Source organism: Niveibacterium sp. COAC-50 (assembly GCF_013184235.1).
GTDB classification, from domain to species: domain Bacteria; phylum Pseudomonadota; class Gammaproteobacteria; order Burkholderiales; family Rhodocyclaceae; genus Niveibacterium; species Niveibacterium microcysteis.
The window spans coordinates 1,602,784-1,659,688 of sequence record NZ_JABCJM010000001.1; the positions used below are offsets into that span (position 1 = coordinate 1,602,784).

General features: G+C 63.7%; 55 protein-coding genes (2 of these 55 running past the window's edge). 36 read left to right on the plus strand and 19 right to left on the minus strand.

Annotation, left to right across the window (positions count from 1 at the left end):
• The 6 genes from HH302_RS07090 to mobB form a co-directional block, all read right to left on the minus strand.
• A protein-coding gene (locus HH302_RS07090) for a diguanylate cyclase (protein WP_172200305.1) crosses the window boundary here: on the minus strand, positions 1-107 show its beginning. It extends 1,741 nt beyond the left edge of the window; the window shows 107 of its 1,848 coding nt (coding positions 1-107); its start codon is at positions 105-107; its stop codon lies beyond the left edge, outside the window.
• Positions 98-1,927: a diguanylate cyclase gene (locus HH302_RS07095; RefSeq protein WP_172200325.1), complete on the minus strand. Its 1,830-nt coding sequence runs from the start codon at positions 1,925-1,927 to the stop codon at positions 98-100. The genes HH302_RS07090 and HH302_RS07095 overlap by 10 nt, the downstream gene beginning before the upstream one ends.
• A gap of 87 nt (positions 1,928-2,014) precedes the next feature.
• The gene (gene moaE / locus HH302_RS07100; protein ID WP_172200328.1) at positions 2,015-2,464 is read right to left on the minus strand and encodes a molybdopterin synthase catalytic subunit MoaE; all 450 of its coding nucleotides are present in this window, start codon (positions 2,462-2,464) and stop codon (positions 2,015-2,017) included.
• A 9-nt stretch (positions 2,465-2,473) separates the two neighbouring features.
• Positions 2,474-2,728, minus strand: coding sequence for a molybdopterin converting factor subunit 1 (gene moaD, locus HH302_RS07105; RefSeq protein WP_172200331.1), 255 nt, complete (start codon positions 2,726-2,728; stop codon positions 2,474-2,476).
• A 3-nt stretch (positions 2,729-2,731) separates the two neighbouring features.
• Complete coding sequence (gene glp, locus HH302_RS07110; RefSeq protein ID WP_172200334.1) at positions 2,732-3,934, minus strand: gephyrin-like molybdotransferase Glp; 1,203 nt, start codon at positions 3,932-3,934, stop codon at positions 2,732-2,734.
• Complete coding sequence (gene mobB, locus HH302_RS07115; protein WP_172200337.1) at positions 3,931-4,425, minus strand: molybdopterin-guanine dinucleotide biosynthesis protein B; 495 nt, start codon at positions 4,423-4,425, stop codon at positions 3,931-3,933. The genes glp and mobB overlap by 4 nt, the downstream gene beginning before the upstream one ends.
• 151 nt (positions 4,426-4,576) lie before the next feature.
• Here mobB and HH302_RS07120 point away from each other — a divergent pair, with 151 nt between their 5' ends.
• Together HH302_RS07120 and HH302_RS07125 are read left to right on the plus strand one after the other, a co-directional pair.
• Positions 4,577-5,350 carry an enoyl-CoA hydratase gene (locus tag HH302_RS07120; RefSeq protein WP_371814600.1) on the plus strand — a complete coding sequence of 258 codons (774 nt, stop codon included), beginning with the start codon at positions 4,577-4,579 and terminating at the stop codon, positions 5,348-5,350.
• Positions 5,351-5,420: 70 nt separating this feature from the next.
• Positions 5,421-6,770, plus strand: a complete 1,350-nt coding sequence (locus HH302_RS07125) for a hypothetical protein (protein WP_172200343.1) — start codon at positions 5,421-5,423, stop codon at positions 6,768-6,770.
• Between the two features lie 9 nt (positions 6,771-6,779).
• Here HH302_RS07125 and HH302_RS07130 read toward each other — a convergent pair whose 3' ends face one another.
• The 6 genes from HH302_RS07130 to mltG all read right to left on the minus strand — a co-directional run bounded on the left by HH302_RS07130 (position 6,780) and on the right by mltG (position 11,293).
• A complete protein-coding gene (locus HH302_RS07130; protein ID WP_172200346.1) occupies positions 6,780-7,412 on the minus strand; it encodes an ankyrin repeat domain-containing protein in 633 nt (210 codons plus the stop codon).
• Positions 7,412-8,182 (minus strand): TatD family hydrolase, encoded by a 771-nt coding sequence (locus HH302_RS07135; protein WP_172200349.1) that lies wholly within the window; start codon positions 8,180-8,182, stop codon positions 7,412-7,414. The genes HH302_RS07130 and HH302_RS07135 overlap by 1 nt, the downstream gene beginning before the upstream one ends.
• Before the next feature lie 87 nt (positions 8,183-8,269).
• On the minus strand, positions 8,270-8,635 hold the full coding sequence (locus HH302_RS07140; protein WP_172200366.1) for a PilZ domain-containing protein: 366 nt from the start codon (positions 8,633-8,635) through the stop codon (positions 8,270-8,272).
• Complete coding sequence (gene holB / locus HH302_RS07145; RefSeq protein WP_172200369.1) at positions 8,632-9,675, minus strand: DNA polymerase III subunit delta'; 1,044 nt, start codon at positions 9,673-9,675, stop codon at positions 8,632-8,634. The genes HH302_RS07140 and holB overlap by 4 nt, the downstream gene beginning before the upstream one ends.
• Positions 9,672-10,289: a dTMP kinase gene (tmk, locus tag HH302_RS07150; RefSeq protein ID WP_172200372.1), complete on the minus strand. Its 618-nt coding sequence runs from the start codon at positions 10,287-10,289 to the stop codon at positions 9,672-9,674. Before tmk ends, holB begins: the two co-directional genes overlap by 4 nt.
• Positions 10,286-11,293 carry an endolytic transglycosylase MltG gene (gene mltG / locus HH302_RS07155; protein WP_172200375.1) on the minus strand — a complete coding sequence of 336 codons (1,008 nt, stop codon included), beginning with the start codon at positions 11,291-11,293 and terminating at the stop codon, positions 10,286-10,288. Before mltG ends, tmk begins: the two co-directional genes overlap by 4 nt.
• Before the next feature lie 126 nt (positions 11,294-11,419).
• Here mltG and HH302_RS07160 point away from each other — a divergent pair, with 126 nt between their 5' ends.
• From HH302_RS07160 to HH302_RS07170, 3 genes are read left to right on the plus strand one after another with little or no spacing between them, the layout of a single operon-like run.
• Positions 11,420-12,460, plus strand: a complete 1,041-nt coding sequence (locus HH302_RS07160) for a folate-binding protein YgfZ (protein ID WP_172200378.1) — start codon at positions 11,420-11,422, stop codon at positions 12,458-12,460.
• A gap of 31 nt (positions 12,461-12,491) precedes the next feature.
• Entirely contained in the window at positions 12,492-12,785 is a 294-nt protein-coding gene (locus tag HH302_RS07165; RefSeq protein WP_172200381.1) for a DUF4936 family protein, read from the plus strand.
• Complete coding sequence (locus HH302_RS07170; protein WP_172200384.1) at positions 12,776-13,486, plus strand: NRDE family protein; 711 nt, start codon at positions 12,776-12,778, stop codon at positions 13,484-13,486. The genes HH302_RS07165 and HH302_RS07170 overlap by 10 nt, the downstream gene beginning before the upstream one ends.
• Here the strand turns inward: HH302_RS07170 and HH302_RS07175 are convergent.
• The 5 genes from HH302_RS07175 to HH302_RS07195 all read right to left on the minus strand — a co-directional run bounded on the left by HH302_RS07175 (position 13,483) and on the right by HH302_RS07195 (position 16,179).
• Entirely contained in the window at positions 13,483-13,824 is a 342-nt protein-coding gene (locus HH302_RS07175; protein ID WP_371814602.1) for a GNAT family N-acetyltransferase, read from the minus strand. The two genes, HH302_RS07170 and HH302_RS07175, sit on opposite strands and share 4 nt — an antisense overlap.
• A 95-nt stretch (positions 13,825-13,919) precedes the next feature.
• Positions 13,920-14,819, minus strand: a complete 900-nt coding sequence (locus HH302_RS07180; RefSeq protein WP_172200407.1) for an LD-carboxypeptidase — start codon at positions 14,817-14,819, stop codon at positions 13,920-13,922.
• Between the two features lie 13 nt (positions 14,820-14,832).
• On the minus strand, positions 14,833-15,321 hold the full coding sequence (gene tadA, locus HH302_RS07185; protein WP_172200410.1) for a tRNA adenosine(34) deaminase TadA: 489 nt from the start codon (positions 15,319-15,321) through the stop codon (positions 14,833-14,835).
• Complete coding sequence (locus HH302_RS07190; protein WP_172200413.1) at positions 15,318-15,548, minus strand: DUF6116 family protein; 231 nt, start codon at positions 15,546-15,548, stop codon at positions 15,318-15,320. The genes tadA and HH302_RS07190 overlap by 4 nt, the downstream gene beginning before the upstream one ends.
• 22 nt (positions 15,549-15,570) lie before the next feature.
• Positions 15,571-16,179 (minus strand): 2'-5' RNA ligase family protein, encoded by a 609-nt coding sequence (locus HH302_RS07195; protein ID WP_172200416.1) that lies wholly within the window; start codon positions 16,177-16,179, stop codon positions 15,571-15,573.
• Between the two features lie 564 nt (positions 16,180-16,743).
• Between HH302_RS07195 and HH302_RS07200 the strand changes: the two genes are divergently transcribed.
• From HH302_RS07200 to HH302_RS22725, 30 genes are all read left to right on the plus strand, one after another.
• Positions 16,744-17,013, plus strand: coding sequence for a flagellar biosynthetic protein FliQ (locus HH302_RS07200; protein ID WP_216661771.1), 270 nt, complete (start codon positions 16,744-16,746; stop codon positions 17,011-17,013).
• A 29-nt stretch (positions 17,014-17,042) separates the two neighbouring features.
• Positions 17,043-17,789, plus strand: coding sequence for a flagellar biosynthetic protein FliR (locus HH302_RS07205; RefSeq protein WP_172200419.1), 747 nt, complete (start codon positions 17,043-17,045; stop codon positions 17,787-17,789).
• A 2-nt stretch (positions 17,790-17,791) separates the two neighbouring features.
• Positions 17,792-18,859 (plus strand): flagellar biosynthesis protein FlhB, encoded by a 1,068-nt coding sequence (locus HH302_RS07210; protein ID WP_172200422.1) that lies wholly within the window; start codon positions 17,792-17,794, stop codon positions 18,857-18,859.
• A gap of 14 nt (positions 18,860-18,873) precedes the next feature.
• Entirely contained in the window at positions 18,874-20,877 is a 2,004-nt protein-coding gene (locus HH302_RS07215; protein ID WP_172200425.1) for a flagellar biosynthesis protein FlhA, read from the plus strand.
• Positions 20,878-20,882: 5 nt separating this feature from the next.
• Positions 20,883-21,614: a flagellar hook basal-body protein gene (locus tag HH302_RS07220; RefSeq protein WP_172200428.1), complete on the plus strand. Its 732-nt coding sequence runs from the start codon at positions 20,883-20,885 to the stop codon at positions 21,612-21,614.
• Between the two features lie 4 nt (positions 21,615-21,618).
• Positions 21,619-22,362 (plus strand): flagellar hook-basal body protein, encoded by a 744-nt coding sequence (locus tag HH302_RS07225; RefSeq protein WP_172200431.1) that lies wholly within the window; start codon positions 21,619-21,621, stop codon positions 22,360-22,362.
• Positions 22,363-22,369: 7 nt separating this feature from the next.
• Positions 22,370-23,092, plus strand: coding sequence for a flagellar basal body P-ring formation chaperone FlgA (gene flgA, locus HH302_RS07230; protein ID WP_172200434.1), 723 nt, complete (start codon positions 22,370-22,372; stop codon positions 23,090-23,092).
• Entirely contained in the window at positions 23,089-23,667 is a 579-nt protein-coding gene (locus HH302_RS07235) for a flagellar basal body L-ring protein FlgH (RefSeq protein WP_172200437.1), read from the plus strand. Before flgA ends, HH302_RS07235 begins: the two co-directional genes overlap by 4 nt.
• A 4-nt stretch (positions 23,668-23,671) precedes the next feature.
• Positions 23,672-24,796, plus strand: coding sequence for a flagellar basal body P-ring protein FlgI (locus HH302_RS07240; protein WP_172200440.1), 1,125 nt, complete (start codon positions 23,672-23,674; stop codon positions 24,794-24,796).
• 10 nt (positions 24,797-24,806) lie between these two features.
• Positions 24,807-25,172, plus strand: a complete 366-nt coding sequence (locus tag HH302_RS07245; RefSeq protein WP_172200443.1) for a hypothetical protein — start codon at positions 24,807-24,809, stop codon at positions 25,170-25,172.
• 1 nt (position 25,173) lies between these two features.
• On the plus strand, positions 25,174-25,608 hold the full coding sequence (locus HH302_RS07250) for a flagellar basal body rod protein FlgC (RefSeq protein WP_172200446.1): 435 nt from the start codon (positions 25,174-25,176) through the stop codon (positions 25,606-25,608).
• Entirely contained in the window at positions 25,605-25,907 is a 303-nt protein-coding gene (locus tag HH302_RS07255; protein WP_172200449.1) for a flagellar hook-basal body complex protein FliE, read from the plus strand. The genes HH302_RS07250 and HH302_RS07255 overlap by 4 nt, the downstream gene beginning before the upstream one ends.
• Positions 25,908-25,916: 9 nt before the next feature.
• The gene (fliF, locus tag HH302_RS07260) at positions 25,917-27,323 is read left to right on the plus strand and encodes a flagellar basal-body MS-ring/collar protein FliF (RefSeq protein ID WP_172200451.1); all 1,407 of its coding nucleotides are present in this window, start codon (positions 25,917-25,919) and stop codon (positions 27,321-27,323) included.
• Positions 27,310-27,843 (plus strand): hypothetical protein, encoded by a 534-nt coding sequence (locus HH302_RS07265; protein WP_172200454.1) that lies wholly within the window; start codon positions 27,310-27,312, stop codon positions 27,841-27,843. The genes fliF and HH302_RS07265 overlap by 14 nt, the downstream gene beginning before the upstream one ends.
• Entirely contained in the window at positions 27,831-28,538 is a 708-nt protein-coding gene (locus HH302_RS07270) for a FliH/SctL family protein (protein WP_172200457.1), read from the plus strand. Before HH302_RS07265 ends, HH302_RS07270 begins: the two co-directional genes overlap by 13 nt.
• Positions 28,535-29,851: a FliI/YscN family ATPase gene (locus tag HH302_RS07275; RefSeq protein WP_172200460.1), complete on the plus strand. Its 1,317-nt coding sequence runs from the start codon at positions 28,535-28,537 to the stop codon at positions 29,849-29,851. Before HH302_RS07270 ends, HH302_RS07275 begins: the two co-directional genes overlap by 4 nt.
• Positions 29,848-30,309, plus strand: a complete 462-nt coding sequence (locus HH302_RS07280) for a hypothetical protein (RefSeq protein ID WP_172200463.1) — start codon at positions 29,848-29,850, stop codon at positions 30,307-30,309. The genes HH302_RS07275 and HH302_RS07280 overlap by 4 nt, the downstream gene beginning before the upstream one ends.
• Positions 30,310-31,006: 697 nt before the next feature.
• Positions 31,007-31,225 (plus strand): hypothetical protein, encoded by a 219-nt coding sequence (locus tag HH302_RS07285; RefSeq protein ID WP_172200466.1) that lies wholly within the window; start codon positions 31,007-31,009, stop codon positions 31,223-31,225.
• Between the two features lie 8 nt (positions 31,226-31,233).
• Positions 31,234-31,629, plus strand: coding sequence for a flagellar hook assembly protein FlgD (locus HH302_RS07290; RefSeq protein WP_172200469.1), 396 nt, complete (start codon positions 31,234-31,236; stop codon positions 31,627-31,629).
• A 9-nt stretch (positions 31,630-31,638) separates the two neighbouring features.
• Complete coding sequence (locus HH302_RS07295; RefSeq protein WP_172200472.1) at positions 31,639-32,820, plus strand: flagellar hook protein FlgE; 1,182 nt, start codon at positions 31,639-31,641, stop codon at positions 32,818-32,820.
• The gene (locus tag HH302_RS07300) at positions 32,817-33,584 is read left to right on the plus strand and encodes a FliM/FliN family flagellar motor switch protein (RefSeq protein ID WP_172200475.1); all 768 of its coding nucleotides are present in this window, start codon (positions 32,817-32,819) and stop codon (positions 33,582-33,584) included. The genes HH302_RS07295 and HH302_RS07300 overlap by 4 nt, the downstream gene beginning before the upstream one ends.
• Positions 33,581-33,889: a FliM/FliN family flagellar motor switch protein gene (locus HH302_RS07305; protein ID WP_172200478.1), complete on the plus strand. Its 309-nt coding sequence runs from the start codon at positions 33,581-33,583 to the stop codon at positions 33,887-33,889. Before HH302_RS07300 ends, HH302_RS07305 begins: the two co-directional genes overlap by 4 nt.
• 12 nt (positions 33,890-33,901) lie before the next feature.
• A complete protein-coding gene (locus HH302_RS07310) occupies positions 33,902-34,189 on the plus strand; it encodes a hypothetical protein (protein WP_172200481.1) in 288 nt (95 codons plus the stop codon).
• Positions 34,186-34,929: a flagellar type III secretion system pore protein FliP gene (gene fliP, locus HH302_RS07315; protein ID WP_172200484.1), complete on the plus strand. Its 744-nt coding sequence runs from the start codon at positions 34,186-34,188 to the stop codon at positions 34,927-34,929. The genes HH302_RS07310 and fliP overlap by 4 nt, the downstream gene beginning before the upstream one ends.
• Entirely contained in the window at positions 34,926-35,648 is a 723-nt protein-coding gene (locus HH302_RS07320) for a sigma-70 family RNA polymerase sigma factor (protein WP_172200487.1), read from the plus strand. The genes fliP and HH302_RS07320 overlap by 4 nt, the downstream gene beginning before the upstream one ends.
• The gene (locus tag HH302_RS07325) at positions 35,645-36,739 is read left to right on the plus strand and encodes a lipopolysaccharide assembly protein LapB (protein ID WP_172200490.1); all 1,095 of its coding nucleotides are present in this window, start codon (positions 35,645-35,647) and stop codon (positions 36,737-36,739) included. The genes HH302_RS07320 and HH302_RS07325 overlap by 4 nt, the downstream gene beginning before the upstream one ends.
• An 8-nt stretch (positions 36,740-36,747) precedes the next feature.
• Positions 36,748-37,353, plus strand: coding sequence for a hypothetical protein (locus tag HH302_RS07330; RefSeq protein ID WP_172200493.1), 606 nt, complete (start codon positions 36,748-36,750; stop codon positions 37,351-37,353).
• 7 nt (positions 37,354-37,360) lie between these two features.
• Positions 37,361-37,744, plus strand: coding sequence for a hypothetical protein (locus HH302_RS07335; RefSeq protein WP_172200496.1), 384 nt, complete (start codon positions 37,361-37,363; stop codon positions 37,742-37,744).
• A gap of 9 nt (positions 37,745-37,753) precedes the next feature.
• Complete coding sequence (locus tag HH302_RS07340) at positions 37,754-39,796, plus strand: glycoside hydrolase family 57 protein (protein WP_172200499.1); 2,043 nt, start codon at positions 37,754-37,756, stop codon at positions 39,794-39,796.
• 577 nt (positions 39,797-40,373) lie between these two features.
• Positions 40,374-40,589, plus strand: coding sequence for a hypothetical protein (locus tag HH302_RS22725; protein WP_371814606.1), 216 nt, complete (start codon positions 40,374-40,376; stop codon positions 40,587-40,589).
• Positions 40,590-40,772: 183 nt separating this feature from the next.
• Here the strand turns inward: HH302_RS22725 and HH302_RS07350 are convergent, their stop codons facing one another.
• Entirely contained in the window at positions 40,773-41,876 is a 1,104-nt protein-coding gene (locus HH302_RS07350; RefSeq protein WP_172200505.1) for a hypothetical protein, read from the minus strand.
• A gap of 528 nt (positions 41,877-42,404) precedes the next feature.
• On the opposite strand from HH302_RS07350, the gene HH302_RS07355 reads away from it, so the two are divergent.
• Complete coding sequence (locus HH302_RS07355) at positions 42,405-42,905, plus strand: 3'-5' exoribonuclease (RefSeq protein ID WP_216661772.1); 501 nt, start codon at positions 42,405-42,407, stop codon at positions 42,903-42,905.
• A gap of 487 nt (positions 42,906-43,392) precedes the next feature.
• Here HH302_RS07355 and HH302_RS07360 read toward each other — a convergent pair whose 3' ends face one another.
• Positions 43,393-56,905 carry the 3' portion of a polymorphic toxin type 22 domain-containing protein gene (locus HH302_RS07360; RefSeq protein ID WP_172200523.1) on the minus strand. It continues 4,667 nt past the right edge of the window, so only the last 13,513 of its 18,180 coding nucleotides appear in the window; its start codon lies off the right edge, out of view; it ends in the stop codon at positions 43,393-43,395.

A 56,905-nucleotide genomic window follows, 5' to 3' on the forward strand; every position in this document is an offset into this window, starting at 1 on the left:
CGCGCACGCCAGAGGTGTTCGGCAATCGTGCGCCAGTCGCCTTCGATCGAGGCGAGCTGTTCAAGACCTCGCGGCAAAGGCGGTTGCACACGGTCCATCAGTCGCATCGCAGCCTTTCTGCAGCGATCGCAATGCGGTTGCGGCCACTTTGCTTGGCGCTGTACAAGGCCTCGTCTGCAGCCGCAATCCAGCATTCCACCGCGCGGGGGTGCTGATGAATCCAGTCGCTCAGCGCCGCGACGCCGCCCGAGAAACTGACGCGCAGCTCGCTGCCCAATTGCGGCAAGGGTGATCGCGCGCTGAATGCGAGCCGAAGTCCATCGACCAGACGCGCCGCGGCAAGCGCATCGCAGTCCGGCAGCACCACGCAGAACTCCTCGCCGCCAAACCGCGCGACAACGAGTCCATCAACCGCCAGGGTGCTCAGGGCCGCAGCCAGGGCGCACAGCACCATGTCGCCATGGCCGTGGCCAAGTTGATCGTTGATCTGCTTGAAGTGATCCGCATCGACCAGGCACAGGCTCAGTGGCCGGCCCTCCCGAACACACCGGGCAATCTCCGTCGGCAGAAGCTCTTGCAGAAAGCGACGGTTGTAGACGCCCGTCAGCGGATCGCGGATCGCCTGCTCGCGCAGTTCGCCTTGCAGGCGTTCAATCTCTTGCACGCGCGCCGCCAATGCCGCGTTCAGCGCTTCAATTTCGAGCCGCGCTCGCTCGGCTTCTTCGCGGCGGCGTACCTCGAAGTCGCGGTCAACGATCGTCTTACGCACTTCGTAGCGCGTATGCAGCGAGATGAAATCGGCGCGCTGGAACTCGCGATCCATCTCGATCGAGTACATGTGATGCTGGCGGGCGTAGCGGAATGCGGAACGATCGTCGCCACAGCAATGCATGATCTCGGAGGCTTCAAGCAGCAGCTGGAGTTCGTAGATCGGATCGTCGATATGCATCGGATCCGCTTCGGCTTGCAGCAGTGCATTGCGCGCTTCATCGAGTCGCTCCTCGCGGCGCAGCAAGCGCATGTCGGCAATGCGCAGGTACAGCACGTTCTGCAGATCCAGCGCACTCGCGCCCAATTCGGCCACTTCGGTGAGGCAAGCACGCGCGCCATCAAGCTGGCCGATGGCTGACTTTGCCTCAGCCCGCACGATCTGGAAGAAGGCGTATTCGCGCAGGTCGTAGTCGCGCTCGACACGCGGCGCGAGCGCCTCCATGAAGCGCGATGCTTCGTCCGCGCGCCCGAGCTGGATCAGGTTGTAGGCCAGGTTGCCAGCGCAGATGTTGGTCATACCGAGCAGCGACTGCTCCTCGACCAGACTCAGGGCGTCGCGCAGATGCGGCTCCGCCGCGGCGAAATTGCCGAAGCGCACGTACATCACACCGACGTTGAGCATCACCATGGCCAGCACGGCCGTAGGCGGAACGCCATTCAACAGCTCAAGCGCCTCGTACCACGCGGTCACGGCTTCGACATGACGCCCTTCGTCGACCTCGATGGCGCCGCAGGAATTGAGTAGCCGCCCGAGGTCGGCCGCGTCCAGCAGCTCGCGCGCAGCGGGTAGCGATTCGCGGATCAGTGCCAGCGCGTCGGCGCGGCGTTCGAGGTCGGCCAGCGCGTTGGCTTCGGTCACCACGCAGCGCAGCGCGTTACGCAGGTCTCCTTGAGCCGCCAATTGTCCCCGGATGCGTTGCGCCTCGACGACGACCGCCTGCGGGTCATGCGCCATGCGGGCACGAATGGTCAGCAGCAGAAGTTCTGCGAGTAGCAGGCTGTGCGGATCGCCCGCCATGCGGCCGGCGCGCTCAAGCCCAAGGGCAAGGTCGTGGGCCTCTTGGGGTTCGCGCAGCAGCAAACCCCATACGCGCTCGAACTGTGTCTGGAGATCGGCCCAGCGGTGTGTCGAGTTTGAAGAGGCCGCTGGGGTCACGTGATGGTTACGGACTGATCGAAGAGCCCCAGTTTACGGCAAACCCGTGCAAGCCTGAAGAGCTCCTGATCACTCGTTGAAGCTTGATTAGGGCTTTTCCCAGCGCGCGGCCGACTCATCGTCGGCTTCACGTGCGTCCACCCACCGTGCGCCGTCGGGCGTCTCTTCCTTCTTCCAGAAGGGCGCGCGTGTCTTCAGGTAATCCATGATGAACGCACATGCGGCGAAGGCCACATGGCGATGCGAGGCGGTGACGCCGACGAACACGATCCGCTCGCCCGGCAAGAGCCGGCCGATCCGGTGGATGATCCGGACTTCACCGAGCTTCCAGCGGCTGCGCGCCTCGGTTTCAATCGCCGTCAGTGCACGCTCGGTCATGCCCGGATAGTGCTCAAGCGTCATCGCAAGCACGCCGTCGGAGGCACCACGCACCAGGCCAACAAAACTGGCCAGTGCGCCGCAATCGGACCGGCCCGATGTGAGCGCCGAGGATTCGATGCCGACGTCAAAATCCTGTGTTTGAACCGAAACGCTCATGTCGCGAACTCAGCCACCGGTTACCGGCGGGAAGAAAGCCACTTCGTCCCCGTCCCGCAACGGATGGGCAGCATCCACCATGTCCTGGTTGACCGCCGCCCGCACTGCCCGGCCCGGTGCCAGGGCAAGCCAGTCACCGCCCCGCGCGGCAAGCGACTCACGCAAGGCCCCGACGCTTGCGACTGATGGCGAAAGCTCGCAGCTCAGTGACGTCATGCCAACGGCCTCACGCAACGACGCAAAGAAGAGAACCTGGACTGCCATGATCTAGTTAGCCTCCCGCAGGCTGATATAGGGCAAAAGCTCCCCGGCGGCAAAGGTGCGATCCGGCGCGACGTCCAGCAGACCATCGGCCCAAGCGCAGGAACTCAGAACGCCGGAGCCCTGGCGCGGATGCAGCACGGCTCGCCCGTCGGCATCCAATTGCACGCGCACGAATTCGCGCCGGCTCTCTGCACGTGGCCAATCGAATGTAGTCGGCACCTCACGGCGCACTGGACCGACATCACGCAGACCCATACGACGGCACAAGAATGGCTGAACCAACATCACGAAAGTCACAAAGGCGGACACCGGATTGCCGGGCAGCCCAATGAAGTCGGCCTCGCCAACGCGACCAAATGCGAGCGGCTTGCCCGGCTTGATCGCGATTTTCCAAAGGGACAGCGCGCCTTCTGCCTCGACTGCCGCCTTCACATGATCCTCTTCGCCAACCGACACGCCGCCGCAGGTCAGCACCACATCGTGCGCGGCCGCGGCGCGGCGCAGCGCGTCCCGGGTTGCGGTCAGGTCGTCGCGCACGATGCCCAGGTCGGTGACTTCGCAGCCGAGCATGGCGAGCAGACTGCGCACCATGTAGCGGTTGGAGTTGAAGATTGCGCCGGGCCCAAGTGCTTCGCCGGGCTCGCGCAGTTCATCGCCAGTGAAGAACACCGCAACGCGAAGGTGGCGCAGCACGTTCAGCTGAGGCACGCCGATCGACGCCGCAAGTCCAATCCGCGCGGCATTGAGTCGCACCCCCGCACTCAGTGCGGACGCACCGACCTCAATATCCTCGCCGCGCCGTCGTATGTTCTGCCCCAGGCGTGGCAGTTCATCGATCGCCACGCCGTCGGTATCGGCGTGGCAACGCTCCTGCATCACGACGGCATCCGCCCCGGAGGGAATGGGCGCCCCCGTGAAGATCCGCGCCGCGCTGCCGGCGGCCAGAGGCGCCGGGCTCGCGCCGGCCGGGACACGCTGGCTCACCGGCAGGCGAACGCCCGGCTGCTTGACATCGACACAGCGCACGGCGTAGCCATCCATGGCGGAGTTGTCGTGCGGTGGCACCGCAATGCTCGACACCAGATCGCTGGCAAGCACGCGGCCGGTTGCATCCAGCAGGCAGACCGACTCGTGCTCGGGCACCGGGCGCGCCGATGCCAACAACTGGCCCAGCGCTTCTTCGAAGGTCAACAAAGGCGCCTTCATGCGAGATCGACCGATTTGAGAATGAACATGGCGATTTGACCCGGATCGTTGAGATCAAGTTGCGGCAACTGCACGTCGAGCGGGGTATCCGACGCAATCGCCACGATGTTCGGGAATTTGTCGTGCAGCAACGGGTGACCCGCAGCCGGGCGATGGATCTCGATCTTCGGAATCGGCGTGGTACGGAAGCCTTCCACAAGAACGAGATCGACGGCAGCAAGCCGAGCCAACTGACCTTCCAGCGTGGGTTCCGGTTCGTCGCGCAGTTCGTGCATCAGCGCCCAGCGCTGCCCACCAGCAAGCAGCACCTCGGTGGCGCCTGCTTCGCGAAAGCGGAACGAGTCCTTGCCCGGCTTATCGATATCAAAACCGTGGTGGGTGTGCTTGATCAGGGAAACCCGCAGGCCGCGCGCGCGCATCAAGGGGATCAGGCGCTCGATCAGTGTTGTCTTGCCGGAGCCAGAGTAGCCGGCGAATCCGAATACCTTCATGGGAACAATCGAGCACGAAAAGCAGCAAGGATCGCAGAAGCGCCTTCAGCTGCCAACGGTGCGCATCAAGGCAAAAGCCAAAGCAGCTTGGCGCACCCGGCCTTTTCAAGATACCGTACCGTATGGACAAAGGGACGATGGAGAGGCAGGCGTGTCACACAACCCACTGATTGCAACCGAGACACTGGAGCGCGTGCGGATCATCCGGTTCAACCGGCCGGAGAAGAAGAATGCGCTGACCGCAGAGATGTATGAGGCCCTGATCACCGCGTTCCAGGACGCCGAGGCGGACACCAATATTCGCGCGATGCTGATCACCGGTAGCGAGCATGCCTTCAGCGCCGGCAACGACATCGTCGACTTTCTCGCCAATCCGCCATCGGACGACCAGGCGCCCGTGATGCGCTTGCTCAGCCTGCTTACCGAGTTGCGCAAGCCCTTGGTCGCCGCCGTATGCGGGCCGGCAGTTGGTATCGGCACAACCTTGCTGCTGCACTGCGACCTGGTCGCTTGTGGCGAGCAGACGAGCTTCGCGATGCCCTTCGTCAACCTCGGCCTGTGCGCCGAGGGCGGCTCCAGCCTGTTGCTTGCCCAGCGCGTAGGGCAAGCCCGCGCGAATGAATGGCTGCTGCTGGGCGAACCGGTCAGCGCGGAGCGCGCCGCGGCAGCGGGCCTCGTCAATCTCGTACTGCCAAATGCAGATGTGTTCGCGCACGCGCTCGACTGGGCGAAACGTCTCGCGAGCAAACCGCCACGGGCCCTGCAAGGCACACGGGCCCTGATTCGCAGCGCGGCGGCCGATGCAGCGCTGCGAGCAATCGCAGCCGAGGGCGCGATGTTCCGGGAACTCCTGCAGTCGGACGAGGCCAAGGAAGCCTTTGCGGCATTCGTCGAAAAACGCAAGCCGGATTTCAGCCGCTTTTGATTGCTTGAGGGCTTGACTCCGGGTGGTCAGCCCCGATACTCGGTGGTGACACCACTCGGGAGCCCACAACGTGCCCACCCCCCACGCCCAGCGCTCCAACAGCGCGTCGATCGCGTCCTGGCTCAATCAGCGCTGTGCGTGCGTGACCCTGAATCGCAGCCAGCTGCAGCGTGAGCTTTGTGGCGACCCGCAGGATGGCGCGTTGCTAGCGATGGTCGAGGACGCGCGCCCCAACCTTTTCTCTGACACCACCGTCTTTGTCGGCGAGCGTGATCTCGCAACGATGCGAGCCTTTGTGGCCGCGCACGAACGCATCGTTGCCCTGCCCGGATGGCAGTCCCGCGTGCTGGCCGACGCGCCTGCCAGCGCGGTCACCGAAAGCGCTGCGCGCAGCGTCTTCATGGGTTACGACTTCCATCTCGGTGACGAGGGCCCCCGCCTGATTGAAATCAACACCAACGCGGGCGGCGGGCTGCTCAACGCAGCACTCGCACGGGCCCAGTTCGCCTGCTGCAACGCGGTGCGGGGGGACGGCGGAAAGCTTGAATCCGGTGCCGACGTCGCGACCGAGTTCCTGCACATGTTCCGCAAGGAATGGCAGCTGGCGCGCGGAGATGAGCCGCTGGCCCACATCGCGATCGTGGACGCGGCGCCGGCGTCGCAATACCTTCTGCCGGAATTCCTGCTCTTCCAGCGCCTCTTCGAGCGCGCGGGGATTCGCACCAGCATCTGCGACCCGGCCGAACTGCGGGTTCGCGACGGTCGGCTATACCTGGGCGACGACGGCATCGATCTGGTCTACAACCGCAGCACCGACTTCGCTTTCGACCAACCCGAGAGCGCCGCGTTGCGCCAGGCGTGGCTGGGCGACCTCGCGGTCATCACACCCCACCCACGCGCCCATGCGCTGTACGCAGACAAGCGGCATTTGGCATTGCTCTCCGACACTGACTTCCTTGCGTCGATAGGCGTTGCCGCAAGCGACATCGCCTTGTGTGAGCAAGTGGTACCACCCACGCGCAGGGTTGAACGCGCCGAAGCCGATACCCTGTGGCAAACGCGACGCGAGTGGTTCTTCAAACCCGCAAGCGGCTTCGGAAGCAAGGCCGCCTATCGCGGCGACAAACTGACACGACGGGTGTTCGACGAGATCCTGGCGGGCGACTACGTAGCGCAACGCATCGTCTCACCCTCGTCGCGCGTCAAGCGGGTTGACGGCAGTTCAATCGAGCTCAAGAGCGATTTGCGCGCTTACGCCTACTGCGGGCAGGTTCAACTCTTCGCCGCCCGTCTCTATCGTGGGCAAACGACGAACTTCCGCACGCCAGGCGGTGGCTTCGCCGCAGTGGCGTCGGTTCCCGAAGCCCAGCGCCACGCCCAGTGCGACGCACTTGAAGCAGCGCCGGCTAAGAATCGGTGACAGCGGGTGCTAGTCGACCGCGCCCGCGCGGCGCAGACAGGACGCGACCTCGGCGCGATCGTTGGCCAATGCCCAGCCTAGTGCGGTGAGACCGCGGTCGCTACGCAGGCGTATATCGGCACCCGCGTCGAGCAGCTGCTCGACGATCGCGAGATAACCACCACGCGCCGCCAGCATCAGCGCCGTCGCGCCGTTGTCGGCGCGCGCATCGACTTGCGCTCCGGCCCCGAGCAACCGCTTGACGATGGCCTCATGCCCCATGTACGCCGCGTAGTGGAGCGGCGACCAGGCATTCGGCACTTCCAGCGGCGCTTTGGCGGTGATGAAGGCCTCCACAGTGTCGAGATGGCCGTTCATCGCCGCGAGTGAAATTGCGCTCTCACCGGCACCGCTGCGCACGGCCGGGTTTGCGCCACGCGCGAGCAGCAGCGCCACCACCTCGGTCTGGCCCGTCCTTGCAGCCTGAATCAGGAGCGTGCTGCCGCGGAAATCGAGGGCATCAACGGCGCCGCCTTCGTCGAGATAGTCCCGTACCACCGACACACGCCCCATTTCGGCACCGGTACGTGCGGCATCAAGACTGGTCGCCAGCGCCGGACCGGCCACCGTGAGCGCCAACAGCAGCGCCGAGACGAACCTCATCAGCGGCCAGCCGCCGCGAACAGGCGGAAGAAGTTGTCGGTCGTTGCCGCCGCGACCTCATCGACGGCGATACCCCGCAGCCGCGCGATCTCGTGTGCGACATGCGGCACGTAGGCCGGCTGGTTGAGTTTGCCTCGATACGGAACCGGCGCCAGATACGGCGAATCGGTCTCGATCAACATGCGGTCGAGCGGCATGCGTGTCGCAACATCCTTGATCTGCGCAGCGTTCTTGAAGGTAACGATGCCGGAAAAGGAAATGTAGAAGCCCAGCTCCATCGCGCCGGCGGCGACATCCCAAGACTCCGTAAAGCAGTGCATCACGCCGCCACATGCATCGGCGCCCTCTTCGCGCATCAACCGCAAGGTGTCGTCCGCCGCATCGCGCGTATGCACGATCAGCGGCCTGCCACAGGCGCGGGCTGCGCGGATATGTTGGCGAAAACGCTCGCGCTGCCATTCCGGCTTGTCCTTGTGCCAGTAGTAGTCGAGCCCGGTCTCGCCAATCGCCACTACCTTCGGGTGCGCTGCGAGTGCCTGCAGACGCGCGGCATCCGGATCCTCACCCTCGGTGTGTTCCGGGTGCACGCCCACGGAGCAGAACACGTTGGGGCGCGCCTCCGCAATCGCGAGTACCCCCGGGAGGCGCTCGATGCTGACGCCAGCACAAAGCGCGTGCGTGACGCCCGCCTGATGCATATCGGCGAACAACTTCTCGCCAAGGTCGACCAGATCAGAGAAATCGATGTGACAGTGTGAATCTACAAACATGGCTATCCAGGCGCGCTACGAGAAGCACGCGACGGCCCGCCGACGCGATAAACGATCGGGGTGGCACGACGCGGCGCGAACGCCAAATCAGATGGTGTGGGTGGGGCGATTCGAGCCGATATGCGCGCCGAGCACTTGCTCGATCTTGGCGCGAACGGTGGAGCCGCTCTCGTCTTCGGTGAACTGCACGCCGACGCCCTGGGTACGACCGGCCTGAGCGTTGGGCGGCGTACACCAGACGACCTTGCCTTTGACCGGCAGCTTGGCCGGATCGTCCATCAACTGCAGCAGCATGAAGACCTCGTCGCCCAGACCATAGGTCTTGTTGGTCGGGATGAACAAGCCACCGTTGCGGATGAAAGGCATGTACGCCGCGAACAGTGCGGACTTGGAGTTGATGCTGAGCGACAGCACCGCTGGACGCGCAATGGTCGAGGGCTGGGGCGTACTCATGCGGGTCTCCCGGTAGCGAGGCGGCGACAGTATCGCAGCAGGGTATCTTCGAGCAGCAAGCGTGCGTTGAGCGGGTGCGCCGCCACGCGGCGCAGGTTCAATCCGTCATTGTAGCAACCGAGCGCTTCTTCGGCGTTCCAGCCGCGCGTCAGCCCACGCAAAGCGGATTCTGCATCGGTGAAATACCGAAGCGGCGCACCGCTGGCTGCTGCAGCAAGGTCGGCATACCAGCGCAACAACCAGTCGGCCAGGCGCGGCATGTCGAATGCGGCCGCCTGAGCATCCTTGCTTCGCAGCCAGGTATCCCATGTGCCGGCAAGTTCGACGGGGTCGCGTTGTGGCAGGGTCGTGATGTCCTTGACGAAGCGAGCGCGACAGGCCGCCAGCGGGCCGGACGAAAGCTCCTCGGCTGCAACCGGCATACCGCCAGCAAAGCCGAGCCAGGTCGCCGAATCCTTGACCCCCTGCTCGGCCAGCCAGGCCGACGCCTGAGCGGCATCCGGGGCTGGGAAATCCCAACGTTGCGCGCGGCTGCGAATGGTCGGGAGCAGCCGATCCGGCGCGCGCGTGATCAGAAGGAACAGCACGCCAACCGGCGGCTCTTCGAGCAACTTGAGGAGCCCGTTTGCGGTCACGGCGTTCATGGCCTCCGCAGGGTCCACCAGCACCACGCGGCGATCGCCACGATGACCCTTGCGGGTGAGCGAATCCTGGAGTTGCCGGATCTGCTCCACCTTGATCTGGCGTGACTTGGCACTTTCCTTGTCAGCCTCGCTGACGTCGTCCGCGGCCTCGTCCGCCTCCGGCACAAGCCGGAACAGATCCGGGTGGGTACCCGCTGCGCGCCAGGTGCAGGCCTCACACTCACCGCAGGCGTATCCCTCTGCACCAGGCCGATCGCACAGCCTCGCAGCGGCGACCGCATCGGCGAACTGGCGCTTGCCGCCACCTGGGGGGCCGGCCAGCAACAAGGCATGGTGCCCGCGTTCGCCCGCGGCGGCCAGACGTGTCCACAGCGTTTGATGCCAGGGAAGAATCATGCGAAGAAGCGCTCCCGGATCACCTCTTCCACCTCTCGCTGAATGTCATCCGGCGTCCGGGTGGCATCCAGCACATGAAAGCGCGTGGCACAGTCACGAGCGCGCGCCAAGTAGGCGGCACGCACACGCGCAAAGAAGTCGGCTTGCTCGCGTTCGAAGCGGTCGCCTTCGCTGCGGCTTGCCGCCATACGCGCGGCGGCGATCGCGGGATCCAGATCAAACAGGAAAGTCAGATCCGGCTGGCGATGTGGATGGACCCATTGCTCAAGCACGGCAAACTTGTCCGCGGCGAGGCCACGCCCGCCCACTTGGTAGGCGTACGTCGCGTCCGAGAAGCGATCGCAGACGACCCACTGCCCGGCAGACAGCGCCGGCTCGATCTTCGCGGCCAGATGTTCCCGCCTCGCAGCGAACATCACCAGCGCCTCGGTCTCAAGATGCATCGGTTCATGCAACGCCAGTTCACGCAGTTTTTCGGCCAACGGAGTACCGCCAGGCTCCCGCGTCTGCACGACCTGAAGGCCTCGGCCAGCGATCAATGCCACCGCGGCTGCGATCTGGGTGCTCTTGCCGGCACCGTCTATCCCTTCAAAGGTGATGAAGCGTCCGCTCATCGGTTGTTGCCCTTGCGTTTCTGATAGCGCGCGACGGCGCGATTGTGTTCGTCCAAGGTACGGGAGAATTCACTCGACCCATCGCCACGTGCCACGAAATACAGGTAGGGCGTGCGCGGCGGGTGCAAGGCCGCAGCCAGCGCTGCCTCGCTCGGCATCGCAATCGGTGTTGGCGGCAAGCCGCGACGGGTGTAGGTGTTGTACGGCGTATCGGCCTGCAGATCGGCCTTGCGCAGGTTGCCGTCGAAATTAGGGCCGAGACCATAGATCACCGTGGGATCGGTCTGCAACGGCATACCGATCCGCAAACGATTGTAGAAAACCGACGCGATGCGTGGCCGGTCCTCCGCGATACCGGTTTCCTTTTCGATCAGCGAGGCCATGATCAGCGCCTCGTAAGGCGAGCTGACAGGCAGATCCGGATCCCGCTTCGACCATGCACCATCGAGATGGCGGGCCATTGCGCGCTGGGCACGCGCGAGCAGCGCAAGATCGCTGCCGCCCTTGGCGTAAAAGTACGTGTCCGGCATGAACAAACCTTCGGCGTTGCTGGCGCTGACACCCAGGCGCGCAAGCACCTCCTGGTCACTCAGATTCGCCGTATCGGCTTTGAGCCCAGGCAGGCGAGCCAGCTCTTCGCGCAATCGGCGGAAGGTCCAACCATCGACGAGTACGAACTCGCCTTGAGACGCGTCACCGCGGACCAGTTTCTGCAATAGGGTCCACGGTGTCACGCCCTCCAGGATCTCGTAGCTCCCTGCCTTCACTCGCGACGCATGGCCGCTTGCACGAGCCAGGGCTTCGAACAGCCATGGATTGATATCCACCCCGGACGCGGCGACCTGACGCGCCACCTGGCGCATCGAACTGCCCTGCTCGATCTCGATCTCCAACGGCGAGGAACGCAGCGCAAGCGGCGTATTGACCCGCCACGCCAGCACCAGCGCGAAGATCAGGCCGAGGAACGTGACAGCAAGCAACAAACGACGGAAGAAAAGGCGCATCAAGGGAACCGCGTGGCGGATTAAGGGCCGAATACGCAAAGGCGCCCCGCGGGGCGCCTCTTGTGGGCTCGTATAATAGCCCCACATCCGCTTTACCTGAATCCCGAAACGAGGATCGATCACTCCATGCAATCACCTTGGCTGCTGCACCTCGACCAGATTGGGGCCCGCTTTGCGGAAGACGCACCCGGCACGGTTTCCTTTTCGGACGACCCGCGATCGGAGGTTGCGCGTGCCGCAAGCGGTACCGTGGTGGTGCCGCTCACGCATTTGGGGACCTTGCGCGCCTCTGGCGAAGACGCTTCTGCCTTCTTGCACAATTTGATGTCGAACGACATCAAGAAGCTCGAACTGCATCGCGCCCACTGGAACAGTTTCAACAGCCCCAAGGGGCGGATGCTGGCCAGCTTCCTGGTATGGCGGGACGGCTCAGACTTCCTGTTGCAACTGTCGGCCGATCTGCTCGCGGCAATGCACAAGAAGCTCAGCATGTACGTCCTGCGCTCCAAGGTGCGGCTGACCGATGTGACACCCGAATACGCGGCGATCGGCCTCGCCGGTCCGGCGGTCGCCACGACCCTGGACGCGGCTGGGCTGACGCTGCCGCCGGAAGCGATGAGCGTTTCCCAGGGCGGAATCCAGGTGATACGCATCGACGCTGCTCGCGTTGAGATCCACTGCCCCGTCGCACAGGCCGGTGATCTGTGGAAGAAGTTCGTCGGCGCCGGAGCAAGCCCCGCTGGCACAGCAGCCTGGCGTTGGCTGGACATCCGCGCCGGCGTCCCGGTGGTCACGCAGGCAACCCAGGACGAATTCGTCGCCCAGATGCTCAACTTCGAGCTGATTGGCGGCGTCAGTTTTCAGAAGGGCTGCTACCCCGGCCAGGAGATCGTTGCGCGAACGCAGTATCTCGGCAAGCTGAAGAAGCGCATGTTCCGCGCGCAGGTGGCAAGCGTTGAGCCGCCGCGCGCCGGAGACGATCTTTTCGCGCCAGATTTTGGCGAACAGTCCTGCGGCAAGATCGTCACCGCGACGCCCGCGCCGGACGCCGGCTATGAAGTACTGGCGGTATTGCAGCTTTCAAGCCGCGAGGCCAACGAGGTGCATCACGCCACGCCGAGCGGCCCGCTGCTGAAGTTCGAGCCCCTGCCCTACACGGTCTCGTAACAAGCGCACCAAGCTCAAGCCCCAAAACGCTGTGAGCCACCTCTACATCTACTACCGGATCCAGCCTGGCGCCGACGACACGGCGTCGGTGCTGGCGCACGCACTGCTCGCCTCGCTCGCCCCGCATGCGCGGCATGCCCGTCTGATGCGCCGTGCCGACGATCCCGATACCTGGATGGAGGTCTACGAAGACGTGACCTCAGCCCCCGCGCTCCTGGCAGCACGCGAGCACGCTGTCGCGAACGGTGGCCTTGCTGAATTCATCGTCGGCGGTGCAATGCATGTGGAGCACTTCGTGCCACTGGAAGCACCAACGTGTGCCTGATTCTCCTGGCCTGGCAAACGCACCCCGACTTTCCGCTTCTGGTCGCAGCAAACCGCGACGAGTTTCATGATCGCCCGACACAGGCCGCGCATTGGTGGCTCGATGAACCTCGGATCTACGCTGGCAGGGATTTGCGCGCTGGCGGAACCTGGATGGGCGTCACACGAAACGGCCGCTTCGCCGCGCTGACGAACATCCGTGCGCCCTCGCGGCAGCGAAGCGATGCGCGCAGCCGAGGCGAGATCGTCACAGCCGCCTTACGGGCGCGGTGCATCGACGCTTTCCTGCTTGATATCGAGCGCACTGCCCACCAATACAATGGCTTCAATCTGCTCGTGGGTGACCGCGAAACGCTTTGGCACTTCAACAGTGAGCAGGCGTGCGCGGAGCGCGTCGCGCCCGGCATCCACGCGCTATCCAATGCCAGCCTCGACACACCCTGGCCCAAAGTGATCCGAGGCTCAAATGCACTCGCCGAAGCGGTCGAGCGACGCGCCGATCCCGAGGACCTGTTCACGCTGCTTTCGGACGACCGTCTCGCACCCGACGACTCGCTGCCGAACACTGGCGTACCGCTGGACTGGGAGCGTTGGCTGTCGGCTATCCGGATTGCCGCGCCCGGATACGGTACCCGAAGCCAGTCCGTCGTTGCGTTACCGCATGCCGGGGAGCCTCAATTGATCGAACGCGTGCTGATCTAGCGCGCGGCCAGCGCCAAGCTCATCGGGACGTGCGGAATCCCCGCCTCCCAGAATCCATCGCCATCGATCTGGAATCCGAGCCGCTCATAGAAACCCGCTGCGCTCTGCTGCGAGTTCAGCGCAACATATGCATGCCCGGCCTCGCGCGCCGCGTCGATCATCCAGCGCATCAGAGCCAGTCCGACACCGTAGCCACGCCACTGCGCGAGTACCGCGACGCGGCCGATATGGCCGTCCGGAAGAAGCCGCGCAGTGCCGATCGGGGCTCCCGCGCTATCAAACGCCAGTGCATGCACGCAAAGCGGATCTATCTCATCCCACTCAATTTCGGCAGGCACGTGCTGCTCCTCAACGAAGACCGTCGTGCGAACGGCCCTCAGCAAGTGTTGCTCGCTGGACCAATCTGCGCGGCGTACCGAAAAGGCCCGCTCGTTCATGACGTCGTTACTCCTTCAAGCCGGTAATCGAGGGACCAACCGCCCTCATCACTTTCCAGCGCCGCGATCCCACCAAACGGTAGCGACAACTTGTCCGCGACATGGCCGAAAGGCAGGCCGGTCAATATCGGCACATCGAATCGCTCACGCAGGTAACGCACCATCGCATCGAAATCAAAGCCGTTATCGGTAGCGCCGGGACGGTAGCCACCGAAGTCGCCAAGCAGCAGCGCACGCTGACGGTCGAGTACGCCGGCAAAATGGAGTTGATGCAGCATGCGTTCGATCCGGAACGGCGGCTCGGCCACGTCTTCAAGGTAGAGGATGCCACCATCAACCACGGGCATCCACGGCGTGCCGACCAGATGCGCCAGCATGCTCAGGTTGCCGCCCCAAAGGGGACCCTCAAGCGCACCACACCACCCCTGTGCCACGTCGATCCGCAGCCCGTCATGTCCGGTTTCGAGCATCCGACCAAAGTGTTCAAGGGTGAAATCACTCACTGATTCCGCCCCAAAATCGGATACCACCATCGGCCCGTGCAGGCTAACGCCACCAGCAGACAGCAAACCACATTGAAATACCGTGAAGTCACTGTGGCCAACCCACACCTTGCCGCTGCCGGCCAAGCGCGCGAAATCGATGCGATCGAGCAAGCGGGTCAGCCCATAGCCGCCGCGTAGCGCAACAGCGACGTCGACCCGAGAGTCTGCCGCGATGCGTTCTATCGCCGCCAACCGAGTGTCGTCGTCGCCCGCAAAGCGGGTGTCACAGCACAGTAGCGACTCGTCGAGCACGACGGTGTGGCCAAGGCCGCGCAAGCGCTCGGCCGCGCGCTCAACGGCCTGCGTATCACGACTGAAGCCCGAGGGCGCAAAAAAACCGAAACAGGCCATAGCAGGCGGAGCCTCAGTTGGTATCGCGGCGCTTGCGGCGCGCCGCGAAGAAGGCCGAAAGCATCGCACCGCATTCGCTGGCCAGCAAGCCACCGCGAATGCCGGCATGGTGGTTCAGCTGCGTCTGAGCATAAAGATCCATCACGCTTCCAGCCACGCCGGTCTTCGGATCTGTTGCACCAAATACGATGCGTTCAACGCGCGCGTGAAAGATCGCACCGGTGCACATCACGCACGGCTCCAGGGTCACATACAGCGTCGTGCCCGGCATGCGGTAGTTCTGAAGCACCTGCCCGGCGTCGCGCAGCGCCATCACCTCAGCGTGCGCGGTCGGATCGTTGGCGAGGATGGGCTGATTGAAGCCGCGGCCGACGACGCGCCCGTCCAGCACGACCAGAGCACCAACCGGCACTTCACCCGCGTCCGCTGCCTGTCGCGCAAGCGCGAGCGCCTCGCGCATGAAGGCTTCATCCGCGGCGTCAAACAAAGCGTCTTGATTCATCGTTCTGTTGTCGGCGCGTCCGGTTCCCTCCGCTTGCGTATGGACCCGAGCAGCAGCGTTCCCAGCGCCAGCAGCAACTCATCGACGAAAGGAATGAAGTCCGGGATCAGCAGATCGAAAACGAACAGCGCCAGCGTCAAAAGAAAGAGCTGCGGGAAGCGCAGCCGTTCAGCGAAGCGCAGCAGCGCGCCAGGCAGCAGGCGCAGGAAGAAGCCGGGAATGGCCATCGAAGTCTCCCAGAGCCAGTCGTCAGCCGCAGAGCGGCCATCGACCGAGAATTTCGTAGGGGCGCCCGGACAGCACCCGGTTGCGAATCAGCACAAACTCGCGCGCGGTCCAGCAGATCGGCTCAATAGCGTGCTCAGGTACGACCTGCGCGTCGTACGCAAGCGTCAGATGGGGCGTAGCGACAGCACCACCGGGGACCCGCATTGCTGCCGCGAGCTCGGTGCCCAGGTTCGCAGCGCCGGTATTACCACCTTCGCCCCTCAATACGACGGGCACAGCGTCGCCGGGTGGTTTGCGCCCGGCGAAACTCAATGCGCGTTCAAGGCCAAGGGCAACAGCATTTCGGCGGATCTGAGCAGCAACACGCGTCGCGGTGTTGGCGAGCACCTCGGATTGATCCGCCGGGATCCTTACACCCCACAGCGAAACGTGTAGCCGATCAACCCGCTGCATCCGGCCTGAGAGTCGATACTCGCTATGGAGTAGCTGCGCAGCCTCCATGATCGCCGGGATGACATCCGATGATGGCTGGAGTGCGAAGAACAAGTCGTCGCGCGGCACCCGCTCGGATGGTGGTTCAAAGCCCGCCAGCACCAGCTGGCCGGCCCCTGCCCCACTGTTTTTCCTCATTGGCGCCGCGCGCGCGGGAACGAAGTTATTCCCACTCTATCATCAACCGAGCTGCCAAGCCCCCGCCCCCCATAAGAACAAGAAAGTACAACCCGTCGCATACCGTCATTGTTACCGCCAGAACGCGAGGGTGCTTTTGTTACGGCGAAATCACTACGCATCACTGAAGGAGATGTCAATCAACATAATCCACATTCCCGATTGCAACTTAGTCCGCAGACACCATGCCTGACTTGTAACACCTGCCGATCGACGGCAACGGTAGCAGAAGATCCGACTTCATCGTCGTTCTACGCCGAGCAACCCACTGAAGGCGCCTACCATGGAGCGAACGGACTTGAGCCGTTCTAGCACGTTACCTTCGTCTTTCGCTCCCAGTCGCCATGAACGTGCTGCGTTGCGGCGCCGGGGACAGCCCGGCAGGGCTAGATCGCTACCCGTGCGGGAGCTGCAGAGCAGCCTGCGACAAAACGCACAATTCGGCAAATATGGACAATCCGAGGGGCATCGATTTCCGGTAGCATTACACAGTGTAAAAATTCGCTTCGAAGCATTCCACTCTACGTGCACTCCATTGCCTCCCCCGTCGATCTACTATCTTCTACGCTGCGCACCGGCCTGATGGTGTCGCTTCCGATTTTATTCGTCGTGCTTGTGGTCGGGCTGTTGGTCAATATCGTCCAGGTCGCGACTCAGATCCAGGACGCCTCGGTCTCCTTCGTTCCGAAGTTGGTTGTCGCAGGCATCGCCCTCATGCTGCTTGCGCCGTGGATGCTGCGGCGGCTTGCAATGTTCGCGACTGATGTCATTTCTTCGATCCCCCTGATCGGCTGATCCGAAAACAAGTATTAGAAGTACCCGGCATGCCGATTTCCAGTCTGTTGTCCACCGGCGCCGCTACGCTTATAGCGGCCTCGCGCTTGACTCCCGTGTTCGCCACCAGTCCCGTACTGGGCAGCTTCAGGGTACCCATGCCGGTGCGGGCTGTGGTCGTCTTGGCATTGGCCTTCGTCTTCTCGACAGCGCTAGAGCCGGCGCTGACTGGGATGTCGGAATCCCGCCTGCTCACGGTGTGCGTATCTGAAATGCTTGTCGGAGGGGTACTCGCCTTGGGGGTTCATGCGAGCTTCGCAGCCTTCGCGCTTGCGGGACGCGCGGTGGACGTGCAGTCTGGATTGGCGTTGGCCTCGGTCATTGACCCGGTCACCAAGGCGTCAGGAAGTACGCTGTCGCAGATTTTCACGACGACTGCGCTGGCCTTGTTCTTCTTTTCAGGTACCCACCTCGATCTACTTCGCGCCCTCGCGATGTCGTACGAGTGGGTGCCGGCGGGCAGCTTCCTGCCCGACAGCGCCCTTCCTGAGTTGGCAGCGCGCGCGTCGCAGATTTTCGTCTACGGTCTCGCACTTGCCGCTCCGGTCATGATGGCGCTCTGGCTCATCGACGTCGGGGTGGCAGTGACGTCGCGCTCTATGCCGCAGATCAACGTGTTGGTGCTTGCGACCCCGGTGAAGGCGCTCGTGGCTGTCACGATCCTCTCGCTGACCTGTCGCGGATGGACTTCCGAGGGTTCTGCCCTGCACTTGTTCGAATACTTTGTCGTGCGCTGACCATGGCGAATCAGGAAGAACTCGACAAGAGCGAGCAGCCCTCCCCGCACAAGTTGGAGCGGGCCCGAGAGCGCGGTTCATTTGTCCGCAGCCAGGACACGACCTTCGCGCTGGTGCTGGCGGCAGCAGCCGGCGGCACCTATGCGCTGGGTGAGCGCACGCTGGCTGCCGCGGCACGGTTGACTGTCGGGGGGCTGCGACTGGGCATTGAGGCTCCGCCCTTCGGTGCACGCATCATGTCGCTCGGTGCCGATGCACTCGCGTTGGCAGCCCCCCTGATCTTCCTGTTTCTGATCGCGGCCCTTGTGGGAGCTGGTATCCAGGCGCGCGGAGTGCTTAGCGCAGAACCGCTGAAGCCGGATTTCAGCCGACTCAACCCGGCCCAAGGACTCAAACGCCTCTTTTCGTTGCGCGCCCTGCTCGATCTCGGTCGCTCGCTCTTAAAGCTCGCTGCAAGTGGTGCGCTCTTGGGGTTTTGGCTGCATCACCGGTTTGCTGAGGTACTCGGTCTCGCGCATCGTGCGCCGCGGCGAATCGCGGCCGAAGCGGTATCCCTTGTCGGCGAGTTGCTCTCCTTGCTCGCACTTCTCTACGTGGGCTTCGCGTTGCTCGATTGGCTCGTTGCCCGCTGGGATTTCATGCGGCAGATGCGCATGTCCAAGCGTGAGCTCAAGGATGAATTCAAGGAGCGCGAGGGCGACCCGCGCATCAAGCAACGTCAGCGCGAATTGCGCAATGAGGTGGTGCGTCGCGCGCGCTCCCTCGCACGCGTGCCGGCAGCCAGCGCAGTCGTCACCAATCCGACGCACTTCGCGGTGTGCATCGAGTACGACGAGGCGAACGATCCGGCGCCACGCGTGACGGCGAAGGGCCGTGGCATCCAGGCTTGGCTGATACGGTCGATCGCCAGACGAGCCTGCGTCCCCGTGGTCGAGAACCCGCCGCTCGCGCGCGCGCTGTTCCGCGCGGTGGATGAAGACGCCTACATCGCAGCCGAGCACTACGGTGCAGTCGCGAAAATCCTGCTGTGGGTTGCCGCAACGCGACCACGAAAGGCGGGTGCGCGGTGAGCAGGTCGTCGCTGATGCGCGCGAACTCCGATCTGGTGCTCGTCGCGCTGGTGCTGGGCATCCTCTTCTTGCTCTTCGCGCCGATTCCTCCCGGCCTGCTCGATTTCCTGATTCTCACGAACTTCGCGCTGGCGCTGCTGATCCTGCTGCTGACCTTCTATGCGCCGCGCCCGGTCGACTTCTCGACCTTACCGGCAGTATTGCTGGTGGCAACGCTCTTTCGATTGTCGCTCAACGTTAGTGCGACGCGCCTTATCCTCACCGAAGGCGACGCCGGCCGAGTGATCGGTGCGGTGGGAGCCTACGTGGTGGGCGGAAACTACGTGATCGGTCTGATCGTCTTCCTGATCCTTGTCGTCGTGCAGTACGTCGTCGTGACCGCCGGCGCGCAACGGGTTTCGGAAGTTGCAGCACGTTTCACGCTTGATTCGATGCCTGGCCAGCAGATGAGTATTGACGCCGACCTAAACATGGGGCTCATCGATCAGGACGAGGCCAAACGCCGTCGCCGCAACCTCGAACGGGAAGCTGGCTTCTACGGTGCGATGGACGGGGCGAGCAAGTTCGTGAAGGGCGACGCTATCGCCGGCATCGTCATAATGCTGATCAATATCGTCGGCGGTCTCGTGATCGGCGTCATCCAGCACGGCATGGGCTGGGCGGAGTCCCTGCAACGCTACACGCTGCTGACCATCGGCGACGGCATCGTCACGCAAATTCCGGCGCTGGTGATCTCGGTCGGCACTGGTCTTATTGTCACTCGCTCCGCGTCCGACACGGAGCTGGGCAAGGAGGTGCTGCGACAGTTGCTGACGCGCCCGCGCACGCTGGTCTTGGCTGCTGGAACGCTGTTGGCGACGGCCTTCCTGCCGGGCATTCCGGCACTACCAGCGCTGGCAATCTCGACAGCGCTCGGTCTCGGATTCTGGCGGGCGCGCGAAACCTCGACCCCGACTAATGATAACGAAGCCGATGCGACGACCGACGACGTGAAAGCCAATGCGCTCGAATTCGCACCGCTGGAGATCCAGTTTGGTCGCGGACTATCCGGCTTGGTCGGTGGCGAGCAGGGTGCACTCGCCGAGCGGGTCGCAGCGTTCCGCACCCAGTACGCAGGCGACATGGGGCTGCACATGCCCAAGGTGCGCTTCCGCGAAGTCGCCGAACTCGGTGAGGCGCACTATCAGATCTGCATTCAAGGTGATCCGGTGGCGTTCGGCGAATTGCAGCCCGCGCGCACCCTCGCGATCCACCCCTCGGGCGACCAGACCCTGATACCTGGCATCGCAACGCGCGACCCGAGCTACAACCTGCCGGCCCTCTGGATCGAGGACGCGCAGCAAGTAGCGGCGCGGGCAGCACGATACACGCTGGTCGACCCGGCGACCGTTCTGTTCACTCATCTGTGTGAAGTCGTACGCCAGCAATCGGCATCGCTCCTGACGCGCAGCGAGACGGACCGATTGCTCGGTCGCGTACGCAGCGCGTCGCCCGGCTTGGTCGAAGAACTGGTTCCCACCGTTCTTACTGTCAGTGACGTGCAAAAAGTGCTGCAAAACTTGCTCCGCGAGAAGGTGGCGATCCGCAACGTCGAGGCAATCCTTGAGGCCCTCGTCGACGCGGCGCGTCAGAGCAAGGACTCTGGCACGCTCACCGAGGCCGTGCGGCAGCGCCTGGGGACTACAATCTGCAACGCGTTGTCGTCCGACCACAAAACCTTGCACGTGATCACCGTCGACCCAGCCATCGAACGCCTGCTTGTGCCGGGGGGGCACGACGCGGCCCTGCCTGCGGTCGCCTCAGACCCGCGCGCCGCCGAGAGCTTTCTGCTAAAGCTCGCCGGCCAAGCAGAGCGGATGATGAAGAGTAGCCTGTTGCCTGTCGTGCTGTGTTCGCCCGACGCACGACGCCAGATTCGTGCGCTCTGCGAGCGCGCGACTCCCCATGTACGCGTGCTGTCGGTGGCGGAGATCCCGCCGCACTACGAGTTGCGCGCCTTTTCCACCGTATCGCCTTAACTGCCATGTCCGACGTACTTGAGATCGCCCGCATCGGTCTGTCCTCACTTCAGGCGCGCGTAAGCGGCAGTGCCGCCAACGCGGCGAACGCGCTGACCCCTGGCTACCGACGCAAGGTAGCGGCCCCTGCGCCACAGTTTCACGTTGCCATGCGCGATGCGGCTGCAACGACGGCCACCGCTCCAGCTCACCCCGAGTTCGCCCGCGACGCAAGCGCTGGATCGATGCGCGCGACGGGACGCACTGCTGACGTCGCGATCCCCACGCCGAACGTGTTCTTCCTGCTCTCCGACGGCGCACGCCAATTTGTGACGCGCGCCGGGAATTTCCGCACCGATGCGGAGAACCGGCTCGTCGCATTCAACGGTCTGCGCGTCCAGGGCGAACAAGGCGACATCGTGCTGCCGCCAGGACGCATCGAGATCGACGAACGAGCGCGGATCTCGGTGGAGGGCATCCCGGTTGCAAGCCTCGCGCTCGTGACGCCCGAATCGCCCGAAACACTCGACTTCGCTGACGCTGGGGTGATCGCCCCAACCACGCGCTGGCACGCGGCAGGCTTGGACGCCATGCGCGTGAGGCCAGGACATCTCGAAGAGAGCAACGTCGATCACGGCGCCGAAATGCTTGCCCTGATGGCCAACGTCCGCCAGTACGAAAGCCTCGTGCGCGCGAGCCAGGGCTATGACGACATGCTCTCTCGCGCGATCCAGAAACTGGGCGACCTGCAGGGGTAATCACATGTTCGAATCATTGCGTATTTCCCAGATCGGGTTGCAGGCGCAGAAGGCACAGCTCGATGCCGTGGCGCAGAACCTCGCCAACGCCAACACCCCAGGCTACAAGCGCATCGGAGTAGATTTCGGTGCACTGATGGCCCCCTCCCCCGCCGCGTCGAACGAGGACGCACCGCGTCCTGCGGCGCCTTGGCGCATCGACCTGACAACCGGCGAACTGCGTGCAACGGGTAATCCGTTGGATCTCGCAGTTTCCGGTGATGGTTTCATCGAGGTCGCTGCCGAAGGCCAACGAACAGTTTTGTGGCGTGGCGGACGGCTGCAGGTGCTACCCGATGGCACGCTCGCGACCGACTCAGGCCATGCGCTGCGCGCCGACATCCGCGTCCCCGAAGGTGCGCGCGAACTCGCAGTGCTGCCCGATGGCACAGTCGTCGCGCGCTTGCCCGGCGCCGAAGCACTCAGCGAGATTGGGCGTATCGAACTCGCATCGATTACCGACCCGAGCGCGCTCGAGTACCTCGGTGATGGCTTGTTCGCGGTCGCCAGCGACTCGCGTCTGCTGCGCGGACGCCCGGGGGAACTGGGGCTGGGTCACGTCATTGCAGGCAAGCTCGAATCCGCGAACGTGAAGCTCGTCGACGAGACCGTCAACATGATGCTCGCGCAGCGCATCTACGAGCTTAATGCCAAGGTGGCACAGGCTGCGGACGAGATCATGGCACTCACCAACGGCCTGCGGAAGTAGGAAAGCAATGAAACGTATCATCGCCCTGGCGCTCGCTTCGGCAACCGCCCATGCCGCGCCGTCGCAGGTGCTGCTGAACGCGTCGGATGCGTCCGAGTTGCGACGCCTCGTCGCTCGCCAGGCAGAGACTTGGCTTGCCGGAGAGCGGGAGCGCTACACGGTGGTCGGACAGACCGACGAGGGCGCCGCGCAGTTCGACTTCGCGCAACCGGTGCGGCTCACGCTCTTCCATCCGCAGGGGCCGAACGCCGTCCCCACAAGCGTCGACGTCGCGCTTGAACAGGCGCTGCCTGCGACCCGAAGCGTGCGTGCGCGGCTCTTCCTGCGCCGCGCCGTGCGGGGCCTCGTTGCGACCCGAACGCTGGAGCGCAACACATCCTTCCGCTGCGAGGACTACCGCGAAGGCTTCGTCGTAGTCGAGCGCGCCGGGGCCGAGCCGATGTCAGCACCATGCGTGGCGCCCACGCAGGCGATGCGTTTGCGCAACGCGCTCTCGCCTGGCCAGACCTTGCACGAAGCCGACCTGCGCACCGCCCCCCTCGTCGCCGAGGGCAACGATGTACCGGTCCGCGTGCAAGTTGCATCCGTCGTGCTTGAACAGCACGGGCGCGCACTGCGCGACGCTCAGCCCGGCGAACGCCTCAGCGTGCAACTGGCCAACTCGACCACTCCCGTCACGGGTCGACTCCGTGCCGATGGTGTCGTGTTGATCGAAGGACCGTCGCAATGAATGCCATGTCGCGCCTGATCGTCATCGCGACGCTTGCAGCGTCGGCCGCTCACGCACAGTCGGTGTCGCTGCTCGCTCCGACCGAATTCCGCTCGCTCACTGCCGATCGGCGCGCCTGGCGTGTCGGCGACGTGCTTACCATCGCGATCCAGGAAAACGCCACGGCCACCACCGCTGTCGACCTCGGTACCCACCGGCGCAGCGCGGCCAACGTCAATGTCGACCCGATCCAGGGCGCCAGCGTTTCCGCCGGCGCAGGGCTGGACAACGACTCGACGGGCGCGGGCCGCATGCAGCGCAGCGGGCGCCTGCTCGCGCAGATCACCGTCGCCGTGACCGAGATCCTGCCAAGCGGCGACCTCGCCGTCGCCGGCGAGCAGCAACTCGACCTGAACGGCGAAGCGCAGACGATCCGAGTACGAGGGCGCTTGCGTTCGACCGACATCGACGAGCGCAACGTCGTGCAGTCGAACCGACTCGCCGATGCACGCATCCAGTTTGTTGGCGACGGGTTCCTCACCGATGCGGGCAAACCGGGCTTGCTCTCGCGTCTCCTTACGCTCTTCGGGCTCTGATAGCATGAATCTCCGGACCCGCCTCCTCATTATCGGTTTGCTGGCACTCGCCACCGCTTCCGCACAAGTCTCTGCCAGCGGCTCCCGCATCAAGGACATGGCGCGCGTACAAGGCGCGCGCAGCCACCCGTTGTATGGCTATGGCATCGTCACCGGACTGGCCGGTACGGGCGACGCCCCCGGCAACAAGGCCACCCGCCAGTCGCTGGCGAACCTTTACTCGCAGTTCGGCGTTTCGATCCCCAGCGACTCGGTGAGTAGCCGAAACGTCGCCGCCGTAATGGTCAGCGCTGCGTTGCCGGCTTACGCGCGCCAGGGAGACACGCTGGACCTTACGGTGACCTCGGTTGGCGACGCGCGCAGCTTGGTTGGCGGAATGCTGCTGATTACCGCCCTGCAAGGGCCTGATGGCAAGGTGTATGCGCTGGGTCAGGGTCCGCTGACGGTGGGTGGCTACAAGTACGACGCCAACGGCACACTGGGACAGAAGAATCACCCAACAGTCGCGACCGTGCCCGGTGGTGCCAGCGTCGAACAGGAGCCGTTGCACGCCGATCTAGGCAAGCGTGACAACCTGACGCTGAGTCTGATGGAGCCCGATTTCACGAACGCCGCGCGCGTCGCTGACGCGATCAATGCCGCCTTCGCCGGCGCGCAGGCGACGCCCACCGACAACGGCGGCGTCACCGTGCGCGTGCCGGCGAGCCACCAAGGACGTTTTGTCGACTTCGTGCGCCAAATCGAGGGCCTGGAATTTCAACCAGACGCGCCCTCACGAGTGGTCGTCAATGAGCGCACCGGCACGGTCATCGCTGGTGCGCGGGTGCGCGTTTCGTCAGTCGCGATCTCCTATGGCGACCTCAAGATATCGATTGCCACTGACAACAGCGTGTCGCAACCGACGCTGATCGCTGGATTCCAGCCTGGCGTCACAACCGAGCGCGTCTCCAATTCGCGCGTCGACATTGAAGAGCGCAGCGGTGCGACCCTCGTCACCCAACCCGGCGGCACAGTCGCTGATCTCGTCCAGGCGCTCGGGCGTCTGCGCACCAGCGCCCGCGATATCGTATCCATTCTCAAGGCCCTGAAGGCCGCCGGCGCCTTGCACGCCGATCTGATCGTCCAATAAGTGAGCAACAGTGAAGATCGATTCCCAAGACCTGCTCGTCGAACGGCTCTCCGTTTCGATGTCGATGGCGAGCTTCCAGCATCGTGTCATCGCCCACAACGTCGCCAATGCCTCGACCCCGGGCTTCGTGCGCCAGCGCGTGGCCTTCGATGCCGCATTGACGGCTGCGGCCGATGCCAACGCCGGCGTGCGGCCCGGAAGCCAGACTGTGGCCGCGCATGCACGCATCATTGCCGAACAGCCGACGCCGTCCAGCGGCATCGAGACAGACATGATGGCGCTCTCGACCAACGGTCTTCGTTACAACGCGTTGGCCCGCGCGCTGTCGCGTTACCTCTCCATCGCCTCCGCCGCGGCTACGGCCAGCAAGGTATGACATGAACTTCTCGGAAATCGCCCGTATCTCGGCTTCCGGCCTCGCCCTTCAGAAGGCGCGCGTCGAAGCCGCGACGCTGAACCTCGCCAACATCGGCACTGTGGCCGACGCGTCAGGCCGTCTGTATCAGCCGTTGACCGCCGTCGCCGAGCCTTCGCAGCCTGCCTTCGCCGGCACCCTGACTTCGTTACGTCGGGCCCTGCTGGGCGCTGGCGACGTGCGCCTCGTTGCCTCCGAGCGCGCACCGGTAAAGTCCTACGAACCCGGTCATCCCATGGCTGACGCGCAGGGTTACGTCAGCCACCCCGACATCGACCACCTTAACGAAATGATGACCATAAACGGCGCCGTGCGCGCCTATGAAGCAAATCTCGCCGCCGTGCAGACCGCGCGCCAGATGTGCAGCAAGGCACTTGAAATCGGGAGTGGCGCATGAGTGAGGCGATTGCGGCCATTGAGGCCATTGTCGCCTTCGCGCCAGAAGGCAAGCTCAATCCGACGAGCGCGAGCGTCGCGGCACCGGACTTCGCAGAATTCATGCGACCGCTCGCACAGGCGGACGAAGCGCTGAAGACGGCCGAGGGCTCACTGCAGCGCATGGCGGCCGGCGAGCCACAGGAATTACACGAGGTCATGATTGACTTGGAGCGCGCTCGCCTGTCGGTGTTGACCCTGATCCAGGTGCGCAACAAGGCGCTCGAAGCCTGGCAAGAACTGACCCGGATGCAGGTGTAAGGCGCGACCATGAAGACGTACTGGAATGCGCTCGGCCGTCGAGCGCGCGTCGGGCTGGCCGTTGGCGCCGGCGCGATCCTCGTGGCAACCGTCGCGCTGGGCTATTGGGCCATGCGTGATCGCCATCTGCTGCTGGCCGACGATCTCACCGGGGAGCGCATCGAACAGGCCACGCGTGTCCTTGATGCGGCCAAGATTCCCTACCGCATCGGCGCCGACGGCGCGAGCATCGAAGTGCCCGAGTCGCAGATGGGCCGAGCACGCGTCGGCCTGGCCGGCGCTTCAGTGGGGATTGCCCCCAACCTCGGGCTCGAGCTCTTCAACAACTCCGACTTCGCGGCGACCGATTTTACGCAGCGCGTGAACTACCAGCGCGCGCTGCAGGGCGAGCTGACACGCACCATTACAGCTATGGACGGCGTGAGGGCCGCGCGTGTGCACCTCGTGCTGCCCGACCCCAGCCCGCTGCGCAAGCACGCCACCCGACCGAGCGCAGCGGTCGCGCTGGCCGCGAATCCTGGACATGACCTCGACGCCGCCCGTGTGCGCGGCATCCAGCGCCTGGTGGCCTCGGCCGTGCCGGGTGTCGGGGCGGAGGAAGTAGCAATCGTCGATTTCGGCGGGCGCCTGCTTTCGCGTACTGCGGACGGCGGCAACGAAGACCTTACCAGCGGTCCTGTAGCGATAAAGCGCGACGCCGATGCCTACCTCGAGACAAAGCTCAAGCGTCTGCTCGCCGACGCGCTGCCTGCGGGCAGCTTTTCGGTCAGCGTCGACGCAGTGCTCGACCTCGACCGCGTGAAGATCACGACCGAACAGCCGTTGGCCTCCAAGGTACGGGGCGACGGCGAGCGGGAGGTTGGGGTAGCCATACGCGAGCGCCAGAGCCTGCGCAGCGGCGCCGGTGGCGATCAGAACGTCTCCGAAGTGACCGACAGCGAATACGAGTACCGCGTCGGTCACCGATTGGAAGAGACGCTGCAGGCCCCCGGCAGCATCCGCCGTTTGTCGGTCGCGGTGCTAGTGCACGGAGCTCCCGACGGCCTGCTGCCCGAGATCGAGCGCCTCGTGGCACACGCCGTCGGCGCACAAAGCACGCGCGGCGATGCAATCGCAGTGATCGCGTTGCCGGCGGGCGGTGTCGCCGAACCAGTGAGCACCGGGGGTGAGACCGCGATCCGGCCTCCACCCGTTTCGCGCACGGCCAGTGACCGCGCGACTGCATTTGCTCTTTACGAAATGTGGATCGTCATTCCGGTTGCGCTCGCGGCCCTTGTCGCGTTCCTCTGGATGGGCCGCGCGCGTCGGGCGCAGCCCAAACCGCTGTCAGATGCGGAAGTCGATGCGCTCAGCGCGACCCTTGCCGACTGGCTGCGCAAGGACGCCCCGACCGGAGCAGGCGATGTACGCGGCTGAAACGCAACCTAACGGCCGTCGCGATGCGGCACTCGCCCTGCACGCACTCGACGCGCCATCGCGCGAGCGGGTGCTGACCCGCCTCGATGAATCCACCTGCCGTGAGTTACGTGACTTGCTGGAGGAACTCACGGTGCTGGGCATACCACGCACGCTTGCACAGGACGCCCTCGCCCGCGCCCGTGCAACGCAGAGCACCACGTCGCTCGCACCAGACGCCCTGCTGGCGGCGAGAGCGCTAGACGGTCTCGCGAGTTCGACTGTTGCGGCGATCCTTCGTGCCGCAAAGGGGCCGTTGCACGACGCCTGCCGCGAACAAATGACGCCCGAACGCTTTGCCGAAGTCGAAGCGGCGTTGGCCGCTGCACCTGCGCTCTCGCCGCATGCTGCACAGCGGCTGCTAGCGCACTTCGCCGAACAACTGCGCAGCCAGCCCGCCCCCGTCGAGGCGGTCGAACGTACCCGCGCAAAGCGGGACTGGCTCGCCACCATCCGGAACGGACTCCGATGGAGTCGATAGTTCGAGCCGCCGCCGTGAGCGGTGCGCGCAAGCGCTTGCGCCCAGAGACGGTTGCGCCAGTCGCATCGGCCACACCGGAACCGCCGCAATTCGACGAAACGGCGCTACGCGCCGCGCTCGAATCGAAGCTGCGCGTCGAATTCAAGCGTGAGGCCGACGCGCTCTACGAGAGCGAGCGGCAACGCGGCTACGCGGAGGGTCTTGCCTCGGGCAACGAAGAATTTCGCCGCCTCGCCGCGGAGCGTGCGGAAAGAGATCACAGTGAACGCACTGCGCTGCTCCGCGACACGCTTGCACGCATCGATGCCAGTCTTTCCGACCGCCTTCGTTTGCAGGAGGCTCAGATCGTCGAGCTCGTGACCATCGCCGCGACACGTATCCTCGGCGAAACCTTCGTGGACGCCGAAGCCGTCGCTGCGGTCGTCCGCCACACGCTCGCCGCAGCTCACGCCGCTGGTCGCGTCCGTGTGCGCCTGCATCCCGACGATCTGACTCGACTCACCGAGCTGATCGATCCGCAGGAACTCGCGACGGCATCGCAGCAGCTCGAATTCGCGGCCGATGCGGGCCTGGCGGGCGGCGGGTGCATCATCGACACGCCAATCGGGCAGTTCGATGCATCGCTGGACACGCAGCTGCGCGTGTTGCACGAAACGCTGGCGGCCGCGCGCCGCGGCGCGCGGAACGATACGTGAATTCCCCCCTCGTACGCGCCCTTCGCGAAGCGGAACTGATCGTGCGTCGCGGCCGCGTGGCCGAGGGGCGCGGCTACTTCCTCGAAGCTGACGGGCCGGCCGCCAGCGTCGGCGAGGTGTGTCGCGTCGAACCGAGCGGGCGCGATCTGCCCGTTACGTGCGAGGTCGTCGGCTTCCGCGGCGGCCGCGTCCTGATGATGCCCTACCACGACACCGACGGCATCCACGTAGGCGCGCCTGTCATCGCTACCGGCAAACGCTTCGAGGTCGGTTTGGGCGACGGCCTGCTCGGTCGCGTCGTCGACGCCTTTGGCGAGCCGCTGGATGGTAAGGGTCCGATTGCCCACACGGCGCGTCGCCCCGAGCGCGCAGCCGCGCCCAACCCGATGCGCCGGGCACGAATCACCGAACCGCTCGTCACCGGCATTCGCAGCATCGATGCCCTGCTGCCGCTCGGCAAGGGCCAGCGCGTGGGCCTCTTCGCCGGCAGCGGCGTTGGCAAAAGCACACTGCTCGGGCAACTCGCCAAGGGCAGTTCCGCGGAGGTCTGTGTCATCGCGCTGATCGGCGAGCGTGGGCGCGAGGTACGCGAGTTTGTCGAAGATCACCTCGGCGAAGAAGGCGCTCGCCGCGCCTGCGTCGTCGCCGCCACCTCCGACACCCCGGCCCTGCAACGCATCAAGGCGGCCTATGTCGCGACCACCATCGCCGAGTACTTCCGCGATCAAGGTCGTGACGTGCTGTTGCTGATGGATTCGCTGACCCGGCTCGCACTGGCGCGACGCGAAATCGGTCTCGCCGTAGGGGAGGCACCGACCTCGCGTGGCTACACTCCTTCGGTATTCGCAGAGATCCCAGAGCTGTGCGAGCGCAGCGGCATGGGCGAAGGACGCGGTTCAATCACTGCGCTTTACACTGTGCTAGTCGAAGGCGACGACCTCAACGAGCCGATCTCCGACGCCATCCGCGCCACGCTCGACGGCCACGTCGTATTGTCGCGCGCGCTCGCCAATGCGGGCCACTATCCAGCCATTGATCCGCTGACAAGCATCAGCCGGCTCGTCTCGCAAATCGCCAGTAGCGAGCACCGCAAAATCGCAGCACGAACGCTGGCCTTGCTAGCGCACTACGAGCGCAACCGCCAGTTGATCGAGGTTGGCGCCTACCGCGCGGGGGTCAGCCGAGAACTGGACGAGGCAGTCGCGCTGGCTCCCCGTATCCGCGCCTGGCTGACCCAGCGCGAAACGATACACGCCACGCTCGAAGAGGCCTTCCGAGCATTAGCGGCGCTGCTGGGAACCAACGCCACATGAAGCCCGAACGGCTGGCTGCCCCCATCGAAGCATTGCTCGTTCGCCAGCGGTGGGAGGTGCTCGAGTCAGGTGCCGCGCTCGCCGACGCGCAGCACGTGCTCACCCACCAAGAAGCGCAGGTGGCCAACGCGATCCGCGCGCACGAGGCGTGGCAGGCCGAAGTCGCCCGCGTGGCTGGCCAAGGGGCTGCGCTAAACCCGGCGCTCTTGCATTGGCTGGCCGGCAATGCAGGGCGGCAGGCGGCGGCGTTGAATGCCGCGCAAACGGAATGCGCCCGGGCACTTATGGCGGTGGAAGAGAAGGGATCCGAACTCGCGCGTCATCGCCGCGTCGAAGACCTGCTGCGCGACGAGCTGCGCGACATCGCGCGCGAGACACAAGGCCGGCGCGACGCGCGCGAAAGCCAGGACGCGAATGATCTGTGGGCGCAATACCGACGCTCGGACTCGGGAGCATGATGTGACGAACGCCATCGAAGCGTCCCGCCAACCCACCGCTCCGGGCGGTACCACCTCCTCCCAGATCGATCGTTTTGCTTTCGAATGTTGGCGCGCGCTCTTCAACGCCCTGCAACGTGACGAGGGCGTAGACTCCGGGATCAACGGTCGTCCAGTGCCCCACTCAGGCAAGGGTCCATCTGAGCACACTCCGGAGCGCCAACCCGACCAACTTATATCGCCGCGCGCTGCTATGGAATCGCCGATGCGCGAAGCTGACGCGGGTGCGCGTGTTAGCGCCGCGCAGCCCAGTGTGTCCACTGCGCCAAGCACGCGTGAGCCCGCGACAGTGGCCGCAAACCACGCTCCCCAAGATGATAGACGGGCGCCCCCGGCGCTCTTTGAGGCGTTGTCCGTCGGTGCCAATGACGACGGGACGCAGCCGATCTCGCTTGTACCGAATGGTGAACCGGACAACTCCTTCGTGTCGGCAACGCGCGCGCAAGCGTTGGTCCGGCGGGATATGTATGAGTCATGCCGTCTGCCGCAGCTGCCCGCCGGTCTCCCACCATCACCCGGGCTTCCGGCATCCGTGTTGCCCGACACGCGCACGGCTCATGTGCCACGCCCCCGCGGTGCCAACCCCGACCAAGCGACACGTGGCGGCGAACGCCCGTCGCCCACCATCCCGCCCCCCACGCCCGAAGGCGTCGTCGTGATGCGCGAGCGCGAAGGCTATGCCGTTTACTTCCGCAGCACCGCGGTCAGCACACAGGGCGCGCTCGCCGCCGCACTTGCGGCCGCGGCAGCACTGCCCGAGGGCCCCGACGCGCTGCACCGCGTATACGTTAACGGACGGCTCGTCCACGCACGCCACGCCGACACGTTCGGGGGCGGCGAACGCCCCTCCCATCCCATCGTTTCCTTTACCTGCTGAGACCCGCCATGGCTTTGTCTTCCGTCTCTAACGTCGCGAGTTCCGCCTCGACCCAGCTCAAGCTCGAAGACCTGCTGCGCGTAATGCTCACCGAGCTGAGCTACCAGGATCCGCTCAAACCCGTCGACAACAAGGACTTCATGGCGCAGGTGGCCCAGTTCTCGTCGCTCGACGCGACGCGCCAGTTGAACGGCCGTCTCGACACGCTGCTGTCGCTACAGTCAATCAACCAGACCGTCGGCCTGCTCGGCAAGACCATTGATGCGACAACCGCCACCGGCCAGACCACGGGCAAGGTTACGGCGCTCTCCATCGTCGGAGGCGAACCGAAGATGACCATCACTACCGCCAGTGGCGAAGTCGTCAGCGGCATCGCCTTCTCGCAACTGCAGAACATCCGCTGAGGCCCCACCATGCTTGATTCGATCTACATCGCCCAGTCCGGTCTGGCCGGTCACCAGAAAGGGCTCAAGACAATCTCCAACAACGTCGCCAATATGAACACGGTTGGCTTCAAGTCGAGCACGGCGAGCTTCACTGACGCCTACGTCGCCGATCGTGCCGCCGGTAACCCACTGGGCGACGCGCCGGGTTTCGGTGGTGCGGGGCTCGACGCTCGCACGGCGACACTGGACTTCAGCTCCGGCGAACTGCGCCAGACAGGCAATGCGCTCGACGCCGCGATCGACGGCGACGGCTTCTTCGCGCTGCAGGATGCGGACGGCAACACCGTCTACACCCGCGACGGCCAGTTCCAGTTCGACGCCAAGGGCTCTTTGGTCGGGCGCACCAACGGCATGCAGGTCATGGCGCGCGATGCTGCCGGCAAACTTGTGCCGCTCGACCTGTCGAAGCTGCGCACCAATCCGCCGAAGGCCACGGCGACCGTGATGCTTGACGGCAACCTCTCCTCGAGCGCGACGACGCACAGCATCGAGACGCTCAAGGTCTACGACGCGCTCGGCGGCGAACACACGATCAAACTTACCTTTACATCCGAGGCAACGACGACGCCCGGCTTGTGGAGCCTTGTGGTGCTCGAAGGCACCACGGAACTCGCCAAGGGTGAGGTGCGCTTTACCGGCGGTGTGAAAGACCCAGCCACGACCAGTCTCAAGTTCGACCTCGCGTCCAACGGTGGGGGTACCACGAGCGTCGAGCTGAAGCTCGCCGATAGCACGACGTCGTTCTCGACCGGAACGACCTCAAGCCTCGCGATGAAGGAGCAGGACGGCTATGGACTGGGGCTCGTCGCGAACACCACGCTCAACGCCAAGGGCGAAGTCGAGCTGACCTACTCCAACGGCAAGAAAGTCACCGCCGGTCAGCTCGCCATCGCCCGATTCGCCGCCACCGATGGGCTGCGCGAGGTCGGCCAGGCGCTGTTCGCGAGCACAGGCGCCGCGCCCGAAATCCGCGTCGCCGGTGACGACTTGAAGATCGCCACGCAGACGCTCGAATACGCCAACGTCGACCTCACCGGCCAGTTCAGCAACCTGATCCTCATGCAGCGTGGCTACCAGGCGGCCTCGCAGGTGCTGTCGACCGCCAACGACATGATCCAGGAATTGTTCGACATGAAAGGCCGCCGATGAACGCCACGGCGCGCCCATGGCGTCTCGTAACCGACGGCGCACTGGAACTAGCGGCGACGGCGCTACGCGAGGCTGCACAAGGCTGGCAGGCGCTATGGTGCGTGAGCGCCACAGCGGCATCGCAGGTGCGTGTGGCGCGGCTCGCGCAGCCCTTGTCGGGCACATGGTTGCGCTACGACGCCGCGGGCGACGAACACACCCCGCTATGGGCATCGTACCGCTCGCGCGACGAATCCGTCGCCCGCGTCGTGCTTGGGAACTCCCACGCGCTCGCCCTGGCTAGCCACCCGGATGACCTCGCCTGGGAGGTCGTCGCGGAAGCTGGCGATGCCTTGCTCGCCACCTGTGTCGACGCTCTTTCGCCCGGTGCGCGCGCGGCCGGCGAAGCGCCCCTGCCGCGCGAACTGGCGCTCCCCGGTAGCGGCTATGTGCTGTGCGAGTTGCCGGGCTGGGGCCTGCGAATCGTCGTTGCGGCGCCGCGGCACGATAGCCGCGCCCGCTCGACCGCGCCCGTAAAGCTGGTCGATGCGCTCGCGCGCCAGTCCGTGCGCCTATCTGTCGTCCTCGGCGAGGTCGAACTCTCAGTGGGCGAGCTTGCCTCGCTGTGCGCGGGCGATGTCGTGCGCCTGAACACGCGCCTGGGTGACGCGCTCGCGCTGCGCGGCCCCGCCAACGAAGCCGTGGCTCTCGTTCAGCCCGCGCGGCGGGGCGAGCACTTGGCCGTCACCCTTACCGATCCACACCCCGAAGCCGCAAAACCATGAGCGACACTACCGTACGCGAAATCGATCTCCCCCCCGTCCAGCAGCCCGCCGCTGGCCAACCCGCGTTGGCGTTGGACCTTGCCTTCGTTCCCTCGCTGAGAGTGCGTGCGCAAGTCGTTCTAGGCCATGCCGAACTGACTGTCGGCGCGTTGCGCGCGATGAAACGCGACGACGTTGTCGAACTCGACCGCTTCGTCGACGCCCCGATCGATCTTGTTATCGACGGCCACGTGGTCGCGCGCGGTACGTTGGTCGCCGTCGGCGAGCACTTCGGCCTGCGCGTGCTCGAAGCCCCGCAGCCCTGACGCGGGCTGAACATGTACGCCAATCAACTCGCTGCGCTCGCGTGGGCGCTTCCGGTTGTGCTGCTGCTCGCCGTCCTGGCCGTGCTGGCGCTCAAGCGTCTATGGCCAGGCGCTGTGATGTCGGCAAAAACCGCCGTGATCGCCAACGAGAGCCTGCGCCTATCAGACACGGCCATCGCCCACGTACTGACCATCGACGGTCGGCGCTGGCTCGTCGTCGAATCCGAACGCGCGACTGCCGTGCAGGCCCTCGATACCGTGCCCCAGGTGTCGCGCCCCTGGATGAGACCCTTGCGATGATGCGTGTTCTTCGCCTGCTCGCCGTAGTGCCGTTGCTGCTGGCCGCCGCTGCCGCTTTGGCAGCACCCGAGACGACGCTCGCGGCCGCGATCCCCAAGACCTCTGCCGAGATGAGCCCCATCCTGCGGACAGTCGTACTAGTGACGCTGCTGGGTCTCGTACCGACACTGCTGATCGCGATGACCTCGTTCACGCGCATCGTCATTACGCTGTCCTTCCTGCGCCACGCGCTGGGCATGCCCGAGACGCCGCCCAACGCCGTGCTGGTCACGCTGGCTATGATCCTGACGCTCTTCACGATGGCGCCGGTCACCGAGCGCGCACGTGCAGACGGTCTGCAACCCTGGCTCGACGGCAAGGTTACGCTCGAAGCGGCCGCGCCGCGGGCGCTCGCGCCCTTCAAGGCATTCATGCTCGATCACGCCCGCGAGGAAGACCTCGAGGCCATGCGCGAGCTCGCGCACGCGCCCGAACCCAAGGCCGTCGCCGACACGCCGATGACCGTGCTGCTGCCAGCCTTCATGCTCTCAGAATTGCGCGCAGCCTTCATCGCAGGCTTCATGATCTTCCTGCCCTTCCTGCTTATCGACCTCGTGGTCGCGACGCTGTTGATGGCGCTGGGCATGATGATGGTGCCGCCGGTCACGATCTCGCTGCCACTCAAGCTCCTGCTCTTCGTCATGATCGACGGATGGGGTCTCGTGGTTCGCGCGATCGCAAGCAGCTACGCGGGGGCATGATCGCAGTGAGCGCCTGCGCCACGGAAGATGTGCACGCAAATGACGCCGGGGAGTCCGCAAGCGCGCTGGCTGTGCAGCACCTCGATCTGGTGCGCATCCTTGCCGCCAAACTCTACCGCCGGCGTTGGAGCGAGGAAGTCCCGTTCGATGACTACCTGCAGAGCGGCATGGTGGGTCTGCTCGAAGCGGCGCACCGCTTCGACCCACGGCAAGGCACCTCATTCGCGTCCTTCGCGAGTCCGCGCGTGACCGGTGCCATTATCGACAGCCTGGCCGATGCCACCGAGCGAAACTGCCAGCTGGCCACCGCGCGTCGCTTGCGCCAAGAGCGCGCGGCCAACCTCGCCGACACGCAGGATACGCGCGACGATAGCGCTGAAGGCGCGCTCGCGCGCATCGCCGAGATCGTCGTTGATCTCGCCGTAGGCTTCATGCTCGAAGACTCGCCGTGCTTCCGCGACGGCACGGAAACCGTAGAACCGCAGGGCTACGCCAGCGCCGCCACCCGTCAGGCGCGAGAGCAACTGCGTGCCGCTTTCGCACAGCTCGATGAACGCCGACGTGAGATCATCGAGCGACACTACTTCCAGCACGAAACCTTCTCCGACATCGCCCAGACTATGCAACTCACCCGCAGCCGCATCGCGCAGTTGCACCGCGAAGCCCTGAGCCAACTCAGGCAACACCTGCACCCAGCCCTCTCGGATTTCGCCGCATGATCACCACCTCCGATCCCGCTCGCCTCGATCGCCTCACCGGTTACCTGGGCGTTGACCCCGACAACCCACACCTGCTGCGCGACCACGCGAACTGCGCGCTAACGCTGGGTTACCCCGAGGCAGCCTTGCCCTCACTCGCGAGACTCTGCGCGCGCGACGACGCGCAAGCGGACGACTTCGCCGCGCACATCTCCGCGCTGCGCCAGACGCGCCAGCCTGAGGCCGCCCGGGCAGCCGTCGCTTCCGCGCTCGCTCGCTGGCCCCGTCACGACTGGCTGCGCCTCGAGGCCGCGCTGCTCAATTTTGCGGCCGGAGAATTGGAGGCGGCGCTTGAACACCTGCCGCAGGTCACCGACGACGCCGGCCTCTATCCCCGCATCGCCGAGACGCGCATACGCCTGCTGCACCACCTCGGCCGCATCGACGAAGCGCTCGCCATCGGCGAAGCGATGCTCGCCGACTTGCCCGGTGCGACGTCCGTCAAGGCGGTGCTATGCCCCGTGTTGCTTGACGCAAATCGCCTCGACCGCGCGCAGATGCTCGCGCGCGAGGTTCTCGCCGAGAGCGGCCCACTCTATGACGTGCTCGAAACGCTCGCCGGCGCAGCACTCGACGCGGGTGATGTCGAAGCCGCCGGTCCCTGGCTCGACCAAGCGCTCGCTGCCCGCCAAGACGACGGCCGCATCTGGCTCCTGCGCGGCCTGACGCACATGCGCGCGCACGACTTCGCTCGCGCCGAACCAGCCTTCGCACAGGCCGTTGCGCTGATGCCCGCGCACGCCGGTAGCCACCTTGCGCGTGGCTGGAACCTCTACGCGATGGGGCGTACCGACGACGCAATGGCGGCCTTCGAAGGGGCGGCAGCGGCCAGCCCGGCTTTTGCCGAAGCCTATGGCAGCCAAGCCGCCCTGTTCGCGCTGACCGGTCGCCCGGAACGCGCGCAGGAACTCCTGCGCAAAGCGCGTCTGCTCGACCACCAGGCCGCCTCCGTGCAGTACGTCGCCGCCCTGCTGCGCGACGCCAAGCCCGAGGATATCGCCCTGCTCGCCGAACAGGTGATTGTCCGCGCCCGCAACCCCAACCCGAAGTGAAGCCCGCCATGCAGACACCCCGCGCCTTCGAGGCCCTCGACGCCGAAGAACTCTTCACACTGGGCCTGCGTGCCTCCAATACCGACGATTCGGCGGGTGCCATCAACCTGCTGAAACTTGCGGTCGAGCGCGATCCGCAACACGCGCGCGCCGCGTGGTTGCTAGGCGCCGAGTATGCCCAGATCGGCCTTACCGAACGCGCACTGGCCGCACTGACGCGCGCCGTCGAAACCGACTCTTCACTCGTTGGCGCCCGCTTCCAGCTTGGGCTCCTGCACCTGACTTCGGGTCACGTCGAACAAGCCTCCGCCGCCTGGGCACCACTTGACGACCTGGCCGACAACGATCCACACCGCCTCTTCAAGACCGGCATGCTCGACATGGTTGCCGATCGCTTCGACGCCGCGCTCACCACCCTGCGCCGCTGCGCCGCCCTTACGGGCATCGATGCAGCGCTGAAACGTGACGTCGAAATGGTCATCGAGCAGATCGAAACGCGCGCGAAGGTGCCCACGCATGCCACCTCGGTCCCGAGCGACACGTCCCCCGCGACGAACGCCACCGACCCTAGCGACCATCTGTTCCTGACCGCCTACCGCGGCAATCGCGGCTGATTCCGCAATGGTCGACGCGCTCCGCGGAACCGAACACGTTCGCGCGCTCGCGGCCGCGATCCAGCGCGCCGTGGCTCAGCGCCAGCCGCGCGCGCAGCGCAGGGCGAGCGCCAAGGTGCGCGGGCAGACGCCACGGGCGAACACGGCGCTGGCAGGCCTGATCGACCGCGCGCGCGCCATCGACCCGCAGAATCCGCAACGCGAACAGCTGGCGCTACGGCTGTTCATCGAAGGGGTTCTGATCGCTGAACTCGGCGAGCGCATCGCACTGGAACCCGCCTTCGCCCAACTCGTGCGCGACGTCGAAGACACCCTTCGCGCCACGCCGGCCATCCAGGCCGATTTGCGCCGTGCCGCTCAGGCACTCACGTCGCCCGACACCGAAACTTGAACTCGCACCATGACGCTGCCTACCGCAAACCTCGTCTTTCTCTGGCACTTCCACCAGCCCGAATACCGCGACGCTGGCGGGCGTTTCGCGCAACCCTGGGCCTATCTGCATGCGCTCAAGGATTGCACGGACCTCGCCGCCCACCTGGAACGTCACCCGTCCGTTCGCTCCATATTCAACGTCTCGGGCGTGTTTCTCGATCAACTCGCCGACTACGCATCGCAGTGCGCAACCGGCACGTGGCGTGACCCGCTGCTTCAACTGCTCGCTTCGCCAGAGCGCGCACTGACTGAGGCAGAGCGCCTCTACATCGCCGACCAGTGTCTTCGAATCAACCGCGCGAGCATGGTCCGGCCCTATGCCGGCTTCGCGGCTATCGAGCGCGAAACTGCAGCCGCCGAACAAGGCGGTCCGTCTTTCTGGACACGCTTCGACGACGCTCTCTTCAACGACCTTCTAACGTGGTACCACATCGCATGGTGCGGCGAATCGCTCAAACGCGAGGACCCCACCGTCCGTGCGCTCATGGCCAAGGGGCGCGGCTTCGACGCTGCCGACCGGGCAGCCTTGCTCGAGGTAGTGCGCAATGCGCTGACAGGTCTCCTGCCGCGCTGGCGTGCGCTGGCTGAGCGCGGCCAACTGGAGTTCTCCGTCACGCCCTACGGTCACCCGATCGCGCCACTGCTCGTTGACTTCGCCGCCGCTCACGCTGCCCACCCCGGCGTGCCACTACCTGCCGCACCCGCCTACCCTGGTGGTGCTGCACGTTTGCATTGGCATCTGAAGCGTGCCATCGAGTTGTGCCGCGAACACCTCGGCCGATCGCCGCAAGGCATGTGGCCCGCCGAAGCTGCGGTGTCATGTGAGGTCATTGAGGCGGCCGAGGCGCTTGGCCTGCGCTGGGTCCTCAGCAACGATACGGTGCTACGCGCGAGTCGTTGCGCGCTTTCCGACGCTGCTGACGCGATGCAATGCTGGACACTTACAGAGCACGCGCCACGCCTGTTCTTCCGCAATCAAGAAATTTCGGACCGCATGGCATTCGAATACGGTCAGCGCCCCGCGCAGGAGGCGGTCAAACACCTACTCGACGCTGTTCGCCGTGAGCTTGCCGGCGCAAAGCCTGGCGCCGTCATGTCGCTTGCGCTCGATGGGGAAAACGCCTGGGAGTTTTACCCCGACAACGCGTGGGACTTCTTCGACAGCCTGTACACCGCACTCGAGGATGCGCCGGATCTCAGCACCACGACCTACTCGGCGCTGGTCAATTCCGTGCAACCGGTGCCACTAGCCGCCCTCGTGCCCGGGAGCTGGGTGCTCGAGGGCTTCTCCATGTGGATCGGCGACGAACGCCGCAATCGCGCCTGGGACGCGCTCGTTACACTGAAAACTGCCTTCGACGCACGACTCCCCCATCTAGACCCGGTCGCACAAGCGAACGCCTCGCTGCGACTGGCCCGCTGTGAAGCTTCCGACTGGCTGTGGTGGCTGGGTTTCGATGAGCCGCGAAGTTCTGTATGTGACTTCGATGCACAGTTCCGCCAAGCGCTGGCAGAGGCTTGGCTAGCGCTGGGCATCGCGCCTCCAGCGGAAAGTCAGCGTCCGTTGTCTCGGCTCGGGCAGTTCCATGACAGAGCTCCATCGGTGCATCGCATCGCTCGCGCCCTGGCCGACCTCGAAGGCGCAACGCTGACCGCCCGCCTGCCCGACGGCCCTGTTGAGTGGACGCTCTGCACCCCCTGCCCGCAGCTCGACGCATTGCTCAGCGGCATATCGGGCACGGGCTGGTCGTTCCTCGTGCCGTGGTACGGGGCCGTCGACGAAGACATTTCGGATGCATTTAAGTATGCCGAAATCCGCATCGCCCTGGAAAAGGCCGAACTGCGCTATTTCGAAGGCCAGGCAAAGCTGCCCAGCGGCGCCGGCTACCCCGCGCTGCTCGCGCTCGGTGCGGACACCGACGTCGCGCGGCATCTGGCGCAGCGTTTTCGGCTTGCAGTGGTGGCATGCGGGGCCGTCGGCGAGGCAGGAAGGCTCGTCGTTGCCTCGTAGGGGGCTTACACCGAAATCCGACGCGGACACCGGGGGCTTAGCGTAGGCGTTGGGCCTGAAACCGTGCAGATCGATCAAGCCACCCCGCCCTGTACGGCATACCCCCGCCCCCGAAAGCGTAGGGCGAGTTAGCCTGAAGCGTAACCCGCCATTCGAGGGATCATCACTTGGCAAACCGCTTCTTCCGCGCGGGCTCGCCTACAGGGAACCAGCCCTACCGGGCTTGCGAACCGGAGTCGGACGCCGGTCGGCTGACTATGCGACTAACGCTGGCATAGTGCAGCGAAAAGGCGACGGCGATATGTTGGAGAGTGAAGTCGCCACCGGCCCATGCCCGTCGAAGCCCGCACGAAGTCTTCATAGCGGGCGACCGCGGCACGACGAGTCGGCGCAAAAAATCGCACAACCGAGTCGCCGGCTAACCAGTCGGGCGGCGTTTCGCGCCCAGTCATCAGCACATAGGAAGACCAAGCCAATCGCCCGGAGCGGCCACCATGCGCGCCCGCACCGGATTCAAGACCACCTAGCGACACAGCTCAAGCAAGTAACTGTCGCGTTCAACCAAGATAGCCTTGTAGTGCCCCTGAAACACGTGGCCCACGCGACGATGGCGTCGATTGAAGCGCTGGGTGTACACGCCGCCCATATGGCGCACCCCTGCGGCGAGGTTAGCCTCTGGCGTCTCAACAAGCAGGTGGTAGTGGTTGCCCATCAAACACTGGGCGTGGCAAACCCGATTCGGATGCCGGCCGGTCAGGGAAACGGGAGTCTGACCGGCCAGTTCGGCGCATGACGGCAGTCAGACCCTGGTGAGCGACCTCGGTCGTTTGGACCAAAGTAAGCTCTCCCACCCATCGCATAGCAAGCGCCGAGAACCGCTCGCTGCAAAGCGTAAGGCCTGACCCCTTTGCCGCGTCCCCACAAACATCTTAAACAGAGGGTGTCTGAGGATACGTGGGCGATTCACGACAATGATTCAGGGGCATGACTCCAAGTTGTAGTACTGCCCAACCGTTGCCCACGCACTGGTGAACTGCGGGATGCCACTCAACAGGAAAGCTTTGACAAGCTGATAGCTTTCTTTGCCGTTGTACGGATAATCACGACCAGCAACCCACGCAAACTTCGCGTAGCGCTTCTGATTCCAACACACGGTCGCACCAAGTAGGCCATCGTATGCCGCTTTTTGATCTGCCTCCGTACGCACGTTGGCTGGATCGCTCGAGCGATAACCCGCTCCGTACTCGTCAATCCACAGCGGGCGGGTCGTGGCCGCGTGGTAGCTCTTCAGCACCGCGTCAACGGCATTGGCATAGCCGGTCCAAGGAGTCCCTGCCGGAAGCGCGACATACAAAGACGCGCCGAGTGTCTGCAGCGACGGTGTATTGGCATCCGCCCATTTGGCAAGCATTCCAATAAGTCGGGGATCGTTGTTGGACTGATCCTGAATGCCAATGACCTCATAGCTCGCGTTAAGCTTGGGGTATGTAGCCTGCTTCCACTTCCAAATTTCGCGGACAAACGCACCGTGGTTTCGCGGCAGCGCCTCAGCCGTGCTAGACCCCTCGCAGCCAGACAACCAACAGGGGCTCAGGTCGCCGCCCAGCATGATCATGCCAACGTTTGTGTAGTTGATCTGTTGAATCCACCCCGAGAACCACGCCTTTGACGTAGCAAAGGCGTTGGTCGCGTCAAATAATCCGCCAGTGGTCGGTGGTACCAGCACAATCTCGGCCGTCAGGCCATTCCGATTCAAAATTCCAAGGAATGCATTGAGCTTGGCGACGGTTTGACTGCTCGGCGGTTGCCGCCATTCCGGTCGATGATCTCCAGCCACCAGAAGCCGAACCCAGTTAACCCCAGACCGCTTGTATTGCGAGAAAAGGTTGGTGAGCTTGAGTGTGACATTTGGGTCGGTTTGATTGTCGAGAACCCACGGGAAGTCTTGCGCAACGCCGTCCAAATAGAAGAACGTAACTCCGCGAACGTCGCCGGAGACTGGCGTCGCCCGTGCGATAGGAGAAGCGGAAAGGAAAAGTACAAAAATCGCAAAATATAACTTCAGCCATCCTTTGGCCATTGTTTGCTCCTCAAATAGGTCTACATAAAGCGTGTGAGGTTCGCACGATATATTTAAATATGCCGCCTGCATGTGCGGTTATTCTCAGAACGCCCGCGACGTTGGCTTTGCCGGAAACAAATAAGCAAAGGCTGCGCTGTTGGCCAATGATTTGGGGTAGGCAATGGGGAATGGCGTCTTCGCCCCCCCGGCAAAGGTCCGATCGGTATGCCACTGCCGACGATTACGCGCCCGCCCTTTTTTAAGACGGTGCGGCGCGCGCGTTCGGGGGTCCGGGGCGTGGCTCAGTGTTCAACCACAAGGTCATCAAGCGACAGGCGCCGCACGGGGGGCTGCGCGGAGAATCGTCGAAGATTGGTCAATGATCCCGGCAATGAATCCGCCCAGCTCTGTGGCCGGGTTTCGTGGCCGCTGGCGTCAGCAATGGGTCAGGAGGCAGTGCAGAGAAACGGGCGCCCGGCAGCCCACTACGGTGCACGGTGGGGGTGAGGCAGTGCTGCGGGATACGGTGAGACAGGAGGCTCGCGGGTGGCCGCGATGAAGGTGTTTCTGGATACGGAGTTCACAGACTTCGGGGACTGCGAACTCGTGAGCATTGCGCTGGTGGCCGAGGATGGGCGGACGTTCTATTCGGAGCGCTCGGATTTCCGCCGCGCGGCGTGTTCGGACTTTGTGCGCGAGGCGGTGCTGCCGCACCTGGGGGCGGTGTCGGGGGCGAGCATGACACGGGCAGAACTGGCGCTGCGGCTGCGGGCGTGGCTCTCGGCCTTGCCGGCGATTGAGATGGCCTGCGATTCAGTGCATGACCGCGATCTGTTTGCCGATGCGCTCGATTACCAGCCCACGCCGAATGTCGTGGCTTGGGTGGATCTGAATGCGGTGGCGGGCGAGCCGGCGTTTGCGCAGGCGGAAGCCGATTACCACGCCCAGCCGGGCCAGCCCTGGCACCATGCTTTGCACGATGCGCGGGCGCTGCGGGCCGGCTGGGAGGCATGTAGTTCCGACGCAAAAGCCAAGGGCTTGGCGTAGGCGTTGGACTTCACACGTTCAGCCCAACCTGCCAGGCTAGACCGAAAATGTTGGAATGCAAGACCTGACCCCGCAAGAAATAGATGGCCGTGGCCCAGGCACGGCGGGCTTTCCGCGGCATGCGCCCCTTGCCCCGCAGGGGTCGCGCCGTAGGCTCGCGCAGGGACAGCGGTTGACCCATCGACAGCCGTGGTCGCGCGGCCGAAGCCGGCGCGAGGGCATGCCGCGGCGCGCAGGCGATCACTCAACCGGGCGGCAGCAACAGCACGTCAAATGTAAGGCTTGACCCCAGCGCCATATGACCCCGCGGTCCTCACGCCAACGGCCTGCTAGACATACCCCAAGACTTTTAGCAATACAGCCGCCGCTAGCAGAACTGCTCCGACAGACACCATTGCCACATATGCAACCTTCTCCCCGCGATTCATTCGTTCCCAAACTTCCTTGCTTGGGCCTGATGGCGCAACCATGAATTACCTCCGCCTCCCTATTTCTTTCCAGACATCATCTTGTCCATTGCGCCTCGCCAATCAAGCTGTGTCGCGTGGCTCCATGGAGAAATACCGCCTGTAAGCTCCCCTTTTGTCGCAATTCCGAGCTCTACCGCGGTCGCGCCACCGTAGGAGTGACCAATCGCTGCGTACAGATTCTTAGCCCAAGGAGTGGGAATAGAAATGTATGCGGAGTTCCCATCCCCCCCAAGGTAATCACTTGTGTCCTTAGGAACAGTCGCACCAAAGACCCAGCCAAATGCAATTGCCGAACCCGGGCGCCAACTATTTGCAGCACCGCGAGGATCTGCGAATGTCACTCCGCCGCTTAAGAAGGCCTCGTCGTTATGCAGGTTCAAAGCCACAGCACCAGATCCCGACAGTGCTCCAGTACTGTAAACAACGTAGTCAGCAAGCGGAGCATGTTGCATCCCAATGCGGTCCTCTCCCGTCCCGAATCCCGGATAGAAGGTGTGCTTTCCAAGATAGACGTCCGCATCGTTCGGGTTGCGGCTGAGCACCATCGCTTCCCGACGCGCGTCGCGCGCACCTTGCGCGGCATCCTGGCCCATCTGGCGATAGGTGTCGCCGGTGGAGATATCGCCTTTACCGTACGCCCAGGCGGCAGCATTGCCGAGCGTCTTGGCTTGCGACTCCAGCGTATCGGCCCGCGTCGTGTAATCGGCTGCAGACACGTAGTGAGAGTTTGTCGGAGCCGACGCGCCGGCTCCCGTGGGCGCATCCGATAGCGCGTGTTGAGCCGCGCGGGAGGCCGACTCAGCCGCAATCATCTGCCCGCCAACTCGCGCAGATGCGGCGCCGTCGAACTGTGTAGCTGGCGGAACCCAAAGCTCCTGCCCAACCTGAAGGTTGGTCGAATCCAGACTGTTGTAGCCCGTGATGGCGGCCATCTGGCGACTGTCGCCGTAGTACTTCTGCGCCAACCCGGTGACCGTGTCGCCCTCCTGCACGGTGATGCGCCGCGCGCCTTCGTACATCCCGGCCACACCCAGCGCTTCCTGGTTCGTCGCGGTGGGCGTCCAGCCCTCGGCGAAGGGGGCAATGTTGCTGGGTAGGCTGCTCTTCGTCGGCGCAGGGACGTCACCAGCATCAATCGGCTGCGCTGTTTGGGCCTCGTTCGGATTAAACCGACGGCTCTCGCGATCCAGATCCTGCTGAGCTTCTTCAGGCGAATACCCAACCGACGATAGCTGGTCAGTCGCCACATCGGCCATTGCGTTACCAAGCGTGCTTGTAAACAGGCTGCGCGAATCCACCCTGCCGCTACCGACCAGTTGGCTAATTACGGTGCCTCCCATACCTTGAAGCATCTTCGTACCAGCAGCGCCAAGCGTGTCCGCAAAACTGCTTCCCTGCAGGGCTCCACCAACGCTTGCTCCGGCTGCAGACCCCGCAGCGGACGCTGCGACGCTCCGCCAACTAAACTTGCCTTGCAGACCCTGTGTAATCGCACTCGACGCAGCTCCGCGCAACGCCTGGGCGCCTACGGCGCTCCAACTGAATTCGCCCACCTTTGAGGCCGCGTTCAAGGCCGTGCCGGCACCCCCCATCGCACTTGCGGCGGCGCCGACGCCCGCGGTGACCGCACTACCCAACGCAGAGAGCCCGACGGACTTCCAAGAGAACTTCTCTTGCATTCCGATCGCCATGCCTACGCCCTGCGACGCGATCGAACCAACCGCCCCACCTACCGCGGCGGCTGCCATGCCGGCCAGACCAGCGGAACCAGAAAGCGCGGCCATGCCGCCTGCCATGATTCCGCCTGCGGCAGCAGACGCGGCCGGCGCCAGAACCGCCAGCGCAGCCCCAGCCGTAAAGATTGTCGCGACGACGGCAACAACGATGATGAGGATCATCCCAATTCCACCGCACCCGCTGTCTTGCTTCGGTGGCGGCGGCATCGCTGGCAAGGTGGGATCGACCTTGCCCATTGCCTCGCCTGGGTTGTACACCCGGCGTGTATCGGCGTTGTGGTGGATGTTGGTGACCTTGTTGGGGATGCTCAGGACCTGGCCGGCGACGAGCTTTTCGTCGCCATTGAGGCCGTTGGCATCTGCAATGAGGTACCACATGCTGCCGTCGCCCCACAGGGCTTGGGCGATGCCTTGCAGGGTGTCACCCTGTTGGGTGGTGTAGCTGCTGCTGGCGCTGCCGGGGTAGCTGGCGCTGATGGGCTCGTAGTTCTGATCGAAGTCGGCCGCGTAAATGGGTTTGAAGTTGCGGTAGTCCTGCTCCTGGCTGGTGTTGGAGAGTTTGGCGACGGCCTGGGCGTAGTCTTCGCGCGAGGGGCCGTCGTTCGAGACGTCGCCCATGCGTGCGCCATTGAAGTAGAAGTACATGCGCCAGCGGGCGAGCTGGCTGTTGACCTGCTCGTCGCGCCGGAGAATGAGGCCCTGGGCGTCGGTTACGTATTTGAAGGTGCGGTTGCCCCATTTGTCTGCAATGGTTGCGCCGCTGGCGTGCCCGTTGATGTCGTAGCTGAAAGTGGATGTGCCCGGCGCCCAGCCCTGGGTGTTGGGGGCAACGCCGGATACGGTGATGGTCTTCTGTTTTGCGGCATCCCAGTATTCGTAGGTGTAGCTGGTGGTAATGGTGGCGCCGCTGCCGGTTTGGGTGGTCTGCTTGAGCGTGCCGTCGGCGAGGTAGCCGTAGTCCGTCGTGGTGGTAGTGCCGCTCTGCACGTCGACCGTTTTGGCCACCCGGTTTCCGGCGCCGCCCGTGCTGTAGGTGGTCGTTAGCACGTCGGCCTTGGTGATGCCGTCGGCCGCGTAGCGGACGTTTTCGAGTACACGCCCCGCGGCATCCGCCTTGCGGGTGTTGACGAGCTTGTCGTTGATCTTGACGGTTTCAAGGTAGCCGTCGGTTGTGTAGGTATAGGTTTCGGTGTGCGCGTCGGTGGAGTAGCCGGTAAAGCTCTCACCCGCCCCTGCACCGTATTGCGCCGATACGCGCTGGCTGAGTGCGTTGTAGCCGATTCGGATACCGCTGGCGCCTTGGGTAATGACGGTGCCCGCCGCGCCGCGAGCGCCCACGAGGGTGCCCTGGGTGATGGTGAAACGGTTGAGGCGGTCGTAGGTGTACCAGTTGTCCTGCACCTTGGTTTCGGTGCCGTTGCCGGTGTTGTATTCCGACCGGATGTGGCGCACGTTGCCCGCGGCATCGTATTCGTACTGGATGTCCGCTCGCGGATCTTTGACGCGGACGATGCGCCGCAAGCCGTCGTATTCGATCTGGGAGGTCTGGAATACGTCGGGCGCGTTACCGGCGGCGACAATGCTCTGGCGGCCTTCGTAAGTGCGGTTGCCGTCTTTGTCGTAGTCGTAGCGGGTTTCTACACGCAAGGTGTTATCGCGGATCGTGGCGATATAGCCGTTGGTGTAGTAGGTGTAGTCGATGTTCTGGCCGGCAGTGCTAGTTTGCTTGGTGAGCCAGCCGGCGCCGTTGTACGACATGGCGTAGTCGTGCCCGCCTTGATCGCGGCGCCATGAGGCGTGGCCAAAGTAGTCGACGTTGTCGTAAGTGGTTTTGGCATCCGCGGTGCCAGCACCAGTGGTTACGACTTTCTGGTAGCCACCGACGCGTTTATTGCTAACGCCCGTGATGTCTTTGCTGTAGCCGTAGGTGGTTGTCGTGATGGTGTTGTCGGCGTCGATGGTCTTGCTGACGCGCCCGGCATCGTCGAAGTACGTACGGTTGCGCGCACCCACGGCGTTGGTGTGGGCCACCTGGTGGCCCAGCTCGTCGTATTCAAATGTCTCGGTCGGTGCTGCGGCGAGCGCGCTGAGCGAGCCGGCTGCCCGTTGCGGCCGCGTGAGGCGTGTGAGTTGCCCGGCTGCGTTGTAGTCGTAGTACGTGAATGCGCGTGCTTCGTCTTGCAGACTGCGTTGCTGGCCGAATTCGTCGTATTGATAATCTTTCGAGTAACCGTCGGCGTCGCGTTGCCACGCCTGCAGGGACTGCCCTTCGGTATCGACGCCGGCGTAGTAGCCGTAGGTGGTGGCGTTGCCATTGGCGTCTGTCTTCTTGAGCAGTTTGCCACCAAGGCTATAGAGGTAGCCGGTGGTTGGCGATGCAAGCGACTGCGCACCGTTTTCAGCCGTGACGGTGACTTGCGGATCGCGCTTTTCGATCAAAAGACCGAGGGTGTTGTACTTGAGGGTGTTGCCGTAGTCGCGGCCATCGTATTCGGCCTTGATCTGCCCGAATGCGTTGTATTCCACCCGACGCGCGATGGTGATGTTGCTGGAGGTGGTGTTGAGCGTCCAGCGCACTTCGCTGACACCTTGTGGGGTGCCATCTCCGAGATTGAAGGTGCCGGTACGCCGGGTGATGCGATTGCCGGCTGCATCGAAGAGGTCGTAGAAGTACTCGAAGGTTTGCGAGCCCGAACTGGGGCGAATGGCTGATGCATCCCAGACGACCTTGCCACCGCTGAGCGTAAGGCCGGACACCTGGGTGAACGGGCGCGTAGCGCTGGTGCCAAGATCGGCATCCACCGCCGTCGCGGCGCTATCGTCGCTGGGCTTGACGCGGTAGTACAACTGCATGGAGGCCGCGCCGGTGTCGGGTGGCGTAAACTCAACTTTGGTGGGCGAGCGTGTGGAGACGGGATCGCCAGGGACGTTGGCATTCGCGCCAAGATAGATCTGCCCCGAAGCCTGGTTTACGACCAACCCGCCAGCATCACGTGCGGTGATGGTGTACTTGTAGAGATAGGTGCTGAGGCTATCGGGCACCAGGCCGGAGGCATCCCAAACAAAGGTATTGGCTTCGGCGCCCGATTTGCTCGCGGAAATGCTGCCGGTATAGCCGGTGAACAGTGTTTTGCCGTCGTTGGGGTTAACAGCTTCGTAGGCGACAGTAAGCGTCGTCGCCGTTACTGGCTGATTGCGGAAGGAGACCGTTGAGGGTTGGCTGGCGAACGGGGCGTAGCTGGTTACTTGCGGCGCGCCGCCAAGCACAACGTGGCCTGCCACGCGGTTAGTGATGTTGCCGGCTGCGTCCTTGGCGGTGAAGTCGAAATCGTACTCGCCAGAGTAACCGCCCCAGTAGTAATTGAACCAACCCGGGACACCACCCTGCTGCACGAGGCGGGTTCCGGTGGGATCTGCGTCGAACCAGTTCGATGCCCCCTTAGCGCGCAGCCGAAGGGTTGCGGTGGTGGTGCTGATGGAGCTGGCGTTGCCACGACCTTGGTCAATGAAGCTTAGCTGGTTGCCGGCGCGGAACAAGGTGTATCCGTCGCCGCCGAGCTTGGACTGAGTGCCATCAATCGAGAAGTTGCCGCCGCTGGCGCTATTGAACAGTGTTCCGCCTTGATGCGAGCATATGACCGACTGCCCGTAGCCAGACGGCTTCATGGCGAAGTACTGGAATTCGTACGTCACCCCATTCGACAGACCAAGCGAGGCTGGTTCGAAAGCGTAGTAGGGTGCGGCAACGCTTTGCGATCCATTGCTATGGACGTACTGGCTCAACGATGCGACGGTGAACTCACTATTAGAGCCCGCCACGCGATATGCGAAGTTGACGCCGGAGACGCCAGTCTCGAGCCCCTTGATCAGGTAGACCTGATTGATCGCATCGGTTGTGAGCGTTGCCGCCGCGGTACTTGCAGTAGATGAGGTCGGCGTTCCAAAAGATGTCGGCCGGGTTGTACCGATCGTCGAGAACGTTCCGGAGCCCACTGCCACACGCCGTTCGACGCCCTTGATGTTTAGGTAGAGCGAGGCGGTGTAGCGCGTAAGTGGCTGGCCAAGCGCAACGCTGATCGTACTGCTTGGCGCGTTGCCGTAGCCCACCGTCTGGAAGGTAGTACCGTCGTCACGAACGCCGTCAATAACAAGGCGGAAGTCGTTATAGACGTCAGTGCCATCCGCCAGGTTGGCAACGCCGGGCGGAAGGTTGAAGGTCATTGAATCAGCGACAAACCGAACGTAGGTGTACGACGGATGCGAAGTCGCCACCTGGTCGGTCCACGTGTATGTTTGCGTCCTACCCGATACGCTGCCACTGAGCGTGTTGCCGGCCGACTGCCCGGCAACCGAGGTCGCACCAGTGGCAGCGGTGGCAGCGGAGGGCTTACTGCTCGTCGAGCCTGAAATCGATCCGGCGACGGTGGCGGCGCCGTGGGTAATTGACGCTGTGCCGCTTGCGACGCTCATCATGCCCGACGCGGTGTTCACCGTAGCCCCGGCACCATTCTTGGCAACGTAGGTATAGGTGTAATCGCCGGCCGCCCAGCCGGAATAATCCAGAACGAACCAACCTGGCACGGCATGGCCACCCTGGACCATTTGCGTTGCGGTGTAGTTCGAGACGGCACCACCAGCATTGGTGACGGCGACCGAGACGGAAGTTGTGTCGGCGGGCTGACCGGCGATCTGGAACTGCCTGATTGTGCTGGCGTTCAGATTGCAGACAACGGAAGTTGCTTTATCGGGCGGCGGCGCGGCCCCAAGTACCGAGAAGCTGCCAAACCCGGAATGCGTGCCGCTGCCGGTTGCTACGAGCGCACGCGCAGAGCCATCCACCCACTTGTAAACGTTGATGGTGTAACTGCCGGAGACGTTTCTCGCCAGCGCGATCGAGGCGTTGTTTGCACTGGCGATGACGTTGACTTCAGCACTTCCGGCTGCGTCGGTATACACAACCTGATAGTTGCCGTCACCGTACCAACCGAGGTTCGGCAAATTGACGGAGATGTTGTTGACGTAGAGGCTGTAGTCGCCGGAGGCGGTTGCTAACGAACCGGCGGTGACAGACTTGACGACGCCGACGAGCTTACCGTTGAAAGTGCTGCTAACGACCGTGCCTGCAGCGATGCTGGTTGCGTGGACATGGCCGGCCGGCGGCGTAGCCGACACAACGGGCAGCGTATTTGACCGGACAACACCAACCGTGCCACCGACGTAGTAGGCGCCACCATTGACCGCGCTCGCTGCGTTACTAATGGCCGCCGCGGCTTCAACCGCGGTGAACGTCGGCTGAATGGTCTTGATCGCGAGGTTGCGTTTGTCATAAACGCTGATCGTCTTTGCCGTGTCTGCTGCGTTGTAACCGTCGCTGACGCTTAGGCTGGAGATGTCGGCACCGGTAGATGCGATGCTCAGCGTGGCATTGCCGTTTGCGTCGTAGACGTACAGGCGAGTGACGCCGTCACCGGAGTTGCTCTTGCTTACACGGCCAAGTACGTCGTACTCGCTGGTTTCCTGCCAGTCAGCATCCAACCCACCTTGGCCGATGCGTTTACCGGTGATCTCGCCGAAGGCGTTGTAGCGCACTTCGTTTGCTTCACCGTACACCCAGACCGGGCTACCCGCCGGATCGCTCGAAGGATGTGACTGCGTGCGGCGCCAGACTTCACGCCCCGCGCGATCGTACTGAATCGACAACGCTTGGACGCGATAGACGCCGTCAGCGTCCTTGACCTGGCTCTCTTGCCAAGTAAGGTTGCCCGCTGCGTCGTAGTAGTACTTCGTTGCGGACAACGGGCGCGCAATCTGGGCTAGTTGCCCCGCCTTGTTATAGCTGTATGCCGTAACGCGATCGCCTGCGGCGGTAAGGTCGTCGCGATCGAGTTGCGTTTCGCGTGCGACCAAACCGATGCCGTTGTAATCCGTGGATGTGCGTTTGGTAACCGTAGCGCTGCCCGTTCCAACGTAGCTCCCGACGGTTTCGAGCACCTTGCGGCCCAACTTGTCGTACACGTACGAAGCCACGGTGCCGTCGGCATCGGTTCGCGCGGTGATGTTGCCGAGCGCGTCATAGCTTGTATAGGTAACTGCGGCGCCGGTTTGCTGCGCGTAGTCCCTGGTTCCGGCTGTGAGCTGCCCGTAAGCCACGTTCAGCACGCGCGTTTCAACAACGCGCCCGAGCTTGTCGAGAATCGAAACCGTCGTTCGGTCGTCGGCCGCATTCGCGGTGGGAACCAACGTGGCCGGGTTTGAGTCCCGCGAGACGCTAAGGCTTAGCGGGTTGGCGTAGCGCGTTTCCGTAACGCTGTTCGGTGCGTATGTCCATGCCGTGACGTAATTTTCTGCGTCAACGCTGAGGATCTTGCGGCCAGCGGCATCGTAGAAGTGGTAGGTGGAATTGCCACGCGCATCAATCTCTTGTGTGACGTTGCCTGCTGCGTCGTAGTACTTCCGGGCAACAACGTCGCCAACGTAGACACCGTAGACGCCGTTGGTTTGGTTTAGCTCGCCCAACAACACCGACTTCACGGTCTGGCTGATCTGGCGACCCAGTCCGTCGAACGCAAAGCGGGTTTCGCGGACGTTGCTTGCGTTGGCCGGGACGGGCGCAGCCCCACCCGCAGTAGCCGGCATCGCCACCAAATCACCATATGTGCGGGTAATAATTGCATTGCCGGCGGCGTCGTAGGCCCACGTTTGAAGACTTCCGGTCGACGAGGTGACTTCCGTTACCTGCGCTGTCCTGCGGTTGGCCGTATCGTAGTAACTCAACGTGCGCGCGCCGTTGGCATTGATGCTCTCGATCACATTGCCGAATGCGTCGTACTTCGTCGATTGGGTCGGCGCTATAGACTGTGTGCTACCAGTACCCGTGACAACGGTGATAGTTTCGCCAGTCTTGGTGATTTGCCGGCCAAGCCTGTCAAACTCGTTACGTGTTACGCGCTGTTCCGCCAGCCCTTCCGCCTCGATGGACTGAACGCGGTTGCCGTTGGCATCGTAGACATAACGGTTGCGCACCAGTCCGCTCAACGTCACGTTGTCGACGGCCGTTATGTAAGTCGGATTGCCAGGGTTGCTGATGGTGTAGGCACTCGCAGTGACGCTTGCCCAATCTGCGTAATCGCGTCGGTCAACGACGCCCTCGGCGCGGCTCAGCCCCTTCTCATATACGTAGAGCGTCGAGCCCGACTTGTCGACCTCAACCTCAACGACATATGTCGTGCCTGGTTTGAACGTCCCGATCGTGGCTGCGCGGTAGGTCGAAGGGCCTTCCATCCAGCTCACCGCAATTGAGTTGCCGGTGAAGAAAGCCATATGGCGACGGTTTTCCACGCCGCCCGGCATGGAACGCGCACCGAACAAGGCGTTGTACACGCCGCTCGCATCGACCGGCGGCGTGATCTCGCCATAGAGCCGAGCTGGGACAGCCCACGCACTCTTTGTCGCTACACCGGCCGTTCCGGCAGTTGTCACACTTGTTTGAGCCAGAAGCAGCTTGTTATCACCGCCGACGGCCGACGCAGTTGCCGAACTTGCACCGGTGTTCCATACGGACCAGTTGCTCAGTGAATCAAAGCGCTCGGTCATCACCGCTTGAGCACTAGTGGGCAGCGTCTCCGAAACCATATGACCAAGGCGGTCATAGCTAAAGTAGGCGGTGCCGCCTAGCTTGTTGGTGACAACTCGTTTATTGCCGAAAGCATCCAGAACGAAGGATTCACTCTGGTTACCCGCATCGGTGTCACCGACAACCCTGTCGAGTTTGTCGTAGGCGGTGCTATTGGCCGCCTTGTTGGCGGCCACCTCAATTAGGTAGGCGCCACTCGCAGGAGCGGCTGAACCCGCAGCGAGTACAGCAACAGGCGCGCTACCTAGCGTGCCTTGCACCGGATTATCGTATTGGGTTGTTTGGGTAAGGTTTCCGAAGGCATCGTAGCTAAAGACCGTAAGCTTGCGCGCCGCGTCGACCTTCTGAATGACGCGCCCAAGTTTGTCGTAGTAGCTATAGCCAACGTTGTCGTTTGCACTCTGCGTAACACGTGGCTTCCATTCGCTGGGGCCTGTCGCGTCAAGTGCGATCTCTTCGAACTGGGCTCGGGTGGCAAACAGGTACGAATCGCTCTGCCCGGCTTGGGTGTTCAGTTTGCGCAGCGTGACCTGAGCGCGCACAGCGCCAACCGGTGCCGTTTCGGTTACCGAAACCCGTTTGTACCCGGAAAGGGCAGAACCACCGTATTGGTCCGTCGCCGTAGCGGTCGCGTCGAAACCGGAGACCTTCAGCCAATTTCCGGCGGCATCAATCCAGGCTACATAAGCGACGACGGATGTGCGGTGTGCTGCAACGTACGCAGAAAAGGCGTATTTGCGGCCTGCTTGAACGGATACGACCTGCGACGTGTCGGTATAGGGGTCGGAGTACCCCGAAACACCGACCTGTTGAATGTAGACGGTCTGCTCTCCGTAAGGGGCATCGGCTACTTTCCAGTCGGGGCTCAGATTGGCTCCCCGGTTGATCGTGCCGGTGCTGCTGGCTGTCACTGATGAACTGCTCGTCCAGCCGGTCGGGACACCGCTGGTATCAACGTTCGCAAACTCGGGGTTTTGCAACAAGTTCGCCGCCAGCCCGAGGTTGCTGCCCGTCTTCGGCGCCTGCGCAGCGTTGCCCGCCCCCACCTTGTTGGCGTAACGGCGTTCGCCGATGCGGTCGCCGGTGGCGTTGTAGGTGTATTCGGTGAAGTAACCTTCGGCGTCGATTTGTCCGGTTAGGCGCCCGGCCGCGTCGTAGCCAAACCGCGTTGTGGCATCCCGCCCTTGGACACTGGCCAAGGCGCGCAGATCGTTCAGGCTGCTGGCGCTAAGGTACGCCCGTTGCGCTGGATCGCCGTAGGTCGTCGTCCAGTTATCGATGTAGCTGTTGTTGGTTGTCGCGCCAGGGCCCACAGAGGTGTTCGCGTAGGCCTTCGCAGCGGTCCAGAGCGCGTTCGTGAAGGTGCCGCTATACCCGCTGCTGCGTTCTGTCCCCTTTTCGTAGACGTAGGTCGTTGCTACGCCATTACGGATTTCCTGCTCAATGACATAGGTGGTGTTGTCCTTCACCGCGCCCAATGTCGTGACAGTCGAGTTCCCGGCTTCAGTTTTCTGAAGGTTGACCTTGCCGTCGGAACCGAAGTTCACTGCAGTCAGTACCCAACCTGCGGCGCCCCACGGCCCATTGTTGTGGACCGCTACACATAGAGACCTACCAGCGCTTCCGGTCAGGGTAACTTCCCGTCGGTATGCCACTGCATGATTGGCGTCAACGGCATAGACCTGTGGATTGTCGATGAGTGGCCATCCCACTTGGGTATAGGGGCCCGCCTGCAATTGGACTCGCCCCCCTATCCACGCGGCGTTCGCATCCGGCCCACTGTTTCCGCTCAGACTGAAGCCGGCAGTGTTGGCGTTGAAATCCTGCAGCGTGCGCTGATCGCCAATCGGTAGCGGATTGGTATAGCGCGTGCTGCTTGTAACCCGCCCAAGCTGGTCGAACTTGTACTCTGTCAGATACCCTGCGGCATCGACGTCTGCAATCTTCCGACCAGCGGCGTCGTAGGCCGCGCTTTTGATTTCATCCGCAGTGCTCTGGGCGACACGTGGCTTCCATTCAGAAGGGCCTGTCGCGTCAAGTGCGATCTCTTCGAACTGGGCTCGGGTGGCAAACAGGTACGAATCGCTCTGCCCGGCTTGGGTGTTCAGTTTGCGCAGCGTGACCTGAGCGCGCACAGCGCCAACCGGTGCCGTTTCGGTTACCGAAACCCGTTTGTACCCGGAAAGGGCAGAACCACCGTATTGGTCCGTCGCCGTAGCGGTCGCGTCGAAACCGGAGACCTTCAGCCAATTTCCGGCGGCATCAATCCAGGCTACATAAGCGACGACGGATGTGCGGTGTGCTGCAACGTACGCAGAAAAGGCGTATTTGCGGCCTGCTTGAACGGATACGACCTGCGACGTGTCGGTATAGGGGTCGGAGTACCCCGAAACACCGACCTGTTGAATGTAGACGGTCTGCTCTCCGTAAGGGGCATCGGCTACTTTCCAGTCGGGGCTCAGATTGGCTCCCCGGTTGATCGTGCCGGTGCTGCTGGCTGTCACTGATGAACTGCTCGTCCAGCCGGTCGGGACACCGCTGGTATCAACGTTCGCAAACTCGGGGTTTTGCAACAAGTTCGCCGCCAGCCCGAGGTTGCTGCCCGTCTTCGGCGCCTGCGCAGCGTTGCCCGCCCCCACCTTGTTGGCGTAACGGCGTTCGCCGATGCGGTCGCCGGTGGCGTTGTAGGTGTATTCGGTGAAGTAACCTTCGGCGTCGATTTGTCCGGTTAGGCGCCCGGCCGCGTCGTAGCCAAACCGCGTTGTGGCATCCCGCCCTTGGACACTGGCCAAGGCGCGCAGATCGTTCAGGCTGCTGGCGCTAAGGTACGCCCGTTGCGCTGGATCGCCGTAGGTCGTCGTCCAGTTATCGATGTAGCTGTTGTTGGTTGTCGCGCCAGGGCCCACAGAGGTGTTCGCGTAGGCCTTCGCAGCGGTCCAGAGCGCGTTCGTGAAGGTGCCGCTATACCCGCTGCTGCGTTCTGTCCCCTTTTCGTAGACGTAGGTCGTTGCTACGCCATTACGGATTTCCTGCTCAATGACATAGGTGGTGTTGTCCTTCACCGCGCCCAGTTGAGTGAAGGACGAGGTCCCGGCCTCGGTGTTTTGAAGCACCACCTTTCCATCGGAGCCAAAGCTGACTAGGGTTTGCACCCAACCCGACGCACCCCAAGGACCATTGTTCTGTACCGCGACATTAATCGCTCGCCCCGCTGTACCAGTAAGGGTCAGTTCGCGTCGGTAGCTGACTGCTTGCTTGGCATTCACCGCATAGACGGTGTTGTCTTCGATGATCGGCCACCCAGTTTGGGTGTACGGGCCCGCTTGCAGCTGCACGCGCCCCCCAACCACTGCGACGTTCGCGTCTGGACCACTATTGCCACGCAAGGTGTAGCCAGTGGTATTGGTGTTGAAATCCTGCAGCGTGCGCTGGCCACCGATTGGCAGCGGATTCGCACGACGAGTCTTGCTTGTTACGCGCCCCAGGGCGTCATATGCATAGTCGGTGACGTAGCCCTCAGCATCGACGTTCGCTACGAGACGCCCGGCGGCGTCATAGGCAGAGTTGGTTGATTGATCCGCAGCACAGGGTGACACGAGCGCCTGCAGCGCGGACAAGTTGCTCGTCGTGCGCGCATCACGCAATGCCTGATGACTTTCAGTGACAGCAAGGTTGTCAAGGTAGGTCGTGTTGTCGGCCACGCCTGGGCCGTTGCTGGTGGCAGAGTAAAATCGGGCAGAAGTCCACAGCGCTGAGTTACACGTATAGCTGTAACCCGCAGCGCGACTTTGTCCCTTTGCGTAAACGTAGAACGTGGCGGAACCCGCACGGACCTCTTGTTCGACGACATAGGTGGCTCCGTCAACGAGATCCGCTAGGCGCTGGCGGCTATAGACCCCATCGACGCGTTGCGAGCCGTAAAGTCCGTCGGGGCGGAACTCTACATAGGCGCCACTCCAGCCAGCACCACCCCAGTTAGCGCCCTGGTTGAATACGGCGAGGTCCAGAAATCTGCCCGAGGCGCCGGTCAGCGTGACTTCGGTGCGATAGCTGACCATGTGTGCGCTATCGAGCGCGTGGCCGTTGTTTTCCCATAGACCAGGGAACCCGGCTGTGCTGTTTGGGCCCGCTTGGAGCTTGAGGCGGCCGGAATCGAGGGTG

What these genes read in the sequence shown, in the direction of transcription:
- moaD (WP_172200331.1), bottom strand. Translation starts at nt 2,728, where the DNA reads ATGGCAGTCCAGGTTCTCTTCTTTGCGTCGTTGCGTGAGGCCGTTGGC.
- HH302_RS07285 (WP_172200466.1), top strand. Translation starts at nt 31,007, where the DNA reads ATGCGCGAGCGCGAAGGCTATGCCGTTTACTTCCGCAGCACCGCGGTC.
- HH302_RS07290 (WP_172200469.1), top strand. Translation starts at nt 31,234, where the DNA reads ATGGCTTTGTCTTCCGTCTCTAACGTCGCGAGTTCCGCCTCGACCCAG.
- HH302_RS07205 (WP_172200419.1), top strand. Translation starts at nt 17,043, where the DNA reads ATGCCGATTTCCAGTCTGTTGTCCACCGGCGCCGCTACGCTTATAGCG.
- HH302_RS07135 (WP_172200349.1), bottom strand. Translation starts at nt 8,182, where the DNA reads ATGTTTGTAGATTCACACTGTCACATCGATTTCTCTGATCTGGTCGAC.
- HH302_RS07265 (WP_172200454.1), top strand. Translation starts at nt 27,310, where the DNA reads ATGTACGCGGCTGAAACGCAACCTAACGGCCGTCGCGATGCGGCACTC.
- HH302_RS07340 (WP_172200499.1), top strand. Translation starts at nt 37,754, where the DNA reads ATGACGCTGCCTACCGCAAACCTCGTCTTTCTCTGGCACTTCCACCAG.
- HH302_RS07250 (WP_172200446.1), top strand. Translation starts at nt 25,174, where the DNA reads ATGAACTTCTCGGAAATCGCCCGTATCTCGGCTTCCGGCCTCGCCCTT.
- moaE (WP_172200328.1), bottom strand. Translation starts at nt 2,464, where the DNA reads ATGAGCGTTTCGGTTCAAACACAGGATTTTGACGTCGGCATCGAATCC.
- HH302_RS07305 (WP_172200478.1), top strand. Translation starts at nt 33,581, where the DNA reads ATGAGCGACACTACCGTACGCGAAATCGATCTCCCCCCCGTCCAGCAG.
- HH302_RS07310 (WP_172200481.1), top strand. Translation starts at nt 33,902, where the DNA reads ATGTACGCCAATCAACTCGCTGCGCTCGCGTGGGCGCTTCCGGTTGTG.
- HH302_RS07220 (WP_172200428.1), top strand. Translation starts at nt 20,883, where the DNA reads ATGTCCGACGTACTTGAGATCGCCCGCATCGGTCTGTCCTCACTTCAG.
- HH302_RS07215 (WP_172200425.1), top strand. Translation starts at nt 18,874, where the DNA reads ATGCGCGCGAACTCCGATCTGGTGCTCGTCGCGCTGGTGCTGGGCATC.
- HH302_RS07235 (WP_172200437.1), top strand. Translation starts at nt 23,089, where the DNA reads ATGAATGCCATGTCGCGCCTGATCGTCATCGCGACGCTTGCAGCGTCG.
- holB (WP_172200369.1), bottom strand. Translation starts at nt 9,675, where the DNA reads ATGATTCTTCCCTGGCATCAAACGCTGTGGACACGTCTGGCCGCCGCG.
- mltG (WP_172200375.1), bottom strand. Translation starts at nt 11,293, where the DNA reads ATGCGCCTTTTCTTCCGTCGTTTGTTGCTTGCTGTCACGTTCCTCGGC.
- HH302_RS07180 (WP_172200407.1), bottom strand. Translation starts at nt 14,819, where the DNA reads ATGGCCTGTTTCGGTTTTTTTGCGCCCTCGGGCTTCAGTCGTGATACG.
- HH302_RS07140 (WP_172200366.1), bottom strand. Translation starts at nt 8,635, where the DNA reads ATGAGTACGCCCCAGCCCTCGACCATTGCGCGTCCAGCGGTGCTGTCG.
- fliP (WP_172200484.1), top strand. Translation starts at nt 34,186, where the DNA reads ATGATGCGTGTTCTTCGCCTGCTCGCCGTAGTGCCGTTGCTGCTGGCC.
- HH302_RS07280 (WP_172200463.1), top strand. Translation starts at nt 29,848, where the DNA reads ATGAAGCCCGAACGGCTGGCTGCCCCCATCGAAGCATTGCTCGTTCGC.
- flgA (WP_172200434.1), top strand. Translation starts at nt 22,370, where the DNA reads ATGAAACGTATCATCGCCCTGGCGCTCGCTTCGGCAACCGCCCATGCC.
- HH302_RS07225 (WP_172200431.1), top strand. Translation starts at nt 21,619, where the DNA reads ATGTTCGAATCATTGCGTATTTCCCAGATCGGGTTGCAGGCGCAGAAG.
- HH302_RS07350 (WP_172200505.1), bottom strand. Translation starts at nt 41,876, where the DNA reads ATGGCCAAAGGATGGCTGAAGTTATATTTTGCGATTTTTGTACTTTTC.
- mobB (WP_172200337.1), bottom strand. Translation starts at nt 4,425, where the DNA reads ATGAAGGTATTCGGATTCGCCGGCTACTCTGGCTCCGGCAAGACAACA.
- HH302_RS07130 (WP_172200346.1), bottom strand. Translation starts at nt 7,412, where the DNA reads ATGAGGTTCGTCTCGGCGCTGCTGTTGGCGCTCACGGTGGCCGGTCCG.
- HH302_RS07330 (WP_172200493.1), top strand. Translation starts at nt 36,748, where the DNA reads ATGCAGACACCCCGCGCCTTCGAGGCCCTCGACGCCGAAGAACTCTTC.
- HH302_RS07255 (WP_172200449.1), top strand. Translation starts at nt 25,605, where the DNA reads ATGAGTGAGGCGATTGCGGCCATTGAGGCCATTGTCGCCTTCGCGCCA.
- fliF (WP_172200451.1), top strand. Translation starts at nt 25,917, where the DNA reads ATGAAGACGTACTGGAATGCGCTCGGCCGTCGAGCGCGCGTCGGGCTG.
- HH302_RS07270 (WP_172200457.1), top strand. Translation starts at nt 27,831, where the DNA reads ATGGAGTCGATAGTTCGAGCCGCCGCCGTGAGCGGTGCGCGCAAGCGC.
- HH302_RS07210 (WP_172200422.1), top strand. Translation starts at nt 17,792, where the DNA reads ATGGCGAATCAGGAAGAACTCGACAAGAGCGAGCAGCCCTCCCCGCAC.
- HH302_RS07325 (WP_172200490.1), top strand. Translation starts at nt 35,645, where the DNA reads ATGATCACCACCTCCGATCCCGCTCGCCTCGATCGCCTCACCGGTTAC.
- tadA (WP_172200410.1), bottom strand. Translation starts at nt 15,321, where the DNA reads ATGAATCAAGACGCTTTGTTTGACGCCGCGGATGAAGCCTTCATGCGC.
- HH302_RS07195 (WP_172200416.1), bottom strand. Translation starts at nt 16,179, where the DNA reads ATGAGGAAAAACAGTGGGGCAGGGGCCGGCCAGCTGGTGCTGGCGGGC.
- glp (WP_172200334.1), bottom strand. Translation starts at nt 3,934, where the DNA reads ATGAAGGCGCCTTTGTTGACCTTCGAAGAAGCGCTGGGCCAGTTGTTG.
- tmk (WP_172200372.1), bottom strand. Translation starts at nt 10,289, where the DNA reads ATGAGCGGACGCTTCATCACCTTTGAAGGGATAGACGGTGCCGGCAAG.
- HH302_RS07295 (WP_172200472.1), top strand. Translation starts at nt 31,639, where the DNA reads ATGCTTGATTCGATCTACATCGCCCAGTCCGGTCTGGCCGGTCACCAG.
- HH302_RS07300 (WP_172200475.1), top strand. Translation starts at nt 32,817, where the DNA reads ATGAACGCCACGGCGCGCCCATGGCGTCTCGTAACCGACGGCGCACTG.
- HH302_RS07190 (WP_172200413.1), bottom strand. Translation starts at nt 15,548, where the DNA reads ATGGCCATTCCCGGCTTCTTCCTGCGCCTGCTGCCTGGCGCGCTGCTG.
- HH302_RS07335 (WP_172200496.1), top strand. Translation starts at nt 37,361, where the DNA reads ATGGTCGACGCGCTCCGCGGAACCGAACACGTTCGCGCGCTCGCGGCC.
- HH302_RS07240 (WP_172200440.1), top strand. Translation starts at nt 23,672, where the DNA reads ATGAATCTCCGGACCCGCCTCCTCATTATCGGTTTGCTGGCACTCGCC.
- HH302_RS07160 (WP_172200378.1), top strand. Translation starts at nt 11,420, where the DNA reads ATGCAATCACCTTGGCTGCTGCACCTCGACCAGATTGGGGCCCGCTTT.
- HH302_RS07320 (WP_172200487.1), top strand. Translation starts at nt 34,926, where the DNA reads ATGATCGCAGTGAGCGCCTGCGCCACGGAAGATGTGCACGCAAATGAC.